Annotated in this window: 38 protein-coding genes and 1 tRNA gene (2 of these 39 cut by a window edge); 10 read left to right on the top strand and 29 right to left on the bottom strand. The window is 36.6% G+C overall.

Features of this window, described 5'->3' with window-relative positions:
• The 9 genes from sov to ruvB all read right to left on the bottom strand — a co-directional run.
• Positions 1–4,808: the 5' portion of a T9SS outer membrane translocon Sov/SprA gene (gene sov / locus IL45_RS11225; RefSeq protein ID WP_036583932.1), read on the bottom strand. It extends 2,458 nt beyond the left edge of the window; the window shows 4,808 of its 7,266 coding nt (coding positions 1–4,808); its start codon is at positions 4,806–4,808; its stop codon lies off the left edge, out of view.
• Positions 4,809–4,811: 3 nt separating this feature from the next.
• Entirely contained in the window at positions 4,812–5,393 is a 582-nt protein-coding gene (gene ruvA, locus IL45_RS11220; protein WP_036583929.1) for a Holliday junction branch migration protein RuvA, read from the bottom strand.
• A 46-nt stretch (positions 5,394–5,439) separates the two neighbouring features.
• Positions 5,440–7,764, bottom strand: a complete 2,325-nt coding sequence (locus tag IL45_RS11215) for an NADP-dependent malic enzyme (protein WP_036583927.1) — start codon at positions 7,762–7,764, stop codon at positions 5,440–5,442.
• Between the two features lie 172 nt (positions 7,765–7,936).
• Positions 7,937–11,320 (bottom strand): lipase family protein, encoded by a 3,384-nt coding sequence (locus IL45_RS11210; RefSeq protein WP_036583924.1) that lies wholly within the window; start codon positions 11,318–11,320, stop codon positions 7,937–7,939.
• A gap of 80 nt (positions 11,321–11,400) precedes the next feature.
• On the bottom strand, positions 11,401–12,003 hold the full coding sequence (locus IL45_RS14835; RefSeq protein WP_051788718.1) for a hypothetical protein: 603 nt from the start codon (positions 12,001–12,003) through the stop codon (positions 11,401–11,403).
• Positions 12,004–12,122: 119 nt separating this feature from the next.
• Entirely contained in the window at positions 12,123–12,725 is a 603-nt protein-coding gene (locus tag IL45_RS11200; RefSeq protein WP_036583921.1) for a hypothetical protein, read from the bottom strand.
• 118 nt (positions 12,726–12,843) lie between these two features.
• Positions 12,844–13,350, bottom strand: coding sequence for a hypothetical protein (locus IL45_RS11195; RefSeq protein WP_036583919.1), 507 nt, complete (start codon positions 13,348–13,350; stop codon positions 12,844–12,846).
• A 498-nt stretch (positions 13,351–13,848) separates the two neighbouring features.
• A complete protein-coding gene (locus IL45_RS11190) occupies positions 13,849–15,195 on the bottom strand; it encodes a cytochrome P450 (protein ID WP_036583916.1) in 1,347 nt (448 codons plus the stop codon).
• Entirely contained in the window at positions 15,192–16,223 is a 1,032-nt protein-coding gene (ruvB, locus tag IL45_RS11185) for a Holliday junction branch migration DNA helicase RuvB (protein WP_036583913.1), read from the bottom strand. The genes IL45_RS11190 and ruvB overlap by 4 nt, the downstream gene beginning before the upstream one ends.
• A 150-nt stretch (positions 16,224–16,373) precedes the next feature.
• Between ruvB and IL45_RS11180 the strand changes: the two genes are divergently transcribed.
• Positions 16,374–16,880: a peroxiredoxin-like family protein gene (locus IL45_RS11180; RefSeq protein WP_036583910.1), complete on the top strand. Its 507-nt coding sequence runs from the start codon at positions 16,374–16,376 to the stop codon at positions 16,878–16,880.
• 58 nt (positions 16,881–16,938) lie between these two features.
• Here the strand turns inward: IL45_RS11180 and IL45_RS11175 are convergent, their stop codons facing one another.
• From IL45_RS11175 to IL45_RS11140, 8 genes are read right to left on the bottom strand one after another with little or no spacing between them, the layout of a single operon-like run.
• Entirely contained in the window at positions 16,939–18,759 is a 1,821-nt protein-coding gene (locus IL45_RS11175; protein ID WP_051788717.1) for a cytochrome c oxidase subunit I, read from the bottom strand.
• 5 nt (positions 18,760–18,764) lie between these two features.
• Complete coding sequence (locus IL45_RS11170; RefSeq protein WP_036583907.1) at positions 18,765–19,841, bottom strand: cytochrome c oxidase subunit II; 1,077 nt, start codon at positions 19,839–19,841, stop codon at positions 18,765–18,767.
• Between the two features lie 22 nt (positions 19,842–19,863).
• Positions 19,864–21,237 carry a hypothetical protein gene (locus tag IL45_RS11165; RefSeq protein WP_036583904.1) on the bottom strand — a complete coding sequence of 458 codons (1,374 nt, stop codon included), beginning with the start codon at positions 21,235–21,237 and terminating at the stop codon, positions 19,864–19,866.
• A gap of 21 nt (positions 21,238–21,258) precedes the next feature.
• Positions 21,259–21,993 carry a c-type cytochrome gene (locus IL45_RS11160; protein ID WP_036583902.1) on the bottom strand — a complete coding sequence of 245 codons (735 nt, stop codon included), beginning with the start codon at positions 21,991–21,993 and terminating at the stop codon, positions 21,259–21,261.
• A complete protein-coding gene (locus IL45_RS11155; RefSeq protein ID WP_036583899.1) occupies positions 21,993–22,526 on the bottom strand; it encodes a DUF3341 domain-containing protein in 534 nt (177 codons plus the stop codon). The genes IL45_RS11160 and IL45_RS11155 overlap by 1 nt, the downstream gene beginning before the upstream one ends.
• Before the next feature lie 5 nt (positions 22,527–22,531).
• Positions 22,532–23,971, bottom strand: a complete 1,440-nt coding sequence (nrfD, locus tag IL45_RS11150) for an NrfD/PsrC family molybdoenzyme membrane anchor subunit (protein WP_006796172.1) — start codon at positions 23,969–23,971, stop codon at positions 22,532–22,534.
• A gap of 27 nt (positions 23,972–23,998) precedes the next feature.
• A complete protein-coding gene (locus IL45_RS11145; RefSeq protein WP_036583896.1) occupies positions 23,999–27,070 on the bottom strand; it encodes a TAT-variant-translocated molybdopterin oxidoreductase in 3,072 nt (1,023 codons plus the stop codon).
• A 21-nt stretch (positions 27,071–27,091) separates the two neighbouring features.
• On the bottom strand, positions 27,092–28,435 hold the full coding sequence (locus IL45_RS11140; RefSeq protein ID WP_036583893.1) for a c-type cytochrome: 1,344 nt from the start codon (positions 28,433–28,435) through the stop codon (positions 27,092–27,094).
• Positions 28,436–28,619: 184 nt separating this feature from the next.
• Here IL45_RS11140 and IL45_RS11135 point away from each other — a divergent pair, with 184 nt between their 5' ends.
• A complete protein-coding gene (locus tag IL45_RS11135; protein WP_036583890.1) occupies positions 28,620–28,994 on the top strand; it encodes an SPOR domain-containing protein in 375 nt (124 codons plus the stop codon).
• Between the two features lie 74 nt (positions 28,995–29,068).
• On the opposite strand, the gene infB is transcribed toward IL45_RS11135, so the two are convergent.
• The 3 genes from infB to rimP are packed head-to-tail and all read right to left on the bottom strand — an operon-like array spanning position 29,069 to position 33,654.
• Positions 29,069–31,915 carry a translation initiation factor IF-2 gene (infB, locus tag IL45_RS11130; protein WP_036583888.1) on the bottom strand — a complete coding sequence of 949 codons (2,847 nt, stop codon included), beginning with the start codon at positions 31,913–31,915 and terminating at the stop codon, positions 29,069–29,071.
• A 29-nt stretch (positions 31,916–31,944) separates the two neighbouring features.
• A complete protein-coding gene (gene nusA / locus IL45_RS11125; protein WP_036583886.1) occupies positions 31,945–33,177 on the bottom strand; it encodes a transcription termination factor NusA in 1,233 nt (410 codons plus the stop codon).
• Positions 33,178–33,186: 9 nt separating this feature from the next.
• A complete protein-coding gene (rimP, locus tag IL45_RS11120) occupies positions 33,187–33,654 on the bottom strand; it encodes a ribosome assembly cofactor RimP (protein WP_036583883.1) in 468 nt (155 codons plus the stop codon).
• Positions 33,655–33,799: 145 nt separating this feature from the next.
• Here rimP and IL45_RS11115 point away from each other — a divergent pair, with 145 nt between their 5' ends.
• Positions 33,800–34,621 carry a universal stress protein gene (locus IL45_RS11115; protein ID WP_036583881.1) on the top strand — a complete coding sequence of 274 codons (822 nt, stop codon included), beginning with the start codon at positions 33,800–33,802 and terminating at the stop codon, positions 34,619–34,621.
• Positions 34,622–34,753: 132 nt separating this feature from the next.
• Here the strand turns inward: IL45_RS11115 and IL45_RS11110 are convergent.
• Positions 34,754–34,824: transfer RNA gene (locus IL45_RS11110), tRNA-Gln, on the bottom strand.
• A 199-nt stretch (positions 34,825–35,023) separates the two neighbouring features.
• Here IL45_RS11110 and IL45_RS11105 point away from each other — a divergent pair.
• Both IL45_RS11105 and IL45_RS11100 read left to right on the top strand, forming a co-directional pair.
• A complete protein-coding gene (locus IL45_RS11105; RefSeq protein WP_036583879.1) occupies positions 35,024–38,368 on the top strand; it encodes a DUF2723 domain-containing protein in 3,345 nt (1,114 codons plus the stop codon).
• 3 nt (positions 38,369–38,371) lie between these two features.
• Complete coding sequence (locus IL45_RS11100; RefSeq protein ID WP_036583876.1) at positions 38,372–39,010, top strand: polysaccharide deacetylase family protein; 639 nt, start codon at positions 38,372–38,374, stop codon at positions 39,008–39,010.
• Here the strand turns inward: IL45_RS11100 and IL45_RS11095 are convergent.
• Entirely contained in the window at positions 38,985–39,281 is a 297-nt protein-coding gene (locus IL45_RS11095) for a thioredoxin family protein (RefSeq protein ID WP_036583873.1), read from the bottom strand. The two genes, IL45_RS11100 and IL45_RS11095, sit on opposite strands and share 26 nt — an antisense overlap.
• 81 nt (positions 39,282–39,362) lie before the next feature.
• Positions 39,363–40,613: a metallophosphoesterase gene (locus tag IL45_RS11090; RefSeq protein WP_036583870.1), complete on the bottom strand. Its 1,251-nt coding sequence runs from the start codon at positions 40,611–40,613 to the stop codon at positions 39,363–39,365.
• 132 nt (positions 40,614–40,745) lie between these two features.
• Here IL45_RS11090 and IL45_RS11085 point away from each other — a divergent pair, with 132 nt between their 5' ends.
• On the top strand, positions 40,746–42,011 hold the full coding sequence (locus IL45_RS11085; protein ID WP_036583868.1) for an MFS transporter: 1,266 nt from the start codon (positions 40,746–40,748) through the stop codon (positions 42,009–42,011).
• A gap of 200 nt (positions 42,012–42,211) precedes the next feature.
• Complete coding sequence (gene polA / locus IL45_RS11080; RefSeq protein ID WP_036583866.1) at positions 42,212–45,046, top strand: DNA polymerase I; 2,835 nt, start codon at positions 42,212–42,214, stop codon at positions 45,044–45,046.
• Between the two features lie 7 nt (positions 45,047–45,053).
• On the opposite strand, the gene IL45_RS11075 is transcribed toward polA, so the two are convergent.
• The 4 genes from IL45_RS11075 to IL45_RS11060 all read right to left on the bottom strand — a co-directional run bounded on the left by IL45_RS11075 (position 45,054) and on the right by IL45_RS11060 (position 51,131).
• Positions 45,054–46,628 (bottom strand): family 16 glycosylhydrolase, encoded by a 1,575-nt coding sequence (locus IL45_RS11075; RefSeq protein WP_036583863.1) that lies wholly within the window; start codon positions 46,626–46,628, stop codon positions 45,054–45,056.
• Positions 46,629–46,758: 130 nt separating this feature from the next.
• Positions 46,759–47,586 carry a hypothetical protein gene (locus IL45_RS11070; protein ID WP_036583861.1) on the bottom strand — a complete coding sequence of 276 codons (828 nt, stop codon included), beginning with the start codon at positions 47,584–47,586 and terminating at the stop codon, positions 46,759–46,761.
• Positions 47,587–47,951: 365 nt separating this feature from the next.
• Positions 47,952–50,039 (bottom strand): T9SS type B sorting domain-containing protein, encoded by a 2,088-nt coding sequence (locus tag IL45_RS11065; protein WP_036583859.1) that lies wholly within the window; start codon positions 50,037–50,039, stop codon positions 47,952–47,954.
• Positions 50,040–50,057: 18 nt separating this feature from the next.
• Complete coding sequence (locus tag IL45_RS11060) at positions 50,058–51,131, bottom strand: aminotransferase class V-fold PLP-dependent enzyme (protein ID WP_036583857.1); 1,074 nt, start codon at positions 51,129–51,131, stop codon at positions 50,058–50,060.
• 56 nt (positions 51,132–51,187) lie between these two features.
• Between IL45_RS11060 and IL45_RS11055 the strand changes: the two genes are divergently transcribed.
• A complete protein-coding gene (locus IL45_RS11055; protein ID WP_036583855.1) occupies positions 51,188–52,090 on the top strand; it encodes a dihydrofolate reductase in 903 nt (300 codons plus the stop codon).
• Positions 52,091–52,209: 119 nt separating this feature from the next.
• The gene (gene fabD, locus IL45_RS11050) at positions 52,210–53,097 is read left to right on the top strand and encodes an ACP S-malonyltransferase (RefSeq protein WP_036583853.1); all 888 of its coding nucleotides are present in this window, start codon (positions 52,210–52,212) and stop codon (positions 53,095–53,097) included.
• Positions 53,098–53,229: 132 nt separating this feature from the next.
• Here the strand turns inward: fabD and odhB are convergent, their stop codons facing one another.
• Positions 53,230–54,516, bottom strand: coding sequence for a 2-oxoglutarate dehydrogenase complex dihydrolipoyllysine-residue succinyltransferase (gene odhB, locus IL45_RS11045; protein WP_036583850.1), 1,287 nt, complete (start codon positions 54,514–54,516; stop codon positions 53,230–53,232).
• 4 nt (positions 54,517–54,520) lie between these two features.
• Positions 54,521–57,268, bottom strand: coding sequence for a 2-oxoglutarate dehydrogenase E1 component (locus tag IL45_RS11040; protein ID WP_036583848.1), 2,748 nt, complete (start codon positions 57,266–57,268; stop codon positions 54,521–54,523).
• 114 nt (positions 57,269–57,382) lie between these two features.
• Between IL45_RS11040 and IL45_RS11035 the strand changes: the two genes are divergently transcribed.
• Positions 57,383–57,671, top strand: partial view of a hypothetical protein gene (locus IL45_RS11035; protein WP_036583846.1) — the 5' portion only. The gene runs 245 nt beyond the window's last position; 289 of the gene's 534 nt are visible here — the first part of the coding sequence; the start codon lies at positions 57,383–57,385; its stop codon lies off the right edge, out of view.

Here is a 57,671-nt window from a genome sequence, read left to right as displayed (position 1 = left end):
AATTCGATATCTTCAAATTGTGGATCAAATTGTGGCGTTATAGTTTCTTCTCCTATACTATAAGAGAATGGCAATTTAACACCCCATTTTTCTGGAAGTAACTGACCTAAATTAAGATTAGTAGTGACATCATATTGAGTTACATTTTCTCGATCTCTCTCATTAGGACCTTGTTCAATAGCTCCAAAGCCGATAGTGCTTCTCCTACCTGTAGCACTTACGCTTGCAAAATCTGCAATATTTGCATCCATGTTCATCACTGCTGCATATCCACCTTGGTTCTTTAAACCTGATAAACGCATTTCATTAAACCAGACTTCACCACAAATATCATTTGTACTAGCATTACGTACACCGATCATCATTGCTCTTACATCTCCAAAGTTAGGATTACCTTTTATACCGTATTTATGTTGATTAAGGTTTGCTGCAGTTGCATCAGTAAGAGTCGACTCATCAAAGAAGTTTACTTCAGAAATATTTAATGAAGGGTTACTTAAAACACGTGCTTTAATTTCTTGAAGCAAAGAAAGGTCAATATTAAACTCATTTGCTTCTGGCCAAATCTCTTCTCTTACAGTAGTGCCAAAGGCAGTAGGTTTTAACGGCAACCTTATTTCATAATAGTTATCTGTATAATCAATACCTATTCTAATAAACGCCTCTAATTCATCGTCACCTATAGCTACCTCGTTTACTAATGATTCTGCATGGACAAACATGCGCAAGTTTTCATACTGTCGCATATCGATTCTTATATTCTTGAATACAGAACGTCCATCCTCTGATTCTAAACCACAAACTCTTAAGGCAAGAGATTGCTCGTTTTGTCTGATATTTTGATTTTGAGTTCTTAATTCTTCACGCTCAACTCCAGGTGGCAGTCTATATGGAATCGGTTGACGTGATTCATTATTTTCGATATTAACTCCTTCGACTTCAAACACAGTTCCGTCATCACTAGGATCATCTAGATCCTCTTCTAATGTTGCAGTATAACGACGATAATCACCACGTACTAAATCCATGGAACCAAAACGTAGTAAGGTTTCTTGATTAAAATCAGTTAAGTACATTCTCATAAAACGTATAGCTCTGAAATCGTTGATACCACCTATAACTTCTCGGTTAGGATCACTTAAAGGAACTCTAAATTGAACCCAACGTGTATCTATAGTATTCCCATTAGGTAAAGTAGTCTGAACCTCTTTGGTATCGAATATATACTCATTAGTAGCAACAGTCATTCTAGTTGGGTCAACCGGTATATCATATTCAAAATAACTATCTATAGTATTCATAGTGTTATCTCTGTTAATATCCTCTACATCTGGTAACGTCGTTGCTCCACGATCGTCTTGGGTTACTTCTGTAGGCGAGTTACCTTGTGTATTATTATATCTTCTATATCGTGTGACGATATCTCCACTTGTTGCTAGAAAGTACTCATAATTATCACGAGCAGGATCATCAGGTCCAAATGCTCCAAATTGTGTATTCTCTTCAATATCATTTAATCCATCAAGACCTATATCTTGATTAGTTCGTTGCGCTCCATCAGTATCAAAAGCATAAACTAAGGATTGATTCACTGGCACCTTACCATAATCTGTTGCATTTGTAAGTGTGGTGCTACCGTCATCAGGCAAACCATTTTCATATTGCTTGCGATTATCCTTTAGAATATCCTCACTTATACTACCTAGGTTAATCGATATAGTTCCTCCAGCGTTTGTAGGATCATAAACAAAAGGATCCATCACCCAAAATTGAATATACTCAACGTTAGTCTGTTCAAAATCCGTACTAGAGAATTGCCTCATAATACCTGCCCAGTTGTCTTCTGGATTAGGTAAAATATTACTTCCTGCCGCTGCAGGATTATAGTTATAAGGACCACGTTGAGATGGAAGATAATTTAAATCTAGTGTATTTATAACTTGCTGTTGCCCTTGCTGTAAATCAACATTAGGAAATAGTTCTTCTATAAAAACACGACGTGTTCTAGGGTCAGAGATATCATCATCTGTAATATCTGCTGGTCGTTGTGTTCCATAAAATATAGGGTCGATTGTATACCATGACAATTGTGCTCTAGAAAAATTATAAGCTAGTGCATTTGATGTAGAACCTGACCCTTCAAACGCTTGAGGAACACTGGCTAATGACCATGCAAAAGGCGATAAAATATCTATTGAAGTTTGAGAACCTTCAAAATCATCTACATAGGCTGATGCTTGTCCTTCAAAATCATCACCTGCTGGTGATCCCGGAAAAAGATAAGCTAATTCACCTCGTAGAGATATACTGGACTCCACATCAGTATCGATATTAGGTAATTTGTTAACCATTCTAGTTAAGAACGGCACTTGAGTGTTGTATATAAAATTAGCGCCTACAATGGTATTATTAATAGGTTCAAATCCATAAGTAGATTTTTGAGTTATAGGTCGCTCTTTTAAATTTAAAAAAGTTCCACCTAGAATAAAGTCTTCACTAAACCTATGCTCTACGTTGATACCGGTAAATCGTTTGGTTTGCTGATTAAATACAGAATTATTTTCTGTAGAAACTTGTATTGGTGTGTTTGAATTCAACAACGCTTGATCTAGTATAATCACACGACCACCTTGATAATCGACAGAGTAATCGATTCCTTCTTGTAATGTTCTACCACCAGCGGTTACCGTTACAGAACCTCGAGGCACATTAAAGGCACCGATAGGGATTCCTTCTCTACCAGTTGCTTTATATTGTCCTTTAATTAAATACTTATTCTTATCTGCAGTTTGCAGTGCTTGCGCTTTTGTGGTGACGTACATGTCACGATAAACATACTTTGCTTGGTTTGCATTATATGAAGTAGGTTGATCATAATCTTCTAATCCTGTTCCTGGAGTATTATCCAACTTATTAAACAGGTAATTACCAAATGGTTCTACCGTTGTAAAAATAATACGCCCATTTTCTTGATCAATAGTCAGTCCTGGTATAAAATCAAAGAAACCATCACCATCTGGTTGCGGATCACCTTGCTGATTCAATCGGTCTAAATTAAATACCTTAATTAAAGTCGTTTGATCAACGTCTACTGGCAACGGTTCTGCAACTGGATTTGCAAGTGTAGGCGCTGCAGGTGTTATATAATTCAACTCTGGTGGGAACTGATAAAAGATATTCATTCTGAAATCTTCTTGAGACAATTGAGAACCGCCCAAATTATAGATGTTCTTCATCATTAAATCCCAAATAGGCTCACTGACATTCGTTAAATTACTCTTCAATAATTTAACAACTAGGTTCTGATTATTCACTGCAATTTGAGTCGGGTCAGTAGAGTCTATAACATCTGTTGCTACCACACCATCATTTGCAAACTCACCTACTTGATAAACCTTTCCTCCAGCAGTATATTGAAATGCCACTGCCAGAACTTCATCATTATTTAATCGTTGTCTTAAAGATATATAACCTAATTGGGTATTTAAGGTATATTCATTTTCTGTAAGCTTTCTTGCATTCTCTAGAGTTACATAATCAAATCCCTCATTAACTTGAGCACCGCCAAAACCAGATTGTACTGTCGAGATATCTCTAATCGCATCTGTTAAAATGGACTGCGCTGCTCCATTTATTCCTCGAGGATTGAAGTCATTATTTTCGTTTGACGGAAAACTACCAGCCGCGGCATTTATAAAACCACCAGGTATAGTACCCAATCCAATATTAGCAGGATCAGATTCTCCTATATCCTGAATCGCTACTAAATTTCTAACATCTTGTGTTCGATTACCACGGTTTGTAATCCAAACTTCAGCTCTAGTGATTTGAATATTTGTATTGATGAAAGGGTAATTAGCTAACGTTTCATCATAGTTATCACGAAAGTAATGGGACAGGAAATAATGTCTATTCTCATCATAATCTAATGAGAAAAAGTCAAAATCATTAACAGACGCACCACCTGCGGCTTGCACTGTTCTAGATTCTGATTGCTGTTCTGAGAACACACCTGTTATCCTGGTTTTACCAAACTGCAATTCAGCCTTAACACCGAACAGACTCTGAGCACCACGTATTAATGTGGAGTTTAAAGGCATACTAATATTACCGACTTCAATACTTTGTAATATGTCGTCTTCTGTAGGTGTATAATCTAGCTTGATCTGATTTTGAAAGTTAAAAGTGCTTTGTGTATCATAGTTAGCGTTCACATTTAAACGCGTCCCTACTTTCCCAACTAAACTAAGATTGATACGTTGATTAAAATCAAAAGTAGCATTGGATCTATTACGTGGTGAAAAACTAGGATTGTCTGATTTATTAAACAACATCCCTAAGTCAACTTCTACAGATCCTTGCGGTACTACCGATATCTCAGTACCACCAAAAATACTTTCAAACAAGTCTGAATCGACGTAAAAATTAGGTAATAGGTTCTTTTGCTTTTCTTTATCTGCTTCTGTTTTACCAGCAATAGCAGCCGCTTTATCTTTAAAATACTGGGTCATGCGTTCTTTCATCACACGATCTAGATATTGATCACGCGTTAACATGAAAGGGTATCCTATTTGAAAACCATTGAATTCACTCTTATAGATATATCGATCTAAGTCCGGATCATAAGTGTAAAGAGTAACAATGCTAGGCGGATCTGGCAAATCAATATCTCCTATAATCACACCAGTCTTAGTACTGTCTTGTGCGGTCGTAGGTGGTGTTTGTTGCGCTTTCGCGAAAGCGAATATCAAAAAACATCCAATGAATGCTACATACTTATTGAAAAGTTGAAGAGAACTATATTTCAAATCTTACAGCTGTTTTAAAGCGCCTTTTATTAATTTTTCTACTGTGGCGTCTGGCTCGCTAGCCAATATTTTATCCACCACTTTTTGCGCTTGCTTACGTAAATAACCTAGCGTTTCTAGTGCAGATAACGCTTCATCGCGTCCAGTATTGCTCGAATGAAGAGAAATATCTTCTCCTTCTAATACTTGTAATATTTTATCTTTTAAATCTAGTATAACACGCTGTGCACCTTTTGCCCCTATTCCCTTAACACTCTGTATGGTACGTACATCACCAGAAGCAATAGCTTGTGCAATTTGCCGTGGTTCTAAACTAGATAGCATAGTACGTGCTGTACTCGCTCCTATTCCTGATACCGACAACAATAGCTTGAAAACCTCACGCTCTGACTTTTCCATAAAGCCAAATAGACGTTGAGAATCCTCTCTTACTTGCATAAAAGTGAATAATTTAATTAATTCACCATCTGGAATTAACGAATATGTATGAAGCGATATCTCAACAAAGTATCCTACACCACCGCAGTCTATGACTACATCTGTAAGATTTTTTTCCACCAGCTTTCCTTGCAACTGCGCTATCATTCCTTAATTTTAAGTTAAAGCATCAAATGTAATAAATTTAAGGGTACTAAAACACACCTTGATTAGCGCTATTTCCAGTGGCTTGTTCTCTCTTTTGTTCGTGCTTTTCCTTTTGCTGTGCATCGATCACAGCTACTGCTGCCATATTTACAATTTCATCTACACTCGCATTAAGCTGTAGGATATGAACCGGCTTTTGCATTCCCATCATTATAGGACCTATCGAGTCTGTATTATAAAGCTCTTTAATCAACTTATAAGTCGAGTTTGCACTTTCTAGATTAGGGAAAACAAGTGTATTTACTTTTTTACCAGCCAGCTTAGAAAACGGAAATTTCTTTTTAAGAAGTTCTGGATTTAAAGCAAAATCTGCTTGAATCTCTCCATCAACAGTGATATCTGGATAGTATCTATGTAGGTAATTAACGGCCTCAGTCACCTTGCGGGCATGAGGATGATCTGAAGAACCAAAGTTTGCATAGCTTATCATTGCGACTGCAGGATCAATCCCAAACATACGAGCGGTACGTGCTGTCATTTGAGCAATTTTTGCAAGCTCTGTAGCATCTGGGTTAATATTAATCGACGTATCTGAGACAAACATAGGTCCACGCTCTGTAATCATTAAATTAGTGGTAGCGACTTTTTGTACTCCAGGAGATTTACCTATGATTTCCATCATAGGCTTAACAGATATAGGAAAAGATTGCGCAACACCAGTGATAACAGCATCTGCATCACCTAGTTTCACCATCATTGCAGCAAAGTAGTTACGCTGCCTCATTAATTTCCCAGCATCAAATTCTGTCACACCTTTACGAGCGCGCATTTGCCATAGCTCGTTTGCGTATCGATCTTTACGTGGTTTCTCTTCATCAGATTTTGGGTCGATAATTAAAATTTTATCATCCCAATCAATTTCTGTCATCAACTCTTCAATCACATCACGTCTACCAAGTAATATCGGAATTGCTATTCCGTCCTCATGTACTATTTGCGCTGCTTTTATGACATCTAGATTATCAGCCTCAGCAAAAACAATACGCTTAGGATTAGTACGGGCACGGTTTAATATTAAACGGATAAGCTTATTATCTGATCCCATTCTAGACAACAACTGATCTTCATATTTCTCCCAGTCTTGTATAGGTTCCATAGCCACACCGCTTTCCATTGCCGCTCTCGCCACCGCTGGTGGAATAGTAGAAATCAATCGTGGATCAAAAGGCTTAGGAATTATATATTCTCTACCAAAGTTGAGCTTTGTCTCACCATAAGCAATGTTAACTTGCTCTGGTACTGGCTCTTTTGCTAGCTGTGCAATGGCATGACAAGCTGCTAACTTCATTTCTTCATTAATCTTAGAAGCGCGCACGTCTAATGCACCTCTGAAAATAAATGGAAAACCTAAAACGTTATTTACTTGATTAGGATGATCGCTACGACCTGTTGCCATTATTAAATCTTCGCGAGTAGCTATCGCTGTATCATATTCAATCTCTGGATTCGGATTTGCCATTGCAAACACGATAGGATTTTCATTCATATCCAGCAACATGGCTGGCGACACTATATTACCTACAGATAATCCTAGAAAAACATCTGCTCCTTTAAATGCATCTACTAACGTAATGGGATCCATATCTCTAGCAAACTCCATTTGTTCAGGACCTAAATCTGTTCGAGAGGTTGTAATCAACCCATCTACATCAAACATGAGGATATTCTCTTTACGAGCACCTAGTTTTGCATACAGATTTGTACAAGAGATTGCGGCACTACCAGCACCACTAATAACAATTTTTACATCTTCAATTTTCTTGTTAGCAATCTCTAGAGCATTCAATAATGCTGCACTAGATATAATAGCTGTACCATGTTGATCATCGTGCATTACTGGAATATCCAGCTCCTCTTTTAATCTCTTTTCGATTTCAAAAGCCTCTGGCGCTTTAATGTCTTCCAGATTAATACCTCCGAAAGTAGGCGCAATGTTTTTTACCGTTTGAATAAACTCTTCAACATTTTTAGTATCGATCTCAATGTCAAAACAGTCTATGTCTGCAAAAATCTTAAAAAGAAGACCTTTACCTTCCATAACTGGTTTAGAAGCCTCTGGACCTATATCTCCTAGACCTAGAACTGCCGTACCATTAGTTATAACAGCTACTAGGTTCCCTTTTGTAGTGTATTTATAAACATTTGCTTTATCCTTTGCTATTTCAAGACATGGCTCTGCTACGCCTGGACTGTAGGCCAGTGAGAGATCCCTTTGGCTACTATACTTCTTAGTAGGAACTACTTTTATTTTACCTGGTGTAGGCTTTGCGTGGTACACAAGTGCTTCACGTCTCTTGCTATCTTTACTCATAAATAACTGGGTTATTTTTAGTCCAAAAACAAAAGTAAGTTATAATGTTCACATGGGTTTTTTGTGTTCGTGAAAATTGTGTGAATTGTGCTTGCGCGAAAAGGTGCAATAAAAAACATCCATAATAGTTAAATTATGGATGTAATTAATGCTTTTTATTATTAATGACTTGTTAATTAATAGGTATTTGACAAGTTTCTAATAGACCTGCGTGAGTAATATGCATGACATAAGTCCCTGGAACCAATGCAGAAACGTCTATCGCAGAGCCTAGTTGATGTGCTGGTTTATTAAGCACTAGTGTCCCACTAAAGTCATAAAGTTTTACTCCTACGTAAGTAGGGCAGTTCGTATTTCCATCAAGATCTGTAATACCATCACTACAGCCTAATGTATAAAAAGTCCACTCTGGATCTTGTATCATATCAATAGCAAGGTCAGTATCTGCAGGAACTGGTGAGATTACAAAATTATTAGTAACCATATTTGTAGTATTTGAAGGTGGTGGACAATTGCTGGTACATCCCGTAATATCTACATTAAAATATTCCCAATCAGACCAGCCACATTCATTCTCTGCTCGTACTTCAAATTCAAACACTTCGTTACAATTTGAGTAGATGACCGCAGTTAAATCTCTACCAGATCTAAACTCACCATCCCAATCAGACTGCCCAGTGATTTTTCTCATTTCAATGTTATCTACTTGTTCTAAATTAGGCCAGTCGATAATTTTTACTCCAGTTGTAGTGCAGTATGACAATGTATTACTATTAAAAGAAAGTGATAATAGTAAACTAGGGTCAACCTCTAATAGCGTACCGCCAGCTTGTGGTGCTCCTACATAAATGGGTTTTCTAAGCGTTTCTCCATTTGCTCTTCTCAATATTATTTCTGCCGGACCATCATCTGTACCTGTGACCGTAACAGAGCCATTAGTATGAGAAATAACATTAAGTCCACCAGAAGAGTAAAAAAATGATGCATCTAACAGTTTACATGGATTTTCAAAAGAAAAAGTTACTGTTTCACCTACACAGATTTCACTTGGACCTAAAAGGTCATTTATATCCACTGGGTATTCTGGTTTTAAAATATTATTTACGTCTGTGACTGCTAAGTTTGCAATCAACCATTGAACACTATTATTATTAAAACTAGTATGACGTGTGTTTAAATCTTCTCCATAATAACTATCAAATGGTGTTAATACATTAGAATCACAAGTCAAGTTATAATCTAAAGGATTATTCCAGTTTTGATCTGGATTGAGATGTGCCATCGCCGAAAATGATGGTATAAATGAATGAACTGGATTGTTCTTGCGTACTTGAACATCGCCTAAAACTGAAACACCAAATATATTACTAGTCCAGCCTAATATATCATCCATAAATGTCCCTGATGGAAATCTTGTATCTAGACTAACTGGATTATCTCCATCCAAAACAGCATCGGCAAGGTCTTGTTGAGCACCAAAATATCCTCCAGGCACATTATCCATAACGCCTCGATCGTTTGAATTAGTTGCTGAAGTAATATGATTTTGTGGTATTTTATAAAACTTTGCTATTCTATTGCTATTACCATTTGATGGCATAAAATGAGAATCTAATGTCGCTATATGAGTTCTAAATACTATATTACCTAAAGGAAGATTAATCCTAACTCTTGCAAATGTTTTTATTCCTAATACTTTTTCTCCGTCATTTGCATAGGTTAATTGTCCTTGCTGGGTCTGTAAATCTGTGAGTTTACTACCAGATAACGAACCATTAATTAACGATAAATTAATAGATTTTACTGGAAACCCATTTGATCCTGAAACACCATTAACATTTTGATTATTATAGTGGGTTTGAAAATAACTACTTCCTCTATCTTCATTAAAACCTTGTAAAATAGTTCTTGCATCTAGTAATTCATCTATAACTTGAGACTCATCGGGATAAGGCAATCCAGAATAACCAAATGCTGGAATAGGACTGCGATGTTGCTCAATCAACTGTTGTAATGCAGCTGGACTACCTAATTGATTATAATAAAAGTCAGATGCGGAAGGAGATTGATTGCGTAATAAGTAAATTAACGCCTGATCTCCCAATGGGATATTTGCTCCTAGATGTGGACTGTCCACACTTACCCAATGTGATACATTGTGATCCCACAAAGCACTATTACCAGTTACTTCTTCTTTATGTTCCATGTAAGCTAGTGCATATCTAGAGATTTGCCCACCCATGCTAGGACCTATTATTTTAAGCGTAGCGTCAGGATTAATACCTCTTGCAATCCCATTAGTTTGTTTAATTAACTTAATCAGTGCCAGTGCATTACTCTCTATATAATAAGCACCACCATCTATAGTTACCGTTTGACCTGTACTTAAATCTGTAGTTTCATAAGTAGGATGGTTGACCATTATGACATCAAAACCTTGTTCTCTTAATGTCATAAGTGCATTTTGTTCTATATTATTTTCATCATAATATGTTTGAAAATCATACATACTATCGTGCAAAGCTCGATTGAACTGTCCGTTTTCTTTATTAGCCTCAACACAATCTTCATCTTGCTCACAATCGCAGTCCTCAATCTTACGTTTGTCTCCTGGATCAAAACCGTCTAGAATGATAATAGGATTGTCTAATTGATTATTTCCTCCATCATTTTGAGAAAAGAAAATACGATATTCAATCTCTGCCTTAATCGTAGGATCACCAGCAGCATAGCCTGTAAATGTCTCATCAGCTATGATTGTACCGTTTTCTTTAAAAGTGGCTCCTGCACAAAATGGAGTTAACCCTTTAGGTACCACTGTAGGTTCATATTTAAAATAAATACTGGATTGGGTGTTAATACTGCTGTCATCTTCATAGGTAATTTCATAAGTAGCAATTTTATCACCATCACTATTGAAATTAACCGTGATTTGTTGAGATTGTAATTGAAAATCAGATATGATCTCCCTTGTAATTCCATCCCCAAAATCGGCCGTCAGTTTTTTAATACGCTGTTGTTGATTTTCAAAGATATAAGCAGGATCAATTTTAAAAGTAATCCCAGAACCTTTAACCGCTTGATCTAGTGGCGCGATAACGGTAGTATGTAGCGTGTAAAAAGCTGGTCTCCCTGAAATTTGAGTAAACTCATTAGCTTCTTCATCATAAGTTAGACCACTGTTTTCAATATCTTCCTCACGGTAATTGAGTAGTTGAAAATCGGTATTGAGTATCCCTAAAGGCACAATACCTGTATTTTCCTGTTTAATTTGGCTTAATAAGCTTGAGCGGCTCATAAACAGTTGCTCGTTACTAGCACGATGTATCTCACTTAAGGCTTTCTGGAAGTAGTCATAAGTTGCTGTATCAAAGCCTTCTTCCCTATTAAAATTATAAAGGTTTGCAAATTGAAAAACCCGTTCATAGATAATACCACTAGTGACATCAGTTTGATCTACATTTTCTAAGGCATCATCTAGTGTAGGCTCAGATTCTTGTGCCGTTGCATTGTATAGAAATAATAGCATTCCTATACTAAGAATAAATCTTTTCATAAATTTGATTGTTTAATAGTTAATAATTATTGTGTTACTGTTAAATATTTATAGACTGCCGTTACAGCGGCAGTCTTGTTTTATGGAAAGGAAACGCTGGATAGCTGAGGAGTTTTAAGGTCAAATCTACCTAGTGAGACTCTAATCGTATCATTTCGATTATCAAAACGAACTAAACTACCTTGAAATGTTCCAGACCAAATTGTTTGTACATTCTGAATGACATCTAATTTTGTTATTAAAACTATTCCAGATTCGTCATACGATAGATATTGCTGGTATGATTGTAAATTATCGTCCCAAATTATGCAATGCATATAGTTATTACTGTTACCATCCAATCCTCTTAAACCATTTGAACTATCTAATCGGTAACTACCTTCTCCCGTTTGAATGAGATCTTCCAAGTGAATTAGAATTGAAGCCGTTTTATTACTTTTAAAATCCGTTGCATCAAATTCAATACTTTGATTACCGCCTCCAATGACTTTCAAACCTCTATCTTCTGAATTAAAAGTACCTGTTCCATCACGAGGTCTAAAAAACTTACCATCAATCAAACAACCAAATGTGTTTTCTCCTGTCATGGTGATGGGTGGTAATAAACTTTCTTGAGATGGTGTATCATCTGTACTGCAAGAAACTGTTAATAGTATAGCGATGATGATAAGTAGTGTTTTCATAAGATTGTATTTTAAGATTTCGCAAAAGCGAGATTATCTAAATTTGATTGTTTAATAGTTAATAATTATTGTGTTACGGTTAAATATTTATAGACTGCCGTTACAGCAGCAGTCTTGTTTTAATCAAAACTTGTGCTTTGCAATGAAATTGACTCTATATCAAAATGTCCTTGACTGATAATTAAACTATCCATTGGGTTCTCTATATTCAACAGCTTAGCCTGAAATACTCCTGAAATAATATAGAAATTCCCTGAATCCTGATTGTCTTCAATTACTTCAATTGAACCAGAGCCTTCAAATGAATGGTAGTTTGAATAGTCTCCTATAGCCGAATTCCAAAAGCTACCGTATAAATAATTATTATTTGGCCCATCGACTCCTCTCAAACCATTTGCAGCACCAATTTCATATCTTCCTTCCTTGTTAATGAAATAGTCTTCCAAATGAATATATAATGATTTAGTTTTATTACTCTTACGATCAAATACATGAATTTCCCAATTATCTGTTTCGGTTTGCACTACACGCAATCCCTTATTTTCACTATTAATTGTAGATTGCCCATCTCTAGGTTTAAAGAATTCCCCATCAATCAAACAACCAAATGTGTTTTCTCCTGTCATGGTGATGGGTGGTAATAAACTTTCTTGAGGCGGTGCGTCATCAGTAGTGCAAGCAATAAGAAGTAAACATGCGATAAGAGTTTTTAAGATTTTCATAAGATTGTATTTTAAGCTTTTGCAATAGCGAGATTATCTAAATCTGATTGTTTAATGGTTAACAATTATCGTGTTACTGTTAAATGTTTATAGACTGCCGTTACAGCGGCAGTCTTGTTTATGGAAATGAAACATCGAATAATTGAGGCGTTTTAATATCAAATCTACCAATTGAGACACTTATAGTATCTGTTGGATTATTAAAACGAACTAAATTACCTCGAAATGTTCCAGACCTTATTGTTTGTACATTCTGAATAACTTCAAATTTTGTTAATGAAACTATTCCTGATTGGTCGAATGATAGATATTGTTGATATGTTTGAGCCTTATCACCCCAAATTGTACAATGCATATAGTTATTATTGTTACCATCCAGCCCTCTAAATCTATTTGAACTATTTAATTGGTAATTGCCTTCTCCAGTTTCAATAAGGTTTTCTAAGTGGATTAAAATTGATGCCGTTTTAATACTTTTAAAATCTCTTGCATCTAATTCAATACTTTGATTACCGCCTCCAATAACTCTCAAACCTCTATCTTCTGTATTGAAAGTACCCGTTCCATCACGAGGCCTAAAAAACTTACCTTCAATCAAACAACCAAAGGTATTTTCTCCTGTCATGGTGATAGGTGGTAACTAACTTTCTTCTGACTGGATATCATCTGTGTTACATGAAGTTATCAATATGATAACTATAGTAGTGAGTAGTGTTTTCATAACAAATTATTTAATAGATTCATATCAAATCATCTTTTTTGCTATGCATAAAGTGCATATTTATATACAGTGCGCGTAAGCACATGTTTAATGATCTAATAAGATTATAATTTTACTCAACTAGTTAGGGAAGAATCACTAGCAATTTTGATTACCTAAACTTATAGGAATTTACTTTTAAAAATGTTAAAGAAAGGTTAACGAAAAATAAGTTAACTTCTTAATACAACACAATCAATTGATTTACAAACTATTACATAATTAGTAAATATAGCTATTCAACTTTAAGACAACATTATAGACAATGCTTAAACACTTAATGTTATTCATTTTTTACGCAAAACTCTCTTAGGTCTTTTTACAAAAATGTAATGTTTAAGAAAATACTAAAAAGTAAACTTATTATCTACTTTGAAAAACCAAGTTAGCATTCTTAGGCTTCAAAGTGATCAGTGGATGGTAATCAATATGATCTTGAACGGTTGTGATTTCAAAACGTTCTACCATTCTTCTTATGACCAGCATCATTTCCATCATGGCAAAATTATTCCCTACACACATCCGAGGTCCAGCGCCAAATGGAAAATAGAAATCTCGGTAGGCTTTAGCTTTTTGAGCTTCAAATCTGGATGGATCAAAAGCTTCTGGATTTCCCCATAAGTCTTTACGTCGATGCATTTCATAAAAAGAAACCAACCAAATGCTTTCTTTCTCTATAACTATATCTTCACATTCATCTGCCTCTAGCGCTACACGATCCGTTACATAAGCTGGTGGATACAATCTTAGCGTTTCTTCCACGCATTGCTTGAGATATGGCATGGCCATCAATTGGTTCATTAGTGTTTCGTCAAGATTGGCTTTTGAAACATCTTCTCTAGCCTTTTCTATTGTTTCTGGATGATGCGCTAGTAATTGCGCTGCAAAGCTTAAAGCGTTTGCCGTGGTTTCATGTCCAGCAATAAATAATACTAGAATCTCATCTACTAGTTGATCATCATCCATGTGACTTCCATCCTCATAAGTACTATGAAGTAACATATCCAGTAAGTCACCAGGTTCATTCTTACTATCACGACGGTTATTTATAATAATACGCAGTATATCTCTCGCTTCATCGACCATTGCCAATGCATGAGGAACACTATTTGTTCCAGATAGCCACTCTCTATCAAAGTACCACTTCATCCATGGGATACGCAGTTCTTTGATCAACATCTTTTGAGCTTGCTCTGTAATTTCTTGAAGTCTAGAAATCTTTTGTTCTAAGTTCTCTATGTCAGCAAAATCAAATAAACTTCTTGCCACAACCTTAAAAGCAAGATCATTAAAAATGGCATAAACATCTGTAATCTCATCTAGTTGAATGCGATCGAGCTCTTCTTTAACTACCACATCCATAGTAGCCATAAAGTTATTAATAGAACTTTTATAAAATGCTGGCTGGATCAATTTTCTGTTTGCTCTCCACTTTTCACCATTTTCCGTCAATAACCCATGACCTATATACTTTCCTAAATCCTCTGTCTGTAAAGATGATTTATGATAATTCTTTTGATTCTTTTGGAGAATGTGCTGTGTGATTTTCTCATCACAGGTAAAGTGAATCATAAGTCCCGGCTTAGGACTTATCTTAAAGGTATTCCCATACTTCTCAAAATTCTCTCTGTGGAATGGTAATGGATCTTTGTAAATCTGTCTGGATTTAGCTAAAAAAGTAAGTGCTGGAACCTGAGCTATTTCTTTCATTGATTGTCAAATAAACCTCCTAATGCATTTCCTTTAATCTTACCTAAATGTTTATAAGCTAGCTCAGTCACTTCACGCCCACGAGGTGTGCGCATAATAAAGCCTTGTTGAATTAAAAATGGTTCGTACACTTCTTCAATAGTTTCTGCACTTTCAGACACAGCAGTTGCAATAGTTGTTAGCCCTACCGGTCCACCTTTGAACTTATCGATAATAGTCAGTAAGATTTTATTATCCATCTCATCAAGACCATTTGCATCCACATTTAAGGCTTTTAATGAATATTTAGCGATTTTAAGGTCAATACTACCATTACCCTTAATCTGGGCAAAATCACGCACTCTACGCAGCAATGCATTAGCGATACGAGGCGTCCCACGACTACGACCAGCAATTTCTATTGCAGCATCTTCATCAATAGGCACTTTTAAAATTTCTGCACTACGAGTGACAATAGTAGAAAGTAATTCTGTTGAATAATATTGTAATCTAGATTGAATCCCAAAACGGGCACGCATGGGTGCTGTAAGTAAACCGGATCTTGTAGTCGCACCTATTAAGGTGAAAGGTGCAAGATTTATTTGAACTGTCCTAGCATTAGGACCAGTCTCAATCATGATATCAATCTTATAATCCTCCATAGCACTATATAAGTACTCTTCAACAATCGGACTTAATCGATGTATCTCGTCTATAAATAGCACATCACGCTCGTCAAGATTAGTAAGTAATCCAGCAAGATCACCAGGCTTATCCAACACAGGTCCAGAAGTCACTTTAATACCAACACCTAATTCATTTGCAAGAATATGGGCTAGCGTTGTTTTACCCAATCCTGGTGGTCCATGAAACAAAGCATGATCGAGTGCATCATCACGCTGATTTGCAGCTTCAACAAAAATTTTGAGATTTTCGAGCACTTGATCTTGACCAGCAAAATCATCAAAACTTAAAGGTCTTAACGCTCTTTCAACATCATTTTCTTCATGAGAGAAATGACTTCCAGTGGGATCTAAATGTTCGTTCATGTATCAAAGATAATGTTCAATCTGCTGCTTTGATAATATAGAGATGAATTTATTACGCTTTCGCGAAAGCGTAATAACAAAAGCTTAACTCAATTTAATAATAACTTATGACCTTGCCTAAAACATCGTTTGTATCTTAAAAGAAAAATAATGAAACCAAAACAGCATACCCCAAAATTAGAAGTGACTTTGATAGACCAAACTAAATGGTCTCTAGAAAGTCAAAAGCCGAATAAATACACCTTGACCGTATTTTATCGTGGATATCACTGTCCCGTATGTAAAAAGCAACTGGAAACTGTAACCGATCACTTGCCAGACTTTAAAGAAAGAGGTATTGATGTGATAGCCATAAGCATGGACAGTAAGGAAAGAGCAGAAAAATCATCAAAGGAATGGAATGTAGAAGGATTGACCATAGGATATGATTTACCAGTAGAAACTGCAAAAGAATGGGGACTTTACTTATCAAAAGCGATTAGTGACAAAGAACCCGACTTGTTTTCAGAACCTGCTATATTTTTAATCAAGCCTGACAAGACTTTATTCTTTGCATCGATTCAAACAATGCCATTTGCAAGACCTAAAATAGCTGACCTTATCAAATCCATTGATTTTGTAGAAGACAAACACTATCCTGCAAGAGGTGAAGCTTAAAACTTATGTATAAAAAAAGCCGCTAAATAGCGGCTTTTTTCATGTGACAGAATCATAATTAATGATTCATTTCTTCTTCTCCATCTTGCAAAGGAATATGTTGTGGAGTGTAATCCTGTCCTGGTATTACATACTCACCATTTTCATTCACTTTTGAGTAATCATATGCCCAACGATGAACATGAGGAATAGGTCCATCCCAGTTACCGTGGATATGCTTATCTCCTGTAGTCCATTCCAAAGTATTAGATTTCCATGGATTTGCTGGCGCTTTCTTACCATAAAAGATAGACTTAACAAAATTGTAAACAAATATCAATTGCGCAAGTGCAGTTGCAATAGCAAAATATGTAATCAATTGATTAGTGTCAGCAAGGTCATCAAAATAAGGGAAGTTAGTATTTGTGTAATAACGACGAGGTAAACCAGCCATACCTATAAAGTGCATCGGGAAGAAAACGCCATACGCACCAATCGCTGTCAACCAGAAATGTGCGTAACCAAGATTTTTATTCATCATCTTGTTAAACATCTTTGGGAACCAGTGATAAACTCCTGCAAACAATCCATAAAGCGCAGAGATACCCATTACTAAGTGAAAGTGAGCTACAACAAAGTAAGTGTCATGAACATTTATATCTAGCGTACTATCACCTAAAATGATACCTGTTAATCCACCAGTAATAAATGTAGAAACAAGACCTATAGAAAACAACATTGCCGGATTGAGCTGCAAATTACCTTTCCATAACGTGGTTATATAATTAAATGCTTTTACTGCAGATGGAATCGCAATTAATAGAGTTGTAAATGTAAATACTGAACCTAAGAAAGGATTCATTCCAGATACAAACATATGGTGACCCCAAACAATTGTTGACAAGAACGCAATCGCTAAAATAGACGCTACCATCGCTCTATAACCAAAAATAGGTTTACGCGAGTTAGTGGCAATAATCTCAGATGTAATACCTAAAGCAGGTAATAATACAATGTAAACTTCCGGGTGACCAAGGAACCAAAAAAGGTGCTCAAATAAAACTGGAGAACCTCCTTGATGTGCTAGTACTTCACCTTTGATATAAATATCAGACAAGAAGAATGAAGTTCCGAAACTCCTATCCATTATCAATAATAAAGCCGCTGCAAATAATACTGGGAACGAAACAACACCAATGATAGCAGTTACAAAAAATGCCCAGATTGTCAATGGAAGTCTAGTCATAGACATACCTTTTGTACGCATGTTTATGACAGTTACAACGTAGTTTAATGATCCTAACAATGAAGAAGCAATAAATATAGCCATAGAAACTAACCATAATGTCATACCCATACCTGAACCAGGCATCGCCTTAGCTACAGCACTTAATGGAGGATAAATGGTCCAACCAGCTGCGGCAGGTCCTAATTCAACAAATAAAGAACTAATCATTATTGCAGAAGAAAGGAAAAACAACCAATAAGAAACCATATTTAAGAAACCTGAAGCCATATCACGAGCTCCAATTTGTAAAGGAATCAAAAAGTTAGAGAAAGTTCCACTTAAACCAGCTGTTAAAACGAAGAATACCATTATGGTACCATGAATAGTAACTAATGCTAAGTAAATATTAGGATCCATTACACCACCTGGTGCCCACTTACCTAATAGCGCTTCAAAAATAACATTTGGTTGCTCTGGATTTGCAATCTGCATTCTCATTAGTACAGACATTAAGATACCTATAGCACCCATAATAAGTCCCGTAATAAGATATTGCTTAGCAATCATCTTATGATCTGTTGAGAAAATGTATTTTGTTACAAATGTTTCTTTGTGATGGTGATGACCATCATCATGTCCATGCTCTGTTGCTGCTGCAATCACTTGTCCCATATATCTTAGTTTTCAGCGTTAGCTAAAGTTGTTTCAAAAGTTGTTTGTGTTTCTAACCACTTATTGTAGTCTTCCTCAGATTCAACTACTATCTTCATTTGCATATTGTAATGTGACGCACCACATATTTTATTACACAATAAATAGTATTCAAATTCATAAGGATCCAAAGCTACATCACCTGCAGCCTCTAATTCTTTACTTTTTTGTCGTCTAATTTCGTTAATCTTACGAACTTTTTCAGTCATAAATTCAGTTGACTTATAATCCTCAGAAGTTACAGTGGGCGTAAAGCTAAATTTAGTCACCATACCTGGTACAACATTCATCTGAGCTCTAAAGTGAGGCATGTAAGCAGAGTGTAAAACGTCCTGACTACGGAAATTAAAGACTACTGGTCTGTTAACCGGTAGATGTAATTCTGTAGCTACCATATCATCTTTACCATCAGCATCTGTAGGATCAATACCTAAAATATTAGCTCCTTCGATAAATCGCACGTTAGCATCTCCTAAAGTATTATCAGCGCCACTATATCTAACTTTCCAGCCAAATTGATAAGCATATACTTCCACTACTAACGGATCCTCATGTTTATCTACGTCCATAATATCATTCCACGAGAATAATCCCCACAAAATAAGACCAGCTAAAACAACCACAGGGATTGCAGTCCATATAAATTCCAATCGATCATTATCAGCATAGAATAAAGCTTTCTGACCTTTTCTACCACGATATTTATAACTAAACCAGTGTAATAATGCTTGAGTTAAAAATTGAACGATCATGATAACCACTGTCGTCAATAATAACAATGAATCATATTCTGCCCCATGAGCAGATGCAGCATCTGGTAAGAAATAATCTTGATAACCTATAAAACAAGCAATCATCATTACATACATCGCGATAACGAAGTAAAGCATGTATTTACCTTGACGATTATTATCGGCGTCATTGGCGATTTCACCATCAGCACCGTTTGCTTCTGGAGATTTTCCTAGCTGAACAATTTTTGAAATTTGCCATAAAGCAATAACAAACAAAGCAGCAATTAATATGATAAGAAATGCAGTCATTTCAGTGTTTTTCTATAATTAATTAATAGTGAAAATGTTTACTTTCTCCAATAAATGGATCTCCTTTTGCAAGTAACGGAGCTTTTGAAATAGTGTTGAATATTACTAACAAGAAAATACCTGCAAATAACATAAACGAGCCTATTTCAGGCATACCGATAAACCAAGAATCACCTACAGTAGCCGGCATAACCATTACATAAATATCTAAATAGTGACCTAGTAAGATAAAGATTCCTGCAGTTACAACAAACCAATTCACACGCTTAAAGTCGGAATTCATAAGAATTAATAACGGGAATAAGAAGTTAATCGCAACCATACCAAAGAATAATATATTGTAGTCTTCTATTCTTGTAATAAAGTAAGTTACCTCTTCTGGGATATTAGAATACCAAATCAACATAAACTGAGAGAACCATAAGTAGGTCCAAAATATACTAATACCAAACATGAATTTAGCTAAATCATGAATATGTGAATCATTGATAAATTCTAAATGACCTCTGGATTTTAAGTAAATAGTTACTAATGCGATCACTGTAATACCACTAACGAACATACTAGCGAACACATACCATCCAAATAATGTTGAGAACCAGTGAGGATCAAAACTCATGATCCAGTCCCAAGACATAATAGATTCCGTAACAATGAAGAAAACTAGAAACATAGCAGAATGCTTGAATCCTTTTTTGTACCATACATTTCCTTCTGGCTCTTCATCTTGTTTAAGCGAGAACTTACGGATATTCCATCTGTATAAGTTCCATCCTACTAAAAATGCACCAGCTCTAATTAACCAAAAAGGGACATTTAGGAATCCTGTTTTACCTGCAACTAAAGCATCATAATTTTCATGACCTACTTCTGCCACACCAGGATTCATCCAAGTAAAAATATGATTAGCACCTAAACCAGTAGCAAGAAGTAATACAAACATTAATATACCACCAACTAGTAAATAGCTACTGATACCTTCCATAACTCTGAATAAACCAGGAGACCATCCTGCTTGCGCAACTTTCTGAATTGCGTAAAAAGCGGTACAACCTAATGCTATCATAAAAAAGAAAAAGCAAGCAACATATAGTGCTGACCAAGGCTTGTTTGCTAATTGATGATACAAGTGCTCTACGTGATCAGACTCGTGACCAGATGCATGTTCATCACCATGAGCATTGGAAGCGTGTGCATCATCATGAGCATCATGTGAAACCACTTGATGAGTATCTGTAGAACCATGGCCATAGCCATGTGAAGCATCGTTTGCTAACATTTCTCTTACTGCATCCTCAGAGGCAGGCGCACTTAAAAACCCACCTACGGTAAGTAATGCCCCTAATCCAATAAGGACAAATGCGAAAATTTTTAATTTACTTGAAACTTTGTACATATAATAAAATTTCGTGGTCGATTACTCGCCTTCAGTTGATGAATGATTTTCTACTTGACTACCGTGGTCGTCTTCATGAGCGTCCTCACCGTGCATTTCAACACCATGATCATCGACTGCATGATTTCCTAATTGAGATTCCATTTCCAATTCATCTTGAACTGAAACAAAATCCTTAGCGTCTTGACCTTTTAAGTCTCTAGTTAGTGCATCAACATGATGAGCTATTTGCCATCTTTCTTCAATAGAAGTTTGAGAAGCATAAGAACCCATATAGTTAATTCCCCAATACATTACATGATAAATAGAACCTTGAGAAATATCACGATCTGCATAAGAAGGTACACCTAGTATTTTTTCATTCTTAACTAAGTGACCTTGACCATCACCTTTAGTACCATGACATATTGCACAATATATATTGTACAATTCCTGACCAGAAGCTAGATTTTCTTCTGTATATGGCAACGGGTTTTTTAATTCTGCTTTCGCGGAAGCGTAACCTTCATTACTGTTTGCATATTCATAAGGTAACCAACCTCTATTAACTGTTCCTTCTACAGGAAGTTGAGCCTCAACATTCCCGTCAAATATGTCTCCTTCTTGATAGGTTTCATAACCTACCGATTCGTACATATTAGGGAAGTATTGTACACTTCTGTCTGACTTAGCATCTACTGCATTACTATCTCCACCACATGAAATAATCATCAGTGAAGCAAAGGCGTAAATGAACGTTTGAAAATATCTATTCATTAGTGTGCGTCTTTGTCAATTATTTTTATTTCTACAGCACCAGTGTCATGTAAAAATTTACTCATTTCTTCAATATCTTTTCCAGTAGCATCAATCTCCATCAAAAAGTGATCATCAGTTGTACGTACATCTGGATTCTCAGCAGATTTAAACGGCCATAATCTACTTCTAAGATAGAATGTGATAACCATTAAGTGAGCCGCAAAAAATACCGTCAACTCAAACATGATAGGCACAAATGCCGGCATATTTTCTAAATAAGAAAAACTAGGCTTACCTCCAATGTTTTGTGGCCAGTCCTGAATCATTATATAATTCATCATTACGGTAGCCACTGTAAGACCAACGAGACCATAAAGGAATGCATTGATGGCTAAACGAGTATCTGCAATACCCATTGCTTTTTCTAGTCCGTGCACAGGAAAAGGAGTAAAAACCTCTTCAATGTGATAATGCTTTTCTCTGACTTGTTTTACTGCACCGAGTAAAACATCATCATCAGTATAAAGAGCGTGTATAGTTTTATCTGACATAATTACTACTTTGAAGGATGAGCAATAGGGTCACCAGATGCGGTGTCCGATTCAACATTAGTTCCTTTTTGTTCTCTTAATTTCTTATACTTACTTCCACTTGATTTAAGAATTGACTTAACCTCTGCTTGTGCTATTACAGGGAACGTTCTTGAATAAAGTAAGAACAAAACAAAGAAAAATCCAATTGTACCAATAAAAATTCCTATGTCAACAAAAGTTGGAGAGAACATTGTCCATGATGATGGAACATAATCTCTGTGAAGAGATGTAACTATAATCACAAAACGCTCAAACCACATCCCGATATTTACTACAATAGAGATTACAAAAGAGAACATAATACTTGTTCTTAATTTCTTGAACCACATGAATTGAGGTGAAAACACATTACAAGTCATCATCGCCCAATATGCCCATGCATATGGTCCAGTTGCCCTATTTAAAAATGCATATTGTTCATACTCTACACCAGAATACCAAGCTACAAAAAGCTCTGTGATATATGCAACACCGACAATAGAACCCGTAATCATAATTACGATATTCATTAATTCAATGTGCTGAATAGTAATATAGTTTTCTAAGCTTACCACTTTTCTCATTACGATAAGAAGCGTATTTACCATAGCAAATCCAGAGAAAACTGCACCTGCAACGAAGTAAGGCGGAAATATAGTAGTGTGCCATCCAGGGATAACTGAGGTTGCAAAGTCAAAAGATACAATCGTGTGAACCGAAAGTACTAACGGTGTTGCTAATCCAGCAAGAACGAGAGATACCTCTTCAAAACGTTGCCAATCTTTAGCTCTACCTGACCAACCAAAGGAAAGTATACCATATATCTTTTTGTTAAAAGGAGTAATTGCTCTATCTCGTATCATCGCAAAATCAGGAAGTAAACCTGTCCACCAGAATACTAAAGAAACTGAAAGATATGTGGAAATCGCAAATACATCCCAAAGTAGAGGTGAATTAAAGTTAACCCATAAAGAACCAAACTGATTAGGAATAGGCAATACCCAATAGGCTAACCACGGACGTCCCATGTGAATAATTGGAAATAAACCTGCTTGTATTACCGAGAAAATAGTCATCGCCTCTGCAGAACGGTTAATGGCCATCCTCCACTTTTGACGGAAAAGCAGAAGAACCGCAGAAATCAACGTTCCAGCATGACCAATACCAACCCACCATACAAAGTTGGTGATGTCCCATGCCCATCCAATTGTCTTGTTAAGACCCCAAACACCTATACCGGTGGAGATCGTATAAATAATGCATCCTATTCCATAAAGAAAAGCTACAAGAGCGATTGTAAAGACAATCCACCATTGTTTGTTAGCAGCACCTTCTACAGGTGCAGCAATATCTCTTGTTACGTCTGAGTAAGACTTATCTCCTGTAACTAGAGCTCTTCTTATGGGCGCTTCGTAATGAGCCATAATGTATCGATTAGTTTTCCTTAATTATTATGCGTTTCTTACTTTAACTTGATATATCACGTTAGGTTCAGTTCCAACTTCCTCTAATAAATGATACATACGGTCACTATTTTTAAGTTTAGTGATTTCAGATTCTTTATCATTGATATCACCAAATTTAATTGCTCCGTTTGAACAAGCATTTGAACATGCCGTAGCAAATTCTCCATCTTTGATCATACGTCCATCTTTCTTAGCTTCAAGAATTGTCATTTGTGTCATTTGCATACACATAGAACATTTCTCCATAACACCGCGAGATCTCACCGTAACATCAGGATTGATCACCATGCGACCTAAGTCATTATTCATGTGATAATCAAACTCATCATTGCCATTATATAAGAACCAGTTGAAACGACGTACCTTATATGGACAGTTATTTGCACAGTAACGAGTACCTACACAACGGTTATAAGCCATATGATTCTGACCTTGACGGCCATGTGAAGAAGCTGCCACAGGACATACAGTTTCACAAGGTGCGTGATTACAATGCTGACACATTACTGGCTGGAATGCCACTTGTGGATTATCTGCTGGATTTTCTAACTCACCAAAACCACCTAAAGATCCATTATCTCCAAATAAGCCTTCGAATCCATCTTTCTTGTCTTCATCTGATTCAAAACTATCTGTAGAAGAATAATATCTATCAATACGCAACCAGTGCATATCACGTGATTTTCTAACTTCTTGCTTACCTACAACTGGCACATTATTCTCTGCATGACATGCAATAACACAAGCACCACAACCTGTACAAGCATTAAGATCTATAGACATATTAAAATGATGACCCGTTGAACGATCAAAACTAGTCCATAAATCTACATCTGGTGAAGTTACCGGAGTCTCAATATGATTAAGAGAAACTTCTGGCATCGGATTAAACTCGTGTTTATCTCCGTTTATATATGTAGTTAAATCAGTCTCGCGTATGATATCGCGACCCATCATTGTATTTTGTAATTGTGTACATGCAAACTCATGTTCTCCACCAACATTCTCTACAGTAACAGCCTGGATTGAAGAACCACTCTTAAAGAACGGATATGCATTTACACCAGTCTGCATTTCAGCTTGTATAGAAGCCGTCTTACCGTATCCTAAAGCGATACCAATAGTTCCTTGAGCTTGTCCTGGCTGGATTAATGCCGGCAACTTACGCTCAACGCCATTCATTTTAACCACAACATAACTACCGTTCAAACCACCGTTTGCTACATTCTCATTTTCAACACCTAATTGTTCTGCATCGATTTGCGAAATAGTAACATAATTATCCCACGTAGTACGAGTAATAGGATCTGGAAGCTCTTGTAACCATGGGTTATTAGCTTGCGCACCATCACCTAAACCAGTTTTAGTATACAATATCAATTCAAAACCAGAAGGCTTTTTAGAATTCACTAACTGAGAAAGCGCGCTATTATCTGAAACCGAAGCAACAAACTCTGATGCGTTTTCATCAACCTGCAAGCCGACATTAGATGTAAAGAAACCGTCTTGTAAGGCTTGAGACCAACTCGCACCGTTACTTTTAGAATATAGCTTTAAGTAATCCTTATAAGATTGATCGCTACCAGACCATTTCAATAAAGTATCTTGTAATTGGCGAGTATCAAAAATAGGACGAATGGTAGGCTGTGCTAAAGAAACAATTCCCTTCTTTATCTCTGTATCTCCCCATGACTCAAGATAATGAGGTGTTGTAGCTACATAATCACATTTCTGCGCTGTTGAATCTTCACGTGAGGCAAATGAAACCGTTAAGGCAACTTTTTCCATCGCTTTCGCGAAAGCATCACTATTATCATAACTATAGATAGGATCGACACCAGCCACAAATAACGCACCAACTGAACCAGATTGCATTTCTTTAACCAACTGATCCACCGCTAAACGATTCCCTTGACGAGTCATTATCGGAGCAGCAGTATCTACTATAGAACTATTTAATTTTTCATTGATAGCAAGAACTAATTGCTGCGCTGCTTGATCAGGAAGACCACATAACACAACGGCTTTACTACCAGCTTTTGAAAGCTTTTGAGCTGTTTGCTCAACCACCTTAGCAACTTTATCACTCAAAGAGACATTAGCCGCACCACCAACTAACTTACTATACAAAGCAGCAAGAATATGCTTTTGCTCTGTAGGAGTTACTGGATAACGTAAATCTGCATTCGCACCAGAAAGAGTCATGTTAGACTCAAACTGAACATGATGCGACATACTTTTATTAGATGGCACTCTTGATGCAGAATAACCCTTATCAAACCCACCACCTTGCCAGTTACCTACAAAATCAGCACCTATCGAAACAATAGTCTCAGCATCAGTGAAATCATAATCAGCAAGACCACGAACACCATATTTAGACTCAAAAGCATTTAACGCACCATCTTCACCTACCGTATCGTAAGTAACGTGACGAACATTAGAATACTTCGACTTAAGCATCTCTATAATAGCCATTGTGGAAGGACTAGCAAAAGTTTGAGTCAATACTGCAAGTGTTTTGCCATTTAACTCATTAAGCTTTTGAGCGACTTCTTTATCTAAAGTTTCCCATGTAGACTCAGCACCTTTTACAAGAGGTGTCTTTAAACGATTATTATCATATAAAGATAAAACAGAGGCATGAACACGTGCATTTGCATGACCACGATATTTTGCATCTTTATTACTCTCTATCTTAATAGGACGACCTTCACGCGTTTTCACTAATATACTAGCAAAATCATAACCATCTGCGATAGTTGTTGCATAGTAATTAGCCATTCCAGGAATAATTTGCTCTGGTTGGTTTACGTAAGGCACAGAATAAATTACTGGTCCTTCACATGCAGCCAATGAAGCTGCAGCGGTACTAAAACCAACATACTTTAAGAAATCACGACGTGTAGTTGAAGACTCCTCCATTACCTCGTTATTCCCTAAAAATTCTTCAGTAGGAATAGGTGCAGCAAATTCGTTTTGCTCAAGATTCTTTACAATCTCATTGCTTTCATCGAGCTGCGCTGTACTTTTCCAATATTTCTTAGTAGTAGCCATATATCTCTCTAAAACTATTTATTAATAGTGGCATTTACCACATTCAAGACCACCTAAATCTGCAATAGTAAGTTGTTTACCACCACGTTGCTTAGACAACTCTTCATGAATTTTTTCGTAGTACCCGTTATTTGCTAGATCTACATTAGTTTCTCTGTGACAGTTAATACACCAGCCCATCGTTAAAGGTGAGTATTGATACATAACTTCCATTTCCTCTACAGGACCATGACATTGCTGACAAGCTATATTTCCTGCCGTAACATGCTGCGCATGGTTGAAATACGCTAGGTCTGGCAAGTTATGAATACGAACCCATCTTACCGGCTGCGTTTCACCCGTAAATGCTTGCTCATCTGAATCCCATCCAGTTGCTGCATATAACTTTTGAATCTCTTTATTATAATCGACTCCATATTCATTTATACCTTCTTGGTAAGTTGCATCTGCAACTTCACCTACAGACTTATGACAATTCATACAAACATTCAATGAAGGAATACCTGAATGCTTAGACTCTCTAGCACTAGAGTGACAATACTTACACTCTATTTGATTAGTCCCAGCATGTATTCTATGCGAATAATGTATAGGTTGCACCGGAGCATAACCTTGATCCACACCAACTGACATTAAAGCACCATAAGCAAAATATGCACTTGCTAACAATAAGAACACTGCGCTTACCAATACCAAGAATTGATTCTCAGCAAAAGCCTTCCAAATAGGACGACGCACTTCTTTTTCTTCTTCAAAGTCAGTTTGAATACCATTAGCATCTGCAAACCTCTTTAATGTACTGTTTACAACAAAAAGCAAAGCAACTAATAGTACTAATATGAGCGCCAGCGCTGCCAGAACGATACTATTTAAAGAGTTATCTGTGGCACCAGTAGCTTGACCACCACCTACAGCTCCCGCAACCGCAGCAGCCGGCGCAGGCTTAGGTGTATCAGTATACGCAAGAATATTATCAATGTCTGTATTCGATAATTGCGGAAAAGCATTCATCGCAGTCTGATTATACTCATTGTAAACCGCTACCGCTTGCGCATCACCACTAGCAATTAAAGCAGCTGAATTTGTAATCCAACTATATAACCACTCACGGTCATATTTTTGAGATACCTCATGTAACGCTGGCCCAACCGCTTTTTTGTAAAGTTTGTGACAAGACGCACAGTTTGCTTTAAATAAAGCCTCTCCTGCAGCTGCATTCCCAGATCCGGATGCTTCAACAGGTGCCGCTGGCTCGCCATCATTTGTGGCTGCATCCTGACCGTAAACGCTTAATGTTGAAAACGTTACAAAAACAGACGCAAGTATAAATTGCCAAGCGGAAAAATGTAATTTCCTTTTTATCATGTCTTTTACTGAATATTGCAATAAATTTGGCACAATAATTACGGTATTTTACCGTATCGTAAATGCTGCCGCAAAAATAAGGTATAAAGTCTATAATTTTGCAGCAGTTAAATTGAACAAAATAATTTATAATAATTCTAAATAAACTCGCTTTCGCGAAAGCGGAATAACAAAATCCATAGATATGCATAAGCACCTGAATTCAAGAATAGTAGTAACCGTAGCAATATTAATGTTGAGCTCCATAGCGCTTGCCCAACATTCAAATCAAGTTGAAGAAACTAAAATAGAAAGCCTTATTTCTAAAAAAATATCTATGGATAAGGAAGGAAAATTCAAAGATCGCTACACCATTCAGTTGTTTTATGGAGAAATAGAAGGGGCTAAAAAAATAGAAGCAAAATACAAAGCAAGCCCAATGACATGGGAATCAAACCTAGAATATGAAGCACCCAATTTTAAATTATGGGTAGGTAGTTACAGAAACAAATTAGAAGCAGAAAGAGCGTTAATTGAAATTAAGAAAGAATTTCCTAACGCATTTATATTAAAGCCATAATTTAAATATCTCTTAAAAATCAAAAAGGCGATTTCTAACGAAATCGCCTTTTTTTTATAAATAAAATTGAAAGATTATTTCAACTTTTTCTTTACCTCTACTTCACGGAAACATTCTATAATATCTCCTTCCTGAAGGTCGTTGTAGTTTTTAATTTGCATACCACATTCATATCCTTTTGCAACCTCCTTAACATCATCTTTAAACCTCTTTAAGGCAGAAAGCTCACCAGTGTAAACAACAACACTATCACGTATTAATCTTACACCACTATTACGATATATCTTACCGTCAGTAACCATACAACCAGCAATAGTTCCTACTTTAGATATTTTAAATGTTGCTCTAATCTCTGCATTACCAGTAATCTCTTCTTTAAGTTCTGGAGAAAGCATTCCCTCCATAGCATCTTTAAGGTCATTAATAGCATCATATATGATTGAGTACATGCGGATATCAACTTCTTCCTGCTCTGCAACAGATCTTGCATTACCTTGAGGTCGTACATTAAATCCGATAATGATTGCATCAGAAGCAGAAGCTAGAAGCACATCACTTTCTGTAATTGCTCCAACCGCTTTATGTATAATATTAACTTGGATCTCCTCAGTAGACAACTTCTGGAATGAATCTGTTAATGCTTCAACAGAACCATCAACATCTCCTTTCAGTATTAAGTTCAATTCTTTAAAGTCACCTAATGCAATACGACGACCAATCTCATCAAGAGAAAGAGTTTTTTGCGTTCTAACAGATTGCTCACGCTGTAGTTGAGTACGTTTTGAAGCAATATCTTTCGCTTCTTTTTCATCCTCAAATACATGGAACTTATCACCTGCAGTAGGTGCGCCATCTAAACCTAATATTGAAACCGGTGTAGAAGGACCAGCTACATCGACGTTATTACCACGCTCGTCTTGCATCGCCTTAACCTTACCATGATTACGACCTGCAAGTACGTAATCACCTATCCTCAATGTTCCTGCTTGCACTAACACGGTAGAAACATAACCACGACCTTTATCTAAGAACGCCTCTACGACAGTTCCGACAGCAGGTTTGTCTGGATTAGCTTTAAGATCTAACAATTCAGCTTCTAGCAATACTTTTTCTAATAACTCTTCAACACCTTGACCAGTTTTTGCAGAGATATCATGAGATTGGATTTTACCACCCCAATCTTCTACAAGCAAATTCATTTGAGCAAGTGCTTCTTTAATTTTTTCAGGATTAGCCGCTTCTCTATCTACTTTGTTTATTGCAAAGATAATAGGCACACCAGCTGCTTGTGCGTGACTAATTGCTTCTTTAGTTTGAGGCATCACATCATCATCTGCTGCAATTACAATAATAGCAAGGTCAGTAACTTGCGCACCACGAGCTCTCATCGCTGTAAATGCTTCGTGACCTGGTGTATCTAAGAATGCGATCTTTTGACCGTTCTTTAATTGAACACCATAAGCACCTATATGCTGTGTTATACCACCACTCTCACCTGCAATAACATTTTCTTCACGGATATAATCCAATAAAGATGTTTTACCGTGATCAACGTGACCCATAACTGTTACAATAGGAGCTCGTGTAGTTAAGTCTTCTTCACTATCCTCAACTTCAGTTATGCTCTCTTCAATATCTGCGTTAACAAACTCAACATCATAACCAAATTCTTCTGCAACAATAGAAATAGTTTCTGCATCAAGTCTTTGGTTCATTGTCACCATCATACCTAATGACATACAAGCTCCAATCACTTGGTTAACAGCAACATCCATCATAGTAGATATATCACTTACTGTTACAAACTCTGTAACTTGTAAGATTTTCTCTTCTGAATCAGCTTGTTCTTGAGCTTCAACCTTTTCACGGTGAGAATCTCTTTTATCACGACGATATCTAGCCGCTTTAGACTTAGAGGACTTTCCTTGAAGCTTTTCAAGAGTCTCTCTTACCTGCTTTTGGATTTCTTCTTCTGTAGGCTCAGCCTTAACTATAGGAGTGCGCTTTTGAGCAGGACCACGTCTATTACCACCTGAGCGATTTCCTCCAGAACCAGATGAGCCCGGAGATTTTGTTATCCTCTTACGCTTGCGCTTGTTAGGATCCTCCTTTTTCTTAGGCTTTTTAAATTGAGATAAGTCAATCGTTTTACCTGTAACTTTTAAACCACCAAGTTTCTGATACTCGGTTTTAATCTTTTCAGGCTCTTGATTTACTTCGGGAGTCTTAGCTTCAGAAGTCTTATTTTCAGTAGATTTAGTTACTGAAGTTTTTTCAACAGACTCCTTCTTTGCATCAGGCTTTTTATCTACTTTAGGCTTATCAACTTTGGATTCCACCTTAGGCGATTTCTCAACTTTAGGCTTTTGTGAAGCTACATCTTTCTTCTTAGAAACAGGTCTCTTCTTAGGTTCAAGATCTATTTTACCTTTCACCTTCGTCTCTTGCACCTTTGGACGGTTAGAAACAATTTTAGGAGAAGAATCTTCAACTACTTCAGTTGGAGCTGGCTCAACTTTCTTTTCGACTGGTTTTTGAGGCTCTTCTTTCTTTTCGACAGGTTTTGCATCAGCGCCACCAGATAAATCAACTTTACCTACTTGCTTAGGACCGTCAAGAGTGGCTTTGGCTTTAATAACTTCTTGCCTTTTTTGCTTCTCTTCCTGCTCTTTCTCACGCTGCTCGCGCAACTCTTCCTGTTCTTTGCGACGCTCTTTACCAACTTCTTTAGAAGCTACCTTCTTACTCTTGTCAGTTTGAAACTCATCTGCAAGAGCCTTGTATACATCTGCATCGATTTTTGTAGTCGGTCTAGCTTCAATCTCAATTCCTTGAGCAGCTAAATGTTCTACAGCACGATCCAGAGATATATTAAATTCTCTTAGCACCTTATTGAGTCTCATGTTCTTTACTTCGGCCATAAATGGTTATGGGTTGACTTTTATTTTATCTAATCTTCAAATTCTGATTTAAGGATATTCACAACCGCAATGACTGTTTCCTCCTCTAAATCTGTACGCTTTACTAAATCAGTAACATCTTGTTCTAAGATACTTTTTGCCGTATCTAATCCAATTTTACTAAATTCCTGAATGATCCAAGGCTCGATTTCATCGCTAAACTCAGCCAGCTCAACATCTTCCTCGGCACCATCTCTAATAACATCAATATCATAGCCAGTTAATTTACCAGCTAATCTAATATTATGACCTCTTCTACCAATTGCCTTTGAAACCTCTTCAGGGTTCAATCTTACTTCAGCTTTTTTAGTCTCTTCATTTATTTCCATAGAAATAATTTTTGCAGGACTTAAAGCTCTAGCAATATACAACTGAGTATTTGAAGTATAATTAATAACATCAATATTTTCATTCCCTAGCTCTCTAACAATACCATGTATACGAGAACCCTTCACTCCTACACAAGCTCCAACAGGATCAATACGATCATCATAGCTATCTACTGCTACTTTTGCTTTCTCACCTGGTTCACGAACAACTGCTTTAACAGTAATTAAACCATCGAAAACTTCTGGGATTTCTTGTTCAAAAAGCTTTTCTAAGAACTTAGGAGAAGTTCGAGAAAGTATAATATTAGGCTTATTACCTCTCAACTCAACACTCTCGATAATACCTCTAACATTCTCTCCTTTTCTAAAGAAGTCAGAACCAATCTGACGATCTTTAGGCATAATGATTTCATTTCCTTCATCATCCAACAAAATGATTGCTCTATGTCGAATGTGATGAACCTCTGCACTATACAATTCTCCTTCAAGCTCTTTAAAGTGCTTATAGATATTTGTATTATCATGCTCATGAATCTTAGCTATAAGATTTTGTCTTAATGCTAGAATTGCACGTCTACCCAACTGAATTAACTTTACCTCTTCAGCTACATCTTCACCAACTTCATAATCTGGCTCAATTTTACGAGCTGCCGTTAATTCAATTTCTGAATTATCATCTTCAACTTCACCATCAGCGACCACAACACGGTTACGCCAGATCTCTAAATCTCCTTTATCTGGATTAATAATAATATCAAAGTTATCGTCATCGCCGTACTTTCTTTTGAGAGCACTTCTAAAAACATCTTCTAAGATCGCCATCAACGTGACACGATCTATCATTTTATCATCTTTAAACTCAGAAAAAGACTCGATCAATGCGAGATTTTCCATATTCACTTATTAATTAAATGTTATAATCACTTTTGCTTGTTTAATGTCGTCATATTTGATCGACCACTCTTTTTCAACCGTTACTTTTCCTTTCCCAATCGGTTTAGGCTCTCTCGCCTTCCACTGAATTGCAATACCTTCATCATTTGCAGATACCAGCTCACCAGTTTCTTTCTTTTTCTCCCTATCAATAACCTCTAACTGCCTACCTACATTTCTTTTAAATTGCCTAGGCAATGTAAGCGGCGCACTTGCACCAGCACTAGCTACTTCTAGAGAAAAATCAACCTCATCTCTATCTAGGTTGTGTTCCACCGCACGCGATATAAAAATACAATCAGCAACAGTCACACCTTCATCACCATCTATAATAACTTTAATGTCATTACCTCCATCTATTGTCATCTCCATAAGGAACAAATCTGGTCGCTCCTCAAAGGCATCATCGAGTAAATCTTGTACGGTATCTTTCAGCATATTTTATAAAAAGAGGGGACATCTGTCCCCTCATATTGTTTAAATACTTTGCAAATATACGACTTTTTTAGGCTTTTGCAAGCGATATTTCACACTGTCAGCTTGAAACAGAATTACTTATCTTTATAGTCCTAAATCCAACTCTATGAAAAAAATAATCGTACCTACTGATTTTTCAGAACAAGCAGACAATGCTTTGCGTGTTGCGGCAGATATAGCTCGTGAAAACAATGGTGAGATTTTCTTATTACACCAATTAGACCTTCCTTTACATCTGGCAAATAATGCCAGCTCAAATTTACCGGAAGCTGTTTTTTTTATGAAATTAGCCAAAGAAAAGTTTGACAACTTACTAAAAGCAGATTATTTAAACGACGTCACCATACATGGTGATGTTGAAACTGGCGCAGCCTTCAGCGGTATCATGGATACTGTAAAAAGACATAATGCAGACTTAATTGTAATGGGTAGCCATGGAGCTAGCGGCATGAAAAATATTTTCATAGGTTCAAATGCAGAAAAAGTAGTGCGCAATTCAGAAATCCCAGTACTTGTTATTAAGGACCGTAAAAAAAGACTAGATGTTAATGAATTTGTTTTTGCAACAGATTTAGATCCAGAATCTAGTAACGCGCTTAAAGAGGCAGCTGCATTTGCAAAAGGCACTGGATGCAAATTACACTTGCTCTATGTAAATACTCCGTCAAATTTTTTAAATACTCAAAAAGCAGAACAAAAAGTAAAGGAATACCTAAAAGACATTAATGTCGAACCTACTGATTACACTATTTACAATGATTTCTCCATTGAAGAAGGTGTTTTTAACTTCACTAAAGATATTAAAGGAGACTTAATAGGTATGGCAACGCATGGAAGACGCGGTATATCGCATTTCTTTAATGGCAGCGTTAGTGAAGATATTGTAAACCACTCATCCTTACCTGTTGTTACCTTTAGGATCAAATAGTTATTAATGATATCGCTTTCGCGAAAGCATAAAATAAAAAAGCACCTCGATATCCTTGAGGTGCTTTTTCACATATACAGTTATTATAAAAGCAAAAAAATCCTGACTCAATTAAGAATCAGGATTTAAAAGTTGTCCCACAAGGACTCGAACCTTGAATGACGGTACCAAAAACCGGAGTGTTACCATTACACCATGGGACAAATTCGGATGCAAATTTAAAACAAATAAGTTTTTGAGCAAATAGAATTCGATTTTTTTCTCAATTAATATCATTTTTTTCAAATTGACACGTTGAATAAATATTTCACATCTCTCTAACTCAATTATAACTGAGTAAGTTGAGTTACATCATGTAGGTTAGATATATTAATATTATTTTCGCCTTAGCTAAAAAATACTATGAAATTGAATTACAATCAACTTAACAAAATAGCTGGCTGGGTCGTATTTGCGATCGCCTTAATCACCTACTGGCTTACTGTTGAACCTACCGTAAGTTTTTGGGACGCAGGTGAATACATAGCCACTTCATCTGGACTTCAAGTAGGACATCCACCAGGAGCACCTCTTTATCAAATGCTAGGTGCGTTTTTCTCCATGTTTGCTTTAGATAAAAGTCAAATCGCATATATGGTTAACATGATGTCTGTTTTCTCCAGTGCGTTTACAATCTTATTCATGTTTTGGTCTCTAACGCTTTTATTAAAAAGACATGTCTTAAGAGAGGCTAGTAATGATTTTATGATTTTAGGAGCGGCAGCTATAGGTAGTCTTGCTTATACTTTTTCCGATAGTTTTTGGTTTAATGCTGTTGAGGCAGAGGTTTATGCTCCTGCTGCCCTATTAATGAGCGCATTATTTTACATGGGGTTATTGTGGGAACGAGATATGTTTTTACCTCGAGGTAATAAATGGCTAGTACTAATATCCTTTACGGTAGGTCTATCATTCGGCGTTCACTTTATGGGAATACTTACGATTCCGGCTATTGGAATGCTTTGGTATTTTAAGCATTATAAGAAAATTACACCTTTGAACTTTGTTATCGCAAATATTTCAGTCGTTGCTGTATTACTTTTTGTTTTCAAATTACTACTACCATATACGCTGTCTATTTTTGGATACATGGAAGTATTTTTTGTTAATGATATAGGATTACCTTTTAACTCTGGTTCTATTATAATGTTAATCCTAGTGATTGCATTGTTTGTTTTCTTGATTCGATTTTCGCGTAAGCGTAATAAACCTTTATTAAACACTATCACACTATGTGTCATGTTTGTACTAATAGGGTTTTCTTCATGGACTATGTTGCCTATACGAGCTAATGCTGGGACTCCTATCAACGAAAACAACCCAAATGATGCCCGTGCACTATTAGCTTATTATAATCGTGAGCAATATCCAGCACCAGCTTTATTTTATGGAGAAGCATTCACAGATATCTATGCAGGATTAGATCCTGAAACCCCATATCTAGACGAAAAACCTAAGTATGAAAAAGATCATAAATTAGGAAAGTATGTAATCGTAAATAATTATAAGAATTCTTTACAAAACACACACGATGACCATAAAGGTTTATTCCCAAGAATGACGGACCCATCTAGAGCGACTAATTATATAGACTTTATGGGTGGTTTAAATTACTATGTTAAGCCAGAATATGCGTCTAGTATGGAATTGCAAACTGTTCTCGCAGATTACAAACGCAATTATGAAAATGGTCGTATAAGTGCACAGGAATATGTAGATTTTCTAGTAGAATTAAGAGAAGCTGTTGTTATTGAAAAACCTGATGGGCTAGACAACGCTTCTTACTTTTTGAACTATCAAGTACAATATATGTACATGAGATACTTTATGTGGAATTTCACTGGTAGACAGAATGACATTCAAGGAGAAGGAGATCCTTTTAACGGTAACTGGATTAGCGGAATACCTTTTATAGATGAATGGCATCTAGGAACTCAAGACAACCTCTCTGAGGACATGCTCAATAATAAAGGTCGAAACACCTATTTCTTTTTACCGCTAATATTAGGTCTCATAGGTATGATTTTTCATGCTAAAAAAGATTTGAAGTCATTTTATGTGACGCTGGTACTTTTCTTATTTACAGGGCTAGCAATTATAGTCTACCTTAATCAAAGTATGTATCAGGTTCGTGAACGTGATTATGCTTATGTGGGTTCTTTCTTGGTATTTGCCATGTGGATAGGTATGGGCGTTTATGCTATTTATGAAGGTATTAAAGATTCTATATCTGTAAAAACAGCAAGAATTCTATCTCTTACCGTTTGTTTTGCAGCGGTTCCATTATTAATGGCATTTCAAAACTGGGATGATCATGATCGATCTGGAAAATATTCAGCTTTAACTAGTGCAAAAAAATACCTAGACAGCTGTTTACCTGATGCATTAATCTTTACGATAGGTGATAATGACACTTTCCCATTATGGTATTTACAGGAAGTAGAAGGTTATCGAACAGATGTGAGAGTAGTTTGTACATCATTACTTGCTACAGATTGGTACATGGACGACATGAAGAAGAAAGCGTGGGATAGTGATCCAGTACCTTCTACATTAACACATGATAAGTACACCTATGGTACCAGAGATGCCTTATGGTTTGCAGATAAAGAGCGTGTATTGCAGCGTACCGGTGGAAAAAGTTCTTTACCTGACACCTTGGACCTTAAAGACTGGATGGAATGGGTGGCAAGTGATAAGAAAATTACTCAAGAACAAATGCGTAACGATCATTGGGAACATACTTTCCCTACAAAATTCATACGCATACCTGTAAATAAAGAAGCGGTTCTTAAAAATGGCGTTGTACCTCAACGAGACGCTGATAAGATAGTTGATGAAATTGTCATTGAAATTAATAGCAGCTTAGTTTATAAGAACAGAATGTTTATGTTAGATATTATCAATGCCAACAACTGGGAACGCCCTATCTACTTTTCTGGTGGAGCATTTGGCGATGATGACTACATATGGATGAAAGACTATCTACAATTAGACGGCTGCGCATTCAGATTATTACCTATTAAGACTGAGCCAGAAAATAGACGTGATCCATTTGATATGGGACGTGTAGATCCAGACCGTGGTTATGAGATTCTTAAAAAATGGGATTGGGGAAATAGTGGTAATCCAGATATGTACTATGATGTAGAAACCAGACGTAATAGTGTAGGTTATCGCAGCAATGTAACCCGTGTTGCAGAAGCACTTACTAAAGCTGGTGATTATAAAAGGGCAGAAGAGATTCTAGATTTAGGTATGGAGAAAATGCCTCTAGACCTTTATGGACATTATTCAATGATAGAACCTTTTGTAAATGGATATTATGAAGTAGGCCAGGTTGATAAAGCTCAAAATCTTTTAGATCGTGTAATTTTAAAATATCAAGATGAAATCGATTTCTATAAAGCTCTTAATATTGATGAACGTAGAGCAAGTTACTCAGACATTATTGCTGCAGTTGAACGTTACAGAAGTCTTGTAGAATCTGCCATCTTTTATGAAGACGATAAAATGGTACAAAAACACAAAGATGTTTTCAATCAATATGTTCTAGAATTCACTCAATTCTATAGCCCAGAAGAGACAATAGGCGGATCGAGTAGAGAAGAAATTCCGACGAGTGAATTGGATAATATTTTTCAAGAAGCGACAGATAATACTGTCACTGAAGATATTATAGAAACAAATCCCCAAGACACACCATAAATAATGCGTTGGTATCCTGATATAATAAAAGACTGGTTTTCTAGTCTGTTTTCAGGATACCTATGGCATGGTTCCCGCGAGGATAAAGTTGTTTATATCACCTTTGACGATGGGCCGCATCCTGTTGTGACACCTTATGTATTACAAGAATTAGAACGGTACGATTTTAAGGCTACTTTCTTTTGTATAGGTGATTGTGTTCAACGTCATACTGATATTTACGACCTTTTACCTATTAAAGGTCACGCGGTAGGCAATCATACTTTTCATCATCTAAATAGTTGGAAAACCACAACCACCAGCTATCTAGAAGATGTTGATTTAGCAAATTCTGTTATAAATTCTCAATTATTCCGTCCACCCTATGGAAGAATCACTTCCAGTATCGCAAAGAGCTTAAGGGTTCAAGGTTATAAAATAGTGTTATGGGATGTTTTATCAGGTGATTTTGATATAAACCGCAGCGCTACATCATGTCTAAAAAACCTTGAGAAGAATACTAGAAACGGTAGCATTATCGTGTTTCACGATAGCGAAAAAGCCTTTGAAAAATTAAAAGTAATTTTACCTAAATATTTTAGATTTCTAGAATCTGAAGGCTATAAAACAGCCATTATTAAACATACTGCTTCAACAAAGTAATCAGGGAATTAGAATCCTGGACACCACTTTGCCTCCATTTCATCTCTCCATTTCTGTAGATAATAAGAGTAGGTAATCCCTTTATACGCAAGGCATCACTTAATTCTGGATTTTTATCTACATTAATTTTAATAACCTTTGCATTGTCACCTATCGCGGCTGCAACATCTCTTAAAACTTCATGCATGCCCACAGAATCCTCATTCCATTCTGTAAAGAAGTTGAGTAAAACTGGCACATCGGCACTTATAAGTTCCCCAAATTTTGACATAATCAACTAGTTAGCTTATCAAATGTACGTAAAAAGCATTACAGAATCACTAATGTATTCTTAACAAGCTCTCAACGAGTATTAGTTTATACTATTCTTTGATTTTTTTAAGGTTATCACAGTAATCTCTGGCCAGATCCCAGCTCTTCCCGAATAGCCCAGAAATCCAAAACCACGATTGACATTTATAAACCTACCAAACTCTTTATAAATGCCAGCCCACCTTTTATAAACAAACCACGCAGGACTTAATTTTATAAAACCAGGAATCTCGATTCCAAATTGCATTCCATGAGTGTGACCACTTAAAGTTAAGTGATAATTTAAATCATTATGCCTCACATCATCTTCCCAGTGTGAAGGATCATGACTCAATAAAATTTTAAAATCGTTCTCAGTTAAACCTACTGAGGCTTTATTTAAATCACCATATTTTGGAAAACGCCCATTCCCAATATTTTCAACACCGACGACATTCAGTAAATCATTACCTCGCTTTATTGCAATATTTTCATCTCGCAATAATCGCCAGCCCATCTGCTTTTGTATACTATATAACTTTTCCATGTTTGCTTTCTTTAAAGCAAACACCTCTTCTCTAGTTCCTTCCCAACCATAATAATCTCCATAATCATGATTCCCTAAAACAGAATAAACACCGTCGCTTGCGCTCAACTTTCCAAAAACGTCTTCCCATCCATGCATTTCTGTGCTTATATTATTGACCAGATCTCCAGTAAAAAAAATAGCATCACTGCCTTGTTTATTAACTAAGTCTATCGCATACTCGACTTCTTCCCTATCGTCAAAACTCCCAACATGTATATCACTAATCTGTGTCACTTTATACCCATCAAAAGCCTCTGGCAAATCATTAAAACTCAATTCATACTCACGCACTTGATAATTATATTTCCCTTTCCATGCTCCGTAAAGAATTGCTCCAAATGGTAAGGCTGCTAATCCCAACCCTACTTTTGAAATAAACGCTCTTCTACTAGGTAAAAAGGATTGATCTGGAGTTTGCTTTCGCGAAAGCGAGTAATAAACACCTTCAAAAAACCTAAAAATATCCTCTCCTAACATAACAAGCACAAAGATGAATTGCGCTGCTAAAAATGCTAAAAACAAGGTGATGGCAAGGTCTCTTGCCCCAGAAACAACACCGCGATTAGGATTCAAATAGAACTGTAGAAATACATTTCCTATAACTAAAACTGTAATTCCTAGATAAACCCATTTCCACCAATGACCGCGAGATAAGGTCCTAATCAGTTGGAAAGAATAAATTTCAAGTAAAATTACTATGGCAAAAAATATAATAAAACGCATCGTGCGAATCTATTGCATAAATCAGCATTAAAATGTTGGTAGATTGTTAAACTAAAGTTGATCTTATGGCAAACAAGTATCTTGCGCAATCATTAATACTACTTGCCACATAAAACAATAATCTTTTAATAAATGACTAAAAACGATCCCTACGCAGCGTTACGTTTTAAAGAATTCAACATTTTTTTGATGATGCGTTTTTTACTAGTATTTGGTTGGTCCATGCAATTTATTGTGATTGAATGGCAGGTATATGAGTTAACTAATGATGCATTATCGATGGGAATCATAGGGTTAATGGAATTTATCCCAGCTTTTTGTATGGCATTATTTGCTGGTCACATTGTGGATCAGAGAGAAAAACGCAATTTACTTGCACTTTGTATAGGCGCATTTTCGTTAATTAGCTTGGGGTTATTTTTACTTACCTGGCCTACAATTGTAGAAAACTGGTCTACAAATAGGATTTTGTATTGCATATATGCTCTAGTATTTTTCGGTGGTATTTTAAGGTCTTTCTTTGGCCCTATTCTTTTTTCATTAATCGCTTTACTCGTTCCTAAAAAAGCATATCCTAATGCGGCAACTTGGAGCAGTTCTGCCTGGCAAATTGCATCAGTTGCAGGACTCGCTTTTTCAGGGTTTGCGATTAGTTGGTTTGGTGTACACTGGTCATTATGCATTGTTTTCAGCATGGTTTCTCTCGCTTTTATTACCGTATTCTTTATTTCCAAAAAGCCTATTCATAACACAAAAATTAACGAACCTATTTTACAAAGTTTAAAAGAAGGTTTAGGATTTGTATTTAAGACCAAAGCGATTTTAGGAGCATTAACACTAGACATGATTTCTGTATTATTTGGTGGTGCGGTAATGTTACTACCCATCTTTGCCAAAGAAATTTTAGATGTCGGTAGTGAAGGATTTGGCATCTTACGCGCTGCGCCATCCGTAGGTGCGATTCTGACCATGATAGCTACAGCTTACATTCCTATTAGTAAAAATGCTGGAATGAAATTACTCATGGCTGTTTTTGGTTTTGGAGTTTGCATTATTGTTTTCGGGCTTTCTACATCGTTCTGGATTTCTGTTATAGCTCTATTTTTCAGTGGAGTTACAGATGGTGTTTCTATGGTCATACGTCAGACCATTTTACAACTTAAAACTCCAGATCACATGCGTGGTCGTGTAGCTTCTGTAAACTCTATGTTTGTAGGATCTTCTAACGAATTGGGCGGTTTTGAAAGTGGTGTCACAGCAAAATTAATGGGAACCGTAACAGCCGTTGTTTTTGGTGGCACCATGACTTTAATAACCGTGATTACTACCGCATTGGTCTCTCCTACTTTTAGAAAACTAGATTTAAGAAAGGATTTTGAGGATCGTGAAAACGATTAACGACCTCATCATTTATCATAAATTTCTATCTATTAAAACGATAATGATTATGATAATTCCGCTTTCGCGAAAGCGAAATACTTATCCAGCTATTGCTAATTAAAAGGGTTAAGTCTTGTGCATAAAAAGTCATAAATGCTGTTTTGAATTCCTATTTTCCTAGGTTCGTTTTTTATCTTTAGCACTCATAAAATTTGAAGATGACTAACGACGGTTCTAACGATAAAAGATTATTTCTCCTAGACGCTTATGCCTTAATATTTAGAGGTTATTATGCGCTTATTAAAAACCCTAGAATTAATAGTGCTGGTATGGACACTAGTGCGATTATGGGTTTTACAAACTCGCTTTTTGATGTTATAAGACGAGAAAAACCAGAATATCTAGCCGTTGCATTTGACAAAGGTGGAAGTGCAGATCGTGTGGAGATGTATGAAGACTACAAGGCAAATCGAGATGAAACACCTGAGGCAATTAAAATAGCGGTGCCTTATATCATGCGTATTTTAAAAGCCATGCACATTCCTATTGAAGTCGTAGAAGGAATCGAGGCAGATGATTTAATAGGAACACTAGCAAAGCAAGCCGAAAAAGAAGGCTTTACTACTTATATGGTAACACCAGATAAGGATTATGCTCAATTAGTATCTGAAAATATATTCATGTACAAACCTGCCCGAATGGGTAATGGAATAGAAATATGGGGAATTCCTGAGGTACAAAAAAGATTTGAAGTAGAGCGACCAGAACAAGTAATCGATTATCTAGGAATGATGGGAGATGCTAGTGATAACATCCCTGGATTACCTGGTGTAGGAGACAAAACTGCTAAAAAATTCATAGCCGCTTACGGCTCTATGGAAGGGCTTCTTGCTAATACTGATCAACTGAAAGGTAAGATGAAAGAAAAAGTTATCGCCAATGCAGAGTTGGGATTGCTTTCTAAAAAACTAGCGACCATAAGACTAGATTGCCCAGTCACTTTTAATGCAAAAAATTATGAGTTAGACGATCCTAATGTAGAAGCTGTTCATGAGATTTTTGACGAATTAGAATTCCGTCGTGCAAAAGAAACTCTTGCAAAGATTTTCTCAAAAGAGGTTGCTCCAGCAAGCTCTTCAAATTCGAGTTCAAATTCAAATTCTGATGCAGGAGCTGGTCAATTTTCTTTATTTGACGCTCCAGGATCTGGAACTGCTGCTGAGGCTTCAACAACAGGAAGACAAACGCTTGCTACCAGCGATCATTTATACCAACTCGTTCAAGAAGGAATGGGAACTAAATTGTTCTTACAATCGTTGATGCAGCAATCCAGCGTTTGTTTTGATACAGAAACTACAGGGCTCGATCCACTCACGGCAGAGCTGGTAGGAATCGCATTCTCTTGGGAAAAAGGAAAAGGTTTTTATCTACCGATTGCTGAAGATCGTGACGCTGCCCAGGCTATTGTCGATCAATTAAAACCATTCTTTGAGAATACATCCATTGAGAAAGTAGGTCAAAACTTAAAATATGATATTAAAGTACTGGATAAATATGGCGTCGATGTTAAAGGACCTATGTTCGATACCATGCTAGCTCATTATCTTATAAATCCTGATATGCGTCATAACATGGACGTACTGGCCGAAACGTATTTAAATTACACACCACAATCTATAGTTGAACTAATAGGTAAAAAAGGAAAGAACCAACTTTCTATGCGTGATGTGGATCTGGAAAAACAAAAGGAATATGCGGTTGAGGATGCCGATGTAACTTTACAACTCAAAGAACATTTCACGCCAGAACTAGCTAGTGCAGGAACGGACAAGTTGTTTAAGGATATAGAAATGCCTTTACTTGATGTACTGGCTGCGATGGAAATAGAAGGGATTAATCTAGATGAAGATTTTTTGAGCTCACTATCTGGTGATTTAGAAACAGATATCGCTCAACTAGAAAAAGACATTTATGAGGTCGCAGGAGAAGAATTCAATATAGGTTCTCCTAAACAACTAGGTATTATTCTTTTTGAAAAACTAAAGCTTGTTGATAAACCTAAAAAAACCAAAACTGGGCAATATTCAACGGCTGAAGATGTCCTAAGTTACCTCGCAAAAGATCATGCAATTATTCAAAATGTCCTCGATTATCGTGGCTTGAGCAAATTGAAATCTACTTATGTTGATGCTCTACCTAATCAGGTAGATGCCAAAACGCAACGCATTCACACGAACTATATGCAAACTGTTGCGGCAACTGGCCGTTTAAGTTCTACAGATCCTAACTTACAAAACATTCCTATTCGTACTGAGCGTGGTCGTCAAGTACGTAAGGCATTTATACCAAGAGATGAAAATTATACACTTGTAGCTGCCGATTATTCTCAAATAGAACTACGTATTATTGCTGCGTTAAGTGAAGAAGAAAATATGATTGCTGCATTCCAAAGCGGTGAAGATATTCATGCTTCTACAGCTGCAAAAGTTTTTAATGTTGCTCTAGAAGATGTGACAAGAGAACAACGTAGTAATGCCAAGACAGTGAACTTTGGAATCATCTATGGAGTAAGTGCCTTTGGGTTAAGTAATCAAACCGACTTATCTCGTGGCGAAGCAAAAGAGTTGATTGACACCTATTATGCTACCTATCCTAAACTCAAAGCATACATGCAAGATCAAGTAGATTTTGCTCGTGAGAATGGTTATGTAGAAACAGTTTTAGGTAGACGTCGTTATTTAAAAGACATTAATAGCTCTAACGCGGTAGTACGAGGCGCAGCAGAGCGTAATGCTGTTAATGCACCTATACAAGGAAGTGCTGCAGACATTATCAAGATTGCAATGATTAACATTCATAAAAAGTTTGAAGAAATGAATTGCAAGTCTAAAATGTTGCTTCAAGTACATGATGAACTTGTTTTTGATATTCATAATGACGAGTTAGAAGATATGAAAAAACTGATTCAAGATGAAATGCAAAATGCTTATAAAATGACCGTTCCACTAGATGTGGAAGTTGGAATTGGACAGAATTGGTTAGAGGCGCATTAATTAATCATTAATGCGAGACCACTAATCGTTCAGTTTGAACCTGATTGCCTGAATGAATTTTTAAAACATACATACCGTTGTCATAATTAGAAACGTCTAATGTATGGCATTCGCTAATCTTTTCAATAACTCGCTGTCCCAGCATCGTGTATAGCTCGATATGATCTATGGTCGTCGTGCTCGCAATAGAAACTAACTCGCTAGATGGATTAGGATAAACCGTTGCGTTAATAGTATCTGCATCTGTAAGACTTAAGGTATTTTGATAGACACGCACATAATCTATGATCATACTACTTTGTGAAAAGCTAGGATCAATAGTACCTGCAACGCCGCCCATCGCAATGTTTAATAACAAATATTGATCTTCATAAAACGGATAGGTGTTTACATCTTTTACTACAGGATTATACGTGTAAAAAGGTACATCGTCTATCAAAAAAGTGATTTGCTGTGGCGACCAGTTCATAGAGTATATATGAAAATCATTAGCAACATCCGGTAACGTTGTTGACTGAAAATTCATTGTATTTCCAGAACATCCTCCGCAATTAGTATGTAAAGCACTAGATACATGATTAACAGCACCTAATCCATGCTCCATAATATCTATCTCACCGCATAAAGGCCAGTTAGTTGTCCCATGAGTACTATCCCAGTAACCGCCATTTTCATTAATATTTTTACCTAGAGTCCATATCGCAGGCCATGTCCCATCGCCAAAGGGTAATTTTGCTCTCACATCTACTCTTCCATATGTGAATGCAAATTTTGAATTAAGTCTAGCACTGGTATATTGTTTGGTCTGTCCTTGATCTGTAAAATTCTCTCGTTTTGCAACGATGTTCAAAAATCCGTTTTCTACAAAAGAATTATCAATCCTATTAGTATAATGCTGTTGCTCACCATTAAACCAACTATTGCCATTAGGCAATAAGGTTTGATGAAACCATTTTGTAGCGTCTATGGGATTATTGGTTCCAGCATTATCAAACTCATCAAACCACACTAAATCTGTATACACCACATCTATCGGGTTAGGAGTGACAACAACAGCACCATTATTAATTTGGTCTATGAGATAAGTACCTGGTATATTAGACCCATAATCAATGAAAATCGTTACCCGACTGTATTGTCCTATAGCAGAGATCATATTACCAGAAGCGCTCTCCATAGCGCTAGAGAAGTCAAAATTAATATCTAGCCAGTTGTTTGCAGCTCCATTGGACTGACCTAACACCTCTACATCTGGTTGATTTCCATTTTCTAACTTTAATAAGATACTATGGGCGTTAGGATCAAACGCATAAAATCTCAAAGTCACATTCTGATCTACATTCAAATCTACTGCAGTAAAAAGATCTCTAAAAAAGCCCTGATTGGACTGATTACCATCATTGAAAAATTGACCTACGTTGTTTGAGGACTGTAATGGATCTGTTCTAAAAGAAAAAGAAGAGCCAGAAAATCCTGTAAACGGAAATTGATTTCCCTCAAAATCTAAAGGGAATTGTTGTGCTTGTGCAAACTGTAAACCGAAGAGTAATGCAATAAGGCAAACGCGATAAATCAAAATCATGAATTTTTTTTGCAAAGCTAGTCTCCACAACCTTAAGTATTGGACAATCCACCACTACAAAAACTATACTAAGTGTCTAAACCGCGTAAATAAGACCGCGATTATGATAAAAAATCAATTCTATACTTAATTATCTATATGCCTTAAAAATCACGACGATTTGATTAGTTCTATCATTTGTAGTCGATCCAGCTAGAAAATTATCTACGTTTAATGTAAATCCATCATCAGTAAAGTTTACTAATGAAGCAGATATTAATCCACCTTGATCATCAGTACCTCCAGTAGGCGATCCATTATCATGAATAGGCTCACCATTATTATTTACAAAGTAAGCAGCTATACAATGACTGTCTGAAGAATAAGTACCTATATTGTTAATACTAGAACCATTTGCTCCATTAGAGATTACCTGTTGATCTATACCTGTACCATAATCTTGTGCATATCCCATAGTTTGACCACCAGCCATTCTGATGTCATTTGAATTATTTGAGGCTGATCTGTAACCACCATCATTAAAACCTTGAATTCTATTAACAGCAGTAAATTCTATAGCACTAGGTTGAAAAGGCAGATCCTCTATAACAATAGTTCCTGCAGCTGTGATTAACAACTTACCAAAATACACCTGTGGTTGATTATCACTTACGACTAGATTCCATTTACTATCCTGCCAGAAGTAAAATCCTGTTAAAGGAACTCCACCTGTACCTGTATTCCATATCATCGTTCCATCTACTAGACTAGCTCCATTAGGGTTAGTAACAGGAGAAGCAGTATTTAAGTCTGTTAGAGCAATACGAGGCACTAACAATCCAGAGTCAGTAGAAGATATATCTAGAGCCGCCATAGGCACATCAGTATCAATCCCTACTTGTGCATGACTATAAACACTCGCCAGCGTCATAATCATAAGTGTAAAAATAAATTTGAGCATTAATTTTTTAGTTTTCATAATTCAATTCTAAAACAGTACATATCAAACTTCACTAATAAATTGATTACTAGGTCATTTAAAAAAATGCGGACAAAAATAATCGACAAAATACAATTATCAACGTTTTAATGTATGTTTTATGCGATATTGGACTACATTTAATCTTACCGAGATATCACATTCGTTAAACCATTGATTACTAGTAATAGTTCATTATTGTAAACAATTTGCATACCATAGTTGATGATAGCTTTATCATTATTATGATTAAAATGCGATAAGAAGAGGTCTAGATAAAAAAATTTAGATGCCTTGTATTATATTGAATATGGATACCTGAAGGGTTTTTATAACTCGCTTTCGCGAAAGCGGAACTAAGATAATTATCTCTTTAAAGCAAAGTATCCTTTTACTAATGGCTTACCTTCAATCTTAAGCGTAAACCAATAAGTACTTGAAGGCATGGGAGCGTTTATAAACGTTCCATCCCAACCGATACCATCTGGAGCCATTTGATGTAATAACTTTCCATATCTATCATATATGAAAATAATAGCATCTGGATAGTCTGTTAATCCATCGAGCGTCCAGTAATCATGAAAACCATCTCCATTAGGTGTGAAAAATCGCTGATAATCTAGTACAGCAAACTCTTCGGTAATCGTTCCACATCCGTTCTTATCTCTTATTCTAACGGTGTGAAAGCCTTTATAAAGACCATTGAAGAAATTAGAATCCTGAAAAGGACCATTGTCAACTGAAAATTCATAATCACCAGGTCCAGAAACAATGAATTGCGCTGTGTTATCGCCATTTCTGAAGTCTTGGGTGATAATATCATCTATAGTTGCAACGTCAGATGGTAATGCTGTAATGATTAAAGAACTCTCACACCCAAAGTTATTAGTCACTGTAACGGTATAATCACCTGGTTGATTGATATCAATACTATTAGTCGTTGCGCCCATTTCACCAGTATTCCATTCATAAAAATCAAATCCGGCAGCGACACTAATGGTGGTAGGTACCACAGCATCAACACATACTATAATATCGGCCTGACTTTGTAAAACAGGTCTAGGCCTTATCGTAATTTGATAATCAACATCACTAAAACAAGAGGTACTCGTTTCTGTTACTCTCACATAAATGCGTTGCGGATTTTGTGTCGTAGTAAAACTACTGTTTAGCGCGTTCTGTCCAGCGGTTCTATCTGCTGCACTCTCATAAAAGGTCACTTGATGCAATAATGGATCTAATCCATTTAAGATCTCATTATTTTGATCTGTTAATGCAACATTCAAAAAACCATCAAAATCATCATCACATAGAAATAAATCTACGGGAATCGCAATTGCTGGTGGATTTGCGACAAATATTGATGTATTTAAAACATAATCACAAGATAAACCAGTAGGATCAACAACCCTAATAAAGTAAAATTCTTCAGTTGTAGTTGCAGTAAACATAGAGCCTTGAGCATTTAGACCATCTTGCGCATCCATTTGCGTTAAATGATAAGTCACATTAAAGCTACTAGCATTGGGTAATATAGAATCAATGACCGTATTATAATCAAATGGTTCTGTAGCATTATCTGAACAAATAATAAATGGATCTATATCCGTATCGATATTGGGATCATCGACTAATATGGTAAAATCTGTAAAGTCAGTACAATCAGAATCGTTTCTAATAACTCTTACATATATATCCTGCGGATTTGTAATATTAGTATATGGGAAAGTGATTGCATTGATACCTATGTTTGCATCGTTTAGTGATTCATGATAAGTCACTGTGGTATTGGTCTGACCTAATAACACATCAGAGTTTAATGAACTAAAATCAAATTCTCTAAAACCATCTTGTGCACCAGCATTATCGCAAACTTCCAAATCCATTAGAGGATTTGCTACTGGCGCAGGTGGCAAGTCTGCAGTACCGCCAGTACTGATACTAAAACCACCAGTACCTACTGCAAGTGCAACAATCACATAATATACCTCGCCAGCATTAACGGTAAGTTCTTGTAAAAAACCATTACCATTTGCACCAGGACCTTCAATAAAATCCGTTTCTACACTATTTAAACCTGTTTCACCAGTCACACCTGCATCACGCGGATTTGTACTGGAACAACGTATAGCTGCGCCTAAATTATCACAATCCACTACAGGTCCAAAAACTGCAAAATCATAATCTGCTTGAGCCGTATCTGGTGACAATGCAAAACTAAAAGTACCCGTTGTTTGTACCTCTACTCTAAACCAAGCTTGATTAGTCTGAAATGAGAAACAAGTAGGCACAGGATTACCAGCTTGCGCAAATTCATTAACTCCTATCCCAGAAGGACTGATACCAAAACTAGTATCACCACATAATAATATGGCGTCTGTACAATCATTAGGATTTTGAGAATATCCCATAACAGAGCATAAAAAGAAGAATAATATATACGTATGTTTCATATTGTGGTAATCGTTGTATTACAAATCTAATACTTCCAGTAGTCTAGCAAGGTCTTTATCGTTATTAAAATAAGAGAAACTAACTCTTATTCCATTACCTCTTAATGAGGTGACAACGCCATGATCTAAGAGCTTATTATATAAATCATGACTTCCTTTAATATTAAAAATGGTAGAATGTTGTTTTCTCTTTACTATGGCCTCATCTAACAAATCTCGACTTTTAAATTCGGCCTTAGCTATTTCAGACCAGTGTTGCAGTTCAGTTTGTATTTTATCTAGACCTATTTTTAACGCTACTTCCAGCGCTAGTTTCAAACTACCAAAAGCGATCATATCTTGATGCCCAGGTTCAAATCTGCCTATGAACTCAGGTATTGTATCGTTAACATTTTTAGTACTGCGATAACCAATTCTGGTGGGTTTAATTACTTCCTTGATCTGTTCTTTAACGCAAATAAACGCATTTCCATCACCTGCATTTAACCACTTATAACAGCTTGCTAGGATGATATCTAGTCCGCTTTCGCGAAAGCGGAATTCCTCTGTCCCTATGTATTGAGTTAAATCACCAATGATTACCATCTCTGGGAACTGATCTTTAAGCTGCTTTACAAATTCTAAGTCAATTTTAATTCCAGAAATATATTGAACCACAGAGAAGCAGAAAAAATCGGGTTGATGCAGTTCGCAAGCTTCAAGAATATTAGATTCTAGATTTTCATTAATATTGGCATAAAAACAATTAAAACCACGAGTCTCCACTGGCCAGTTTACAGATGGATAATCACCATCTAGCAATAAAAATGTAGATTGCTTATCAATACCTTCTATCAGCGTGTTGAAGCCTGTAGAGAAATTAGGAATCACAGCAGTATTCTCTATCGTCGCATCTACAAATTGCGCTATAGCTATCCTCACTTCATCTATAAAATCGTTTCTAGTATTTGTGTATAAACTAGCCTGATCTCGCATTTTTCCCATCTCATTGATTCTATAGTCCATTAATTCTTGAGAAATTAAGCCATGGTTTGCCGTATTGAGATAGGTGTATTTTTCAAGAATGGGATACTGAGATCTTATTTTATGCATTTGTAAAGATTGAAAAGAGCTAGAACTGCTTAAATTTGAATATAAAAGTACGTCATATGTTCGGTAGAAAGAAAAAAGAAACACCTGCGATTGATCCAGTTCAAAAGGAAATGATTGAAAATGCACAGCGTCGCATTAAAGAAAAGCGCGGTTTATTTACACATTTTGTTGTTTTTCTAGTGGGCGCAGTAGGTTTGATTATCATTAGTCAGGTATTAATGCAACAAGAGCCCTTGCGTATTCTTAATGTAGAATGGTGGGTTTGGGTCTTATTTGTGTGGCTGCTTTTTTTAATCTATCATGCTTTTAAGGTATTTATTACCAATAGACTACTAGGACCAGGATGGGAAAAACGTCAGTATGAAAGGTTGGTTCAAAAACAAAAGGATCGCATTGCTCAAATAGAAGAAAAAGTAACTAAATCAAATCCTTTACCGGAAACCAAAATTATAAATACACCTGTTTCTAAAAAACGTGTTATTACCATGATAGCTGCTGCTGGAGCAAACAACGAGTTAGGTAAAGACGGCGATCTCGTATGGCACTTGCCAGATGACTTTAAACGTTTTAAATCTCTTACTACTGGTCACCACATTATAATGGGTCGCAAAACTTTTGAAAGTTTCCCTAAACCGCTACCTAATCGCACTCATATCATACTCACTAGAGATACTAATTATAAAACTGATGGTGGAATTGTCGTACATGATTTGTCTACAGCACTAGCAGCGGTATCCAGTGATGAAGAACCTTTTATTATAGGTGGTGGAGAGATTTATAAACTAGGGATTGAAGTAGCTGACCGTATTGAATTAACTAGAGTCCACGGTAGTTTTAATGTCGACACCTATTTTCCAGAGTTTGATGAAAAACAGTGGAAGCTTATACGCACAGAACATCATCCAGCAGATGATAAGCATGAATATGCTTTTGACTTTGAAACTTGGGAGCGCATATAAATTTTAAAACTAATCAACAATAATCAAGGCTTTGATTTTAAGATTAATGGCAATATTGAAATCAATAAACCTAGTAACTACTTTTCATTAAATTTGCCACTGCAATTAACAACTACAATATGAAAGCATACGTTTTTCCAGGTCAAGGAGCTCAATTCACAGGAATGGGTAAAGACTTATATGATCAATTTCCAGAGGCAAAAGCACTTTTTAATAAAGCAGATGAAATCCTAGGTTTTGAAATTTCAAAAATCATGTTTGAAGGAACTGCTGAGGAATTAAAGGAAACCAAAGTGACCCAACCTGCTATCTTTTTACATTCTGTAATTCTTGCAAAAATGATGGGTGACTCTTTCCAACCAGAAATGGTGGCAGGTCATTCACTGGGTGAATTAAGTGCACTTACCGCAGTAGGTACCCTAAGTTTTGAAGATGGATTAAAGATTGTTTCTAAACGTGCTCTTGCGATGCAAGCCGCGTGCGAACATCAATCGAGTACCATGGCAGCAATTTTAGGTTTAGACGATGCAGTAGTAGAAGATGTATGTAAAAGCATAGATGGTGTTGTCGTTGCAGCTAACTATAACTGTCCAGGACAACTTGTAATATCTGGCGCTACTAAAGCGGTAGAAGAAGCTTGCGAAGCTTTAAAAGAAAAAGGTGCAAAACGCGCCTTAATGCTACCAGTAGGTGGAGCATTCCATTCTCCATTAATGGAACCGGCACGTGAAGAACTAGCGGCAGCTATAGAAGCTACCGAGTTTGAAGCTCCTTCATGTCCTGTATATCAAAATGTAACTACGCTAGGAACAACAGCAGTAGATGAGATTAAAACAAATCTTATTTATCAACTTACTGGTCCTGTAAAATGGACACAATCTGTTCAAAATATGATTGCCGATGGTGCTACTGAATTTATAGAAGTTGGACCAGGAAGAGCATTGCAGGGAATGATTAAGAAGATTAATCGTGAGGCAAATGTGAGTGCTGGTGTGGTAAGTGAATAAATTACAACATTCATAACATAAAAATCCTCTATAAAAACTGTGTTTTTATAGAGGATTTTTTTCTTCCGTTTACAATAAAGCCCAAAGGTTTTTAAAAACCTTTGGGCTTTATAAATTATAATTAGGAAATTTTTACATTTCCAACGCCTTCTTAACGTCTCCATCCATTAAGATGTTGATAGGATCTTCTAATGCTTCTTTAATTGCTACTAAGAAACCTACAGATTCTTTACCATCGATGATACGGTGGTCATAGGATACAGCTAGATACATCATCGGTCTTGCAACAATATTTCCATCTACGACTACTGGACGCTCGATAATGTTATGCATTCCTAGAATCGCACTCTGAGGTGGATTAATAATAGGTGTACTCATCATACTACCGAAAACTCCACCATTAGTAATGGTAAAGGTACCGCCAGTCATTTCGTCTACTGTGATGTCTCCATCACGAGCTCTTAATGCTAATCTTTTTACCTCAGCTTCTACACCTCTAAAAGATAAGTTCTCTGCATTTCTTATTACCGGTACCATTAATCCTTTAGGACCTGATACAGCAATAGAAATATCTTTATAATCAAAAGAAACCATCTCCTTACCGTCAATCATAGAATTAACAGCAGGATACATTTCTAGCGCTCTAGTAACCGCTTTAGTAAAGAAGGACATAAATCCTAATCCTACACCATGCTTTGCTTTAAAGTCTTCTTTGTACTCTTTACGTAAGTCAAAGATAGGCTTCATGTCTACCTCATTAAAAGTAGTCAACATCGCTGTGTCGTTCTTAACACTTACCAGACGTTCTGCAACTTTTCTACGTAACATAGAAAGCTTAGTACGAGATTCACCACGTGATCCAGCTCCTGGTGTTCCCATAGATGGTTTTGCGTTTACAGCATCGTCTTTAGTAATACGACCATCGCGACCAGTTCCAGAAACAGATTTTGCATCTACACCTTTCTCATCTAGAATCTTTTTTGCAGCAGGACTTGCCGTACCGCTAGCATAAGTTTCTTTAGCTTGTGCAGGTTGCGGAGCTTTTTCAGAGTTTGAAGACTTATCAGCCGGTGCATCCTTTTTCATTTCCGTTGCAACGTCGCCATTGTCTCCTCCTTCATCGCCGCCACCCATACTAGATGGAGCGTTCTCAACATCTTGAGATCCGCCATTAGGATTTGCAGCCTCGGTATCAATTAGACAGACTACAGCACCTACAGCAACTGCGTCACCTTCTTCAGCTTTTAAGGTAATGATACCACTAGCCTCGGCAGGTAATTCAAGTGTTGCTTTATCGCTATCCACCTCGGCAATTGCTTGGTCTTTTTCAACCCAATCGCCAGTGGCAACTAGCCATTCTGCTATTTCTACTTCTGTAATCGACTCGCCCGGTGAAGGCACTTTCATTTCTAGAGCCATAATCTTATTTGTTGGTATTAAATACGTCTTCTATTATTCTTGCTTGTCTTGCCTTAGATCGTGTTGAACTACCTGAGGCTGGTGCTGCATACATGTTTCTTGAGCACACGCGCCAGTTTCTAGTCTCTGGCATGTGTAACATAAGATGTGCATAAGCACCCATATTTCTAGGTTCTTCTTGTGCCCATACGACATCTTTAGAACCATATTTTTTCATCACTTCTTGTATTTGCTCAATCGGTAATGGGAACAATTGTTCTAGTCTTACCAGTGCAACGTCTGTGCGATTATTTTCTTCTCGATATTCTAGTAAATCATAATAGAACTTACCAGATACGAATACTAGTGTTTCTGCTTTCGCGAAAGCGTCTCCATCAACATCTATTACTTCTTGAAAATGTCCGTTTACTAACTCATCTACTGCACTTACCGCTTTAGGGTAACGCAATAAAGACTTAGGTGTAAACACAACTAATGGCTTGCGATAATTTACTAACATCTGACGACGTAGCAAATGGAACATGTTTGCTGGCGTTGTACAGTTTGCCATAAACATATTATCCTTTGCACATAGTTGCAAGTAACGCTCTATTCTAGCACTTGAGTGCTCAGCTCCTTGACCTTCATAACCGTGTGGTAATAATTTAACCAGACCGTTTTGATTTTTCCATTTATCCTCACCAGCACTGATGTATTGATCCATCATGATTTGTGCTCCATTTGAGAAATCACCAAATTGTGCTTCCCAGATGGTAAGTGTTTGTGGTTGTGCTAGTGCATATCCATATTCAAAACCTACAACACCATATTCTGAAAGGTGTGAGTTATAAATGTCCATTTTACCTTTTACACCATCTATAAGATTATGTAAAATAAACTCGTGTTCACTATTCTCTGATTTTACCACAGCGTGACGGTGTGAGAACGTTCCTCGCTCTACATCTTGTCCACTCATGCGCACATTGTAACCTTCCATCATTAAACTACCATAGGCTAGGTGTTCTCCCATTGCCCAGTCCAGTTTATCTGCATCAAACATTTTGCGACGGTCCAGAATCAACTTCTTAATTTTTCTAAAGAAATTTTCATCTTCAGGCAGTTTAGAAATCGTTGCTGTAATTTTTTCTAAGGTTTTGCGGTCTACACCTGTCTCCACCTTTTTCATCATCTCTACCTCAGTGGCTTGTTCAAAACCTTGCCACTCATCTTGCATGAATGGTGTGATGATGGTATTTTCTTTTTCACGAGAGGTCGCAAGTTGTTCCTCAAGCTCACTTTTGTAAGCAGTCTCAAACTTCTCTACCGTATTTTTATCGATAACGCCTTCCTTAAGAAGTCTATCAGCATAAATATCACGAGGATTCTCATGCTTCTTAATAGCTTTATATAATTGAGGCTGTGTGAACATAGGTTCATCACCTTCATTATGACCGTACTTTCTATATCCTAGCAAATCAATAAATACGTCGCGACCAAACTCCATACGGTAATCTAGAGCAAAGTTCATAGCATGTACAACAGCCTCTGCATCATCTGCATTAACATGTAGTACTGGTGACAAGGTCACTTTTGCGATGTCTGTACAATACGTTGAAGAACGAGCGTCTAAATAATTAGTTGTAAAACCTACCTGATTATTAACCACCATGTGAATGGTACCAGCAGTTTTATAAGCATCAAGTTGTGCCATTTGCACTACTTCATATACAATACCTTGACCAGCGATTGCCGCATCACCGTGTAATACGATAGGCAATACTTTTGAAAAATCTTCTGGAGAATGCATGTCCTGTTTTGCACGTGCAATTCCTTCTACTACTGCTCCCACAGTTTCAAGGTGTGACGGGTTAGGTACAATATTAATATTGATATCCTTACCACTATCTGTTTTACGTTTACTAGTATAACCTAGGTGATATTTTACATCACCATCAAAAATGTCTTGCTCATAATCTTTTCCATCAAATTCAGAAAAGATATCAGTTACTGGCTTACCAAAGATATTAGTTAGCACATTTAATCTACCACGGTGCGCCATTCCTAAAACAAAGTGATTAACACCTTTATTTGCAGCATTTTCTACTAAAGAATCAAGTGCAGGAATTAAAGACTCGTTTCCTTCTAGAGAGAAACGTTTCTGACCAACATATTTTGTGTGTAAGAAGGATTCAAAAGAAACAGCTTCATTTAATTTCTTAAGAATTTGCAATTTATCATCCTTAGAAAAACTAGGGTGATTATTATTTTTATGCAACCAGTTTTGTATCCACTTTACCTCTGCAGGCTTACGTATATACATATACTCTACACCTATACTCTCGCAGTATACTTGTTTTAAGTGGGCGATAATGTTGTTAAGACTTGTTTTACCGATTCCTATTAAGTCACCACTATCAAACTCTGTATTTAAGTCTGCATCAGAAAGACCAAAGTTTACTAAATCGAGTGTAGGCTCATAAGTACGGCGATCCCTTACAGGATTAGTCTTGGTAAATAAATGACCACGTGTGCGGTAAGCATCTATTAATTTAACAACCTGAAACTCTTTTTGAACGTGAGCAGGAATCGCAACTGGTGCTGCGGCCTGATCCATCTCAAAATCACCTTCATGGGCGCTTTCCATCCCAAAGTCGAAACCTTGAAAGAAAGCTCGCCAAGATGGCTCTACTCTATCTGGATTGATTAAATATTCGTCGTAAAGTTGTGCGAAGTACGCGGTATGTGCGGCGTTCAGAAATGAAAACTTGTCCATATATCGAAGGAATTCTCCTTTTTATCAAATGTAAGAGCAAAAATAAAGAAAAGTGCTCGGATGACATCGACTTTTGTATATTTATAACTATTGAATTTGCTAAAAAACAGCATTATGAAAAACACATCTACCCTATCAATTACGATATTCTTAGTTTGCAGCCTATTTTTTTATCAATCTAATGGCCAACAAGATAAAGAAGGCTCTAATTTTTGGAATAATGTAAGATTTGGAGGAAACGTAGGTGCCAACTTTGGTAATAATTTTACATCAATTTTAATTGCTCCACAAGCTATTTATCAAGTAAACAATACGGTAGGACTAGGTGTAGGTCTCAATTACAGTTACTCTGAAAGGGATTTAAACAGATTTGATGATTTTAAATCAACGGTAGCTGGTGGTA

The organism is Nonlabens ulvanivorans (assembly GCF_000732625.1).
Classification (GTDB): domain Bacteria; phylum Bacteroidota; class Bacteroidia; order Flavobacteriales; family Flavobacteriaceae; genus Nonlabens; species Nonlabens ulvanivorans.
The sequence above is the reverse complement of the archived record's forward strand: the minus strand, read 5'-3'. Positions and strand labels throughout refer to the sequence as shown.

What these genes read in the sequence shown, in the direction of transcription:
- nusA (WP_036583886.1), bottom strand. Translation starts at nt 33,177, where the DNA reads ATGGAAAATCTCGCATTGATCGAGTCTTTTTCTGAGTTTAAAGATGAT.
- IL45_RS11135 (WP_036583890.1), top strand. Translation starts at nt 28,620, where the DNA reads ATGCATAAGCACCTGAATTCAAGAATAGTAGTAACCGTAGCAATATTA.
- rimP (WP_036583883.1), bottom strand. Translation starts at nt 33,654, where the DNA reads ATGCTGAAAGATACCGTACAAGATTTACTCGATGATGCCTTTGAGGAG.
- IL45_RS11155 (WP_036583899.1), bottom strand. Translation starts at nt 22,526, where the DNA reads ATGTCAGATAAAACTATACACGCTCTTTATACTGATGATGATGTTTTA.
- IL45_RS11165 (WP_036583904.1), bottom strand. Translation starts at nt 21,237, where the DNA reads ATGTACAAAGTTTCAAGTAAATTAAAAATTTTCGCATTTGTCCTTATT.
- ruvB (WP_036583913.1), bottom strand. Translation starts at nt 16,223, where the DNA reads ATGAACGAACATTTAGATCCCACTGGAAGTCATTTCTCTCATGAAGAA.
- IL45_RS11175 (WP_051788717.1), bottom strand. Translation starts at nt 18,759, where the DNA reads ATGGGACAAGTGATTGCAGCAGCAACAGAGCATGGACATGATGATGGT.
- infB (WP_036583888.1), bottom strand. Translation starts at nt 31,915, where the DNA reads ATGGCCGAAGTAAAGAACATGAGACTCAATAAGGTGCTAAGAGAATTT.
- IL45_RS11145 (WP_036583896.1), bottom strand. Translation starts at nt 27,070, where the DNA reads ATGGCTACTACTAAGAAATATTGGAAAAGTACAGCGCAGCTCGATGAA.
- IL45_RS11040 (WP_036583848.1), bottom strand. Translation starts at nt 57,268, where the DNA reads ATGGACAAGTTTTCATTTCTGAACGCCGCACATACCGCGTACTTCGCA.
- IL45_RS11195 (WP_036583919.1), bottom strand. Translation starts at nt 13,350, where the DNA reads ATGACAGGAGAAAATACCTTTGGTTGTTTGATTGAAGGTAAGTTTTTT.
- polA (WP_036583866.1), top strand. Translation starts at nt 42,212, where the DNA reads ATGACTAACGACGGTTCTAACGATAAAAGATTATTTCTCCTAGACGCT.
- IL45_RS11085 (WP_036583868.1), top strand. Translation starts at nt 40,746, where the DNA reads ATGACTAAAAACGATCCCTACGCAGCGTTACGTTTTAAAGAATTCAAC.
- IL45_RS14835 (WP_051788718.1), bottom strand. Translation starts at nt 12,003, where the DNA reads ATGAAAACACTACTTATCATCATCGCTATACTATTAACAGTTTCTTGC.
- fabD (WP_036583853.1), top strand. Translation starts at nt 52,210, where the DNA reads ATGAAAGCATACGTTTTTCCAGGTCAAGGAGCTCAATTCACAGGAATG.
- IL45_RS11090 (WP_036583870.1), bottom strand. Translation starts at nt 40,613, where the DNA reads ATGCGTTTTATTATATTTTTTGCCATAGTAATTTTACTTGAAATTTAT.
- IL45_RS11095 (WP_036583873.1), bottom strand. Translation starts at nt 39,281, where the DNA reads ATGTCAAAATTTGGGGAACTTATAAGTGCCGATGTGCCAGTTTTACTC.
- IL45_RS11060 (WP_036583857.1), bottom strand. Translation starts at nt 51,131, where the DNA reads ATGCATAAAATAAGATCTCAGTATCCCATTCTTGAAAAATACACCTAT.
- IL45_RS11105 (WP_036583879.1), top strand. Translation starts at nt 35,024, where the DNA reads ATGAAATTGAATTACAATCAACTTAACAAAATAGCTGGCTGGGTCGTA.
- IL45_RS11065 (WP_036583859.1), bottom strand. Translation starts at nt 50,039, where the DNA reads ATGAAACATACGTATATATTATTCTTCTTTTTATGCTCTGTTATGGGA.
- IL45_RS11210 (WP_036583924.1), bottom strand. Translation starts at nt 11,320, where the DNA reads ATGAAAAGATTTATTCTTAGTATAGGAATGCTATTATTTCTATACAAT.
- IL45_RS11215 (WP_036583927.1), bottom strand. Translation starts at nt 7,764, where the DNA reads ATGAGTAAAGATAGCAAGAGACGTGAAGCACTTGTGTACCACGCAAAG.
- IL45_RS11180 (WP_036583910.1), top strand. Translation starts at nt 16,374, where the DNA reads ATGAAACCAAAACAGCATACCCCAAAATTAGAAGTGACTTTGATAGAC.
- ruvA (WP_036583929.1), bottom strand. Translation starts at nt 5,393, where the DNA reads ATGATAGCGCAGTTGCAAGGAAAGCTGGTGGAAAAAAATCTTACAGAT.
- odhB (WP_036583850.1), bottom strand. Translation starts at nt 54,516, where the DNA reads ATGGCTCTAGAAATGAAAGTGCCTTCACCGGGCGAGTCGATTACAGAA.
- IL45_RS11055 (WP_036583855.1), top strand. Translation starts at nt 51,188, where the DNA reads ATGTTCGGTAGAAAGAAAAAAGAAACACCTGCGATTGATCCAGTTCAA.
- nrfD (WP_006796172.1), bottom strand. Translation starts at nt 23,971, where the DNA reads ATGGCTCATTACGAAGCGCCCATAAGAAGAGCTCTAGTTACAGGAGAT.
- IL45_RS11170 (WP_036583907.1), bottom strand. Translation starts at nt 19,841, where the DNA reads ATGACTGCATTTCTTATCATATTAATTGCTGCTTTGTTTGTTATTGCT.
- IL45_RS11100 (WP_036583876.1), top strand. Translation starts at nt 38,372, where the DNA reads ATGCGTTGGTATCCTGATATAATAAAAGACTGGTTTTCTAGTCTGTTT.
- IL45_RS11190 (WP_036583916.1), bottom strand. Translation starts at nt 15,195, where the DNA reads ATGAAAGAAATAGCTCAGGTTCCAGCACTTACTTTTTTAGCTAAATCC.
- IL45_RS11140 (WP_036583893.1), bottom strand. Translation starts at nt 28,435, where the DNA reads ATGATAAAAAGGAAATTACATTTTTCCGCTTGGCAATTTATACTTGCG.
- IL45_RS11070 (WP_036583861.1), bottom strand. Translation starts at nt 47,586, where the DNA reads ATGAAAACTAAAAAATTAATGCTCAAATTTATTTTTACACTTATGATT.
- IL45_RS11200 (WP_036583921.1), bottom strand. Translation starts at nt 12,725, where the DNA reads ATGAAAATCTTAAAAACTCTTATCGCATGTTTACTTCTTATTGCTTGC.
- IL45_RS11075 (WP_036583863.1), bottom strand. Translation starts at nt 46,628, where the DNA reads ATGATTTTGATTTATCGCGTTTGCCTTATTGCATTACTCTTCGGTTTA.
- IL45_RS11160 (WP_036583902.1), bottom strand. Translation starts at nt 21,993, where the DNA reads ATGAATAGATATTTTCAAACGTTCATTTACGCCTTTGCTTCACTGATG.
- IL45_RS11115 (WP_036583881.1), top strand. Translation starts at nt 33,800, where the DNA reads ATGAAAAAAATAATCGTACCTACTGATTTTTCAGAACAAGCAGACAAT.